The sequence below is a fragment of the Aggregatibacter segnis genome (genome assembly GCF_003130075.1).
In the GTDB taxonomy this organism is placed as follows: Bacteria; Pseudomonadota; Gammaproteobacteria; order Enterobacterales; family Pasteurellaceae; genus Aggregatibacter; species Aggregatibacter segnis_A.
Genome location: NZ_NRCW01000002.1, coordinates 1 through 57,671, shown reverse-complemented (window position 1 = coordinate 57,671; position 57,671 = coordinate 1). Strand labels below are relative to the sequence as shown.

55 protein-coding genes, 4 tRNA genes and 1 pseudogene (1 of these 60 running past the window's edge) are annotated in these 57,671 nt (G+C 41.2%); 21 read left to right on the top strand and 39 right to left on the bottom strand.

The features are described 5' to 3' along the window. On the bottom strand, window positions 1-1,919 hold the 5' portion of the coding sequence (aceE, locus tag DK415_RS02255) for a pyruvate dehydrogenase (acetyl-transferring), homodimeric type (RefSeq protein WP_109432271.1). Its footprint begins 739 nt before the window's first position; 1,919 of the gene's 2,658 nt are visible here — the first part of the coding sequence; the start codon lies at window positions 1,917-1,919; its stop codon lies off the left edge, out of view. Window positions 1,920-2,354: 435 nt separating this feature from the next. On the opposite strand from aceE, the gene tehB reads away from it, so the two are divergent. Further along, window positions 2,355-3,215: an SAM-dependent methyltransferase TehB gene (tehB, locus tag DK415_RS02250; RefSeq protein WP_109432270.1), complete on the top strand. Its 861-nt coding sequence runs from the start codon at window positions 2,355-2,357 to the stop codon at window positions 3,213-3,215. Window positions 3,216-3,287: 72 nt separating this feature from the next. Here the strand turns inward: tehB and dapD are convergent, their stop codons facing one another. From dapD to sppA, 6 genes are all read right to left on the bottom strand, one after another. Then, a complete protein-coding gene (dapD, locus tag DK415_RS02245; RefSeq protein ID WP_048750968.1) occupies window positions 3,288-4,115 on the bottom strand; it encodes a 2,3,4,5-tetrahydropyridine-2,6-dicarboxylate N-succinyltransferase in 828 nt (275 codons plus the stop codon). 43 nt (window positions 4,116-4,158) lie between these two features. Beyond that, the gene (cysB, locus tag DK415_RS02240; protein ID WP_109432269.1) at window positions 4,159-5,130 is read right to left on the bottom strand and encodes an HTH-type transcriptional regulator CysB; all 972 of its coding nucleotides are present in this window, start codon (window positions 5,128-5,130) and stop codon (window positions 4,159-4,161) included. Between the two features lie 34 nt (window positions 5,131-5,164). Then, window positions 5,165-6,151: a 23S rRNA pseudouridine(2605) synthase RluB gene (gene rluB / locus DK415_RS02235; RefSeq protein WP_109432268.1), complete on the bottom strand. Its 987-nt coding sequence runs from the start codon at window positions 6,149-6,151 to the stop codon at window positions 5,165-5,167. A 45-nt stretch (window positions 6,152-6,196) separates the two neighbouring features. Continuing rightward, complete coding sequence (locus DK415_RS02230) at window positions 6,197-6,820, bottom strand: L-threonylcarbamoyladenylate synthase (RefSeq protein WP_006717883.1); 624 nt, start codon at window positions 6,818-6,820, stop codon at window positions 6,197-6,199. 79 nt (window positions 6,821-6,899) lie between these two features. Next, window positions 6,900-8,024, bottom strand: a complete 1,125-nt coding sequence (tyrA, locus tag DK415_RS02225; RefSeq protein WP_109432267.1) for a bifunctional chorismate mutase/prephenate dehydrogenase — start codon at window positions 8,022-8,024, stop codon at window positions 6,900-6,902. Between the two features lie 40 nt (window positions 8,025-8,064). Further along, window positions 8,065-9,951, bottom strand: coding sequence for a signal peptide peptidase SppA (sppA, locus tag DK415_RS02220; protein ID WP_109432266.1), 1,887 nt, complete (start codon window positions 9,949-9,951; stop codon window positions 8,065-8,067). 136 nt (window positions 9,952-10,087) lie between these two features. On the opposite strand from sppA, the gene DK415_RS02215 reads away from it, so the two are divergent. From DK415_RS02215 to DK415_RS02200, 4 genes are all read left to right on the top strand, one after another. Beyond that, complete coding sequence (locus tag DK415_RS02215; protein WP_109432265.1) at window positions 10,088-10,642, top strand: NAD(P)H nitroreductase; 555 nt, start codon at window positions 10,088-10,090, stop codon at window positions 10,640-10,642. A gap of 250 nt (window positions 10,643-10,892) precedes the next feature. Continuing rightward, a complete protein-coding gene (locus DK415_RS02210; protein ID WP_109432264.1) occupies window positions 10,893-11,084 on the top strand; it encodes a YgaP family membrane protein in 192 nt (63 codons plus the stop codon). Between the two features lie 73 nt (window positions 11,085-11,157). Further along, on the top strand, window positions 11,158-11,688 hold the full coding sequence (locus DK415_RS02205; protein WP_109432263.1) for a rhodanese family protein: 531 nt from the start codon (window positions 11,158-11,160) through the stop codon (window positions 11,686-11,688). Between the two features lie 112 nt (window positions 11,689-11,800). Beyond that, entirely contained in the window at window positions 11,801-12,103 is a 303-nt protein-coding gene (locus DK415_RS02200; RefSeq protein WP_109432262.1) for an ArsR/SmtB family transcription factor, read from the top strand. A gap of 73 nt (window positions 12,104-12,176) precedes the next feature. Here the strand turns inward: DK415_RS02200 and rfbB are convergent, their stop codons facing one another. From rfbB to DK415_RS02160, 8 genes are all read right to left on the bottom strand, one after another. After that, the gene (rfbB, locus tag DK415_RS02195; RefSeq protein WP_109432261.1) at window positions 12,177-13,205 is read right to left on the bottom strand and encodes a dTDP-glucose 4,6-dehydratase; all 1,029 of its coding nucleotides are present in this window, start codon (window positions 13,203-13,205) and stop codon (window positions 12,177-12,179) included. A gap of 6 nt (window positions 13,206-13,211) precedes the next feature. Beyond that, window positions 13,212-14,000, bottom strand: a complete 789-nt coding sequence (locus tag DK415_RS02190) for a TIGR01619 family protein (RefSeq protein WP_109432260.1) — start codon at window positions 13,998-14,000, stop codon at window positions 13,212-13,214. After that, window positions 14,000-14,803: an exodeoxyribonuclease III gene (gene xthA / locus DK415_RS02185; RefSeq protein WP_109432259.1), complete on the bottom strand. Its 804-nt coding sequence runs from the start codon at window positions 14,801-14,803 to the stop codon at window positions 14,000-14,002. Before xthA ends, DK415_RS02190 begins: the two co-directional genes overlap by 1 nt. Window positions 14,804-14,826: 23 nt before the next feature. Beyond that, window positions 14,827-15,945: a lytic murein transglycosylase gene (locus DK415_RS02180; protein WP_109432258.1), complete on the bottom strand. Its 1,119-nt coding sequence runs from the start codon at window positions 15,943-15,945 to the stop codon at window positions 14,827-14,829. Between the two features lie 3 nt (window positions 15,946-15,948). After that, window positions 15,949-16,752 (bottom strand): glycosyltransferase family 2 protein, encoded by an 804-nt coding sequence (locus tag DK415_RS02175; protein ID WP_162540451.1) that lies wholly within the window; start codon window positions 16,750-16,752, stop codon window positions 15,949-15,951. A 96-nt stretch (window positions 16,753-16,848) separates the two neighbouring features. Further along, complete coding sequence (locus DK415_RS02170; RefSeq protein ID WP_109432257.1) at window positions 16,849-17,730, bottom strand: glycosyltransferase family 2 protein; 882 nt, start codon at window positions 17,728-17,730, stop codon at window positions 16,849-16,851. Beyond that, entirely contained in the window at window positions 17,730-18,923 is a 1,194-nt protein-coding gene (locus tag DK415_RS02165; RefSeq protein WP_109432256.1) for a hypothetical protein, read from the bottom strand. Before DK415_RS02165 ends, DK415_RS02170 begins: the two co-directional genes overlap by 1 nt. An 8-nt stretch (window positions 18,924-18,931) precedes the next feature. Beyond that, the gene (locus DK415_RS02160; RefSeq protein ID WP_109432255.1) at window positions 18,932-19,702 is read right to left on the bottom strand and encodes a glycosyltransferase family 25 protein; all 771 of its coding nucleotides are present in this window, start codon (window positions 19,700-19,702) and stop codon (window positions 18,932-18,934) included. 148 nt (window positions 19,703-19,850) lie between these two features. Between DK415_RS02160 and DK415_RS02155 the strand changes: the two genes are divergently transcribed. The 4 genes from DK415_RS02155 to DK415_RS02140 all read left to right on the top strand — a co-directional run bounded on the left by DK415_RS02155 (window position 19,851) and on the right by DK415_RS02140 (window position 24,118). After that, complete coding sequence (locus DK415_RS02155) at window positions 19,851-21,374, top strand: oligosaccharide flippase family protein (RefSeq protein ID WP_109432254.1); 1,524 nt, start codon at window positions 19,851-19,853, stop codon at window positions 21,372-21,374. Beyond that, complete coding sequence (locus DK415_RS02150; protein ID WP_109432253.1) at window positions 21,371-22,336, top strand: polysaccharide pyruvyl transferase family protein; 966 nt, start codon at window positions 21,371-21,373, stop codon at window positions 22,334-22,336. Before DK415_RS02155 ends, DK415_RS02150 begins: the two co-directional genes overlap by 4 nt. Before the next feature lie 31 nt (window positions 22,337-22,367). Then, window positions 22,368-23,111 carry a YdcF family protein gene (locus DK415_RS02145; protein ID WP_109432252.1) on the top strand — a complete coding sequence of 248 codons (744 nt, stop codon included), beginning with the start codon at window positions 22,368-22,370 and terminating at the stop codon, window positions 23,109-23,111. A gap of 176 nt (window positions 23,112-23,287) precedes the next feature. Beyond that, window positions 23,288-24,118 carry a DNA ligase gene (locus DK415_RS02140; RefSeq protein WP_109432251.1) on the top strand — a complete coding sequence of 277 codons (831 nt, stop codon included), beginning with the start codon at window positions 23,288-23,290 and terminating at the stop codon, window positions 24,116-24,118. A gap of 35 nt (window positions 24,119-24,153) precedes the next feature. Here DK415_RS02140 and truB read toward each other — a convergent pair whose 3' ends face one another. The 7 genes from truB to DK415_RS02105 all read right to left on the bottom strand — a co-directional run bounded on the left by truB (window position 24,154) and on the right by DK415_RS02105 (window position 30,689). Then, window positions 24,154-25,074, bottom strand: coding sequence for a tRNA pseudouridine(55) synthase TruB (gene truB, locus DK415_RS02135; RefSeq protein WP_109432250.1), 921 nt, complete (start codon window positions 25,072-25,074; stop codon window positions 24,154-24,156). Continuing rightward, complete coding sequence (gene rbfA / locus DK415_RS02130) at window positions 25,074-25,460, bottom strand: 30S ribosome-binding factor RbfA (protein ID WP_005700694.1); 387 nt, start codon at window positions 25,458-25,460, stop codon at window positions 25,074-25,076. The genes truB and rbfA overlap by 1 nt, the downstream gene beginning before the upstream one ends. Window positions 25,461-25,625: 165 nt before the next feature. Next, on the bottom strand, window positions 25,626-28,115 hold the full coding sequence (gene infB, locus DK415_RS02125) for a translation initiation factor IF-2 (protein WP_109432249.1): 2,490 nt from the start codon (window positions 28,113-28,115) through the stop codon (window positions 25,626-25,628). A gap of 15 nt (window positions 28,116-28,130) precedes the next feature. Beyond that, window positions 28,131-29,627: a transcription termination factor NusA gene (gene nusA / locus DK415_RS02120; protein WP_109432248.1), complete on the bottom strand. Its 1,497-nt coding sequence runs from the start codon at window positions 29,625-29,627 to the stop codon at window positions 28,131-28,133. Window positions 29,628-29,650: 23 nt separating this feature from the next. Continuing rightward, window positions 29,651-30,106 carry a ribosome maturation factor RimP gene (gene rimP / locus DK415_RS02115; RefSeq protein WP_109432247.1) on the bottom strand — a complete coding sequence of 152 codons (456 nt, stop codon included), beginning with the start codon at window positions 30,104-30,106 and terminating at the stop codon, window positions 29,651-29,653. A gap of 155 nt (window positions 30,107-30,261) precedes the next feature. Next, a tRNA-Met gene (locus tag DK415_RS02110) sits at window positions 30,262-30,338 on the bottom strand. Window positions 30,339-30,437: 99 nt separating this feature from the next. After that, window positions 30,438-30,689 carry a YcgL domain-containing protein gene (locus DK415_RS02105; protein ID WP_109432246.1) on the bottom strand — a complete coding sequence of 84 codons (252 nt, stop codon included), beginning with the start codon at window positions 30,687-30,689 and terminating at the stop codon, window positions 30,438-30,440. Window positions 30,690-30,773: 84 nt separating this feature from the next. On the opposite strand from DK415_RS02105, the gene minC reads away from it, so the two are divergent. Further along, a complete protein-coding gene (gene minC, locus DK415_RS02100; protein ID WP_109432245.1) occupies window positions 30,774-31,436 on the top strand; it encodes a septum site-determining protein MinC in 663 nt (220 codons plus the stop codon). A gap of 18 nt (window positions 31,437-31,454) precedes the next feature. Here minC and DK415_RS02095 read toward each other — a convergent pair whose 3' ends face one another. The 7 genes from DK415_RS02095 to sstT all read right to left on the bottom strand — a co-directional run bounded on the left by DK415_RS02095 (window position 31,455) and on the right by sstT (window position 37,816). After that, a complete protein-coding gene (locus DK415_RS02095) occupies window positions 31,455-31,859 on the bottom strand; it encodes a hypothetical protein (protein WP_109432244.1) in 405 nt (134 codons plus the stop codon). A gap of 95 nt (window positions 31,860-31,954) precedes the next feature. After that, on the bottom strand, window positions 31,955-32,425 hold the full coding sequence (sixA, locus tag DK415_RS02090; RefSeq protein WP_109432243.1) for a phosphohistidine phosphatase SixA: 471 nt from the start codon (window positions 32,423-32,425) through the stop codon (window positions 31,955-31,957). A gap of 18 nt (window positions 32,426-32,443) precedes the next feature. Continuing rightward, window positions 32,444-33,778, bottom strand: coding sequence for a phosphoglucosamine mutase (gene glmM / locus DK415_RS02085; protein ID WP_109432242.1), 1,335 nt, complete (start codon window positions 33,776-33,778; stop codon window positions 32,444-32,446). A 66-nt stretch (window positions 33,779-33,844) separates the two neighbouring features. After that, a complete protein-coding gene (gene folP / locus DK415_RS02080; protein ID WP_109432241.1) occupies window positions 33,845-34,672 on the bottom strand; it encodes a dihydropteroate synthase in 828 nt (275 codons plus the stop codon). A gap of 90 nt (window positions 34,673-34,762) precedes the next feature. Continuing rightward, complete coding sequence (gene dinB, locus DK415_RS02075; protein ID WP_109432240.1) at window positions 34,763-35,869, bottom strand: DNA polymerase IV; 1,107 nt, start codon at window positions 35,867-35,869, stop codon at window positions 34,763-34,765. 74 nt (window positions 35,870-35,943) lie between these two features. After that, window positions 35,944-36,453 carry a hypothetical protein gene (locus DK415_RS02070; RefSeq protein WP_109432239.1) on the bottom strand — a complete coding sequence of 170 codons (510 nt, stop codon included), beginning with the start codon at window positions 36,451-36,453 and terminating at the stop codon, window positions 35,944-35,946. A 124-nt stretch (window positions 36,454-36,577) separates the two neighbouring features. After that, entirely contained in the window at window positions 36,578-37,816 is a 1,239-nt protein-coding gene (sstT, locus tag DK415_RS02065) for a serine/threonine transporter SstT (protein ID WP_109432238.1), read from the bottom strand. A 317-nt stretch (window positions 37,817-38,133) separates the two neighbouring features. On the opposite strand from sstT, the gene DK415_RS02060 reads away from it, so the two are divergent. Next, on the top strand, window positions 38,134-38,583 hold the full coding sequence (locus tag DK415_RS02060; RefSeq protein ID WP_048748903.1) for a LexA family protein: 450 nt from the start codon (window positions 38,134-38,136) through the stop codon (window positions 38,581-38,583). Between the two features lie 86 nt (window positions 38,584-38,669). Here the strand turns inward: DK415_RS02060 and DK415_RS02055 are convergent, their stop codons facing one another. From DK415_RS02055 to DK415_RS02030, 6 genes are all read right to left on the bottom strand, one after another. Further along, a complete protein-coding gene (locus DK415_RS02055) occupies window positions 38,670-39,182 on the bottom strand; it encodes an NlpC/P60 family protein (RefSeq protein WP_109432534.1) in 513 nt (170 codons plus the stop codon). Window positions 39,183-39,358: 176 nt separating this feature from the next. Further along, the gene (gene kdsA / locus DK415_RS02050) at window positions 39,359-40,213 is read right to left on the bottom strand and encodes a 3-deoxy-8-phosphooctulonate synthase (RefSeq protein WP_109432237.1); all 855 of its coding nucleotides are present in this window, start codon (window positions 40,211-40,213) and stop codon (window positions 39,359-39,361) included. Window positions 40,214-40,222: 9 nt separating this feature from the next. Continuing rightward, the gene (gene prmC / locus DK415_RS02045; protein WP_109432236.1) at window positions 40,223-41,122 is read right to left on the bottom strand and encodes a peptide chain release factor N(5)-glutamine methyltransferase; all 900 of its coding nucleotides are present in this window, start codon (window positions 41,120-41,122) and stop codon (window positions 40,223-40,225) included. Between the two features lie 44 nt (window positions 41,123-41,166). Next, window positions 41,167-42,249, bottom strand: a complete 1,083-nt coding sequence (gene prfA / locus DK415_RS02040) for a peptide chain release factor 1 (protein ID WP_109432235.1) — start codon at window positions 42,247-42,249, stop codon at window positions 41,167-41,169. A gap of 137 nt (window positions 42,250-42,386) precedes the next feature. Further along, window positions 42,387-42,842: an outer membrane lipoprotein gene (locus DK415_RS02035; protein ID WP_109432234.1), complete on the bottom strand. Its 456-nt coding sequence runs from the start codon at window positions 42,840-42,842 to the stop codon at window positions 42,387-42,389. 96 nt (window positions 42,843-42,938) lie between these two features. Further along, the gene (locus DK415_RS02030; RefSeq protein WP_109432233.1) at window positions 42,939-43,526 is read right to left on the bottom strand and encodes a VOC family protein; all 588 of its coding nucleotides are present in this window, start codon (window positions 43,524-43,526) and stop codon (window positions 42,939-42,941) included. Window positions 43,527-43,625: 99 nt separating this feature from the next. Here DK415_RS02030 and argS point away from each other — a divergent pair, with 99 nt between their 5' ends. Further along, entirely contained in the window at window positions 43,626-45,359 is a 1,734-nt protein-coding gene (gene argS, locus DK415_RS02025) for an arginine--tRNA ligase (protein ID WP_109432232.1), read from the top strand. Window positions 45,360-45,715: 356 nt separating this feature from the next. Here the strand turns inward: argS and DK415_RS02020 are convergent, their stop codons facing one another. Beyond that, complete coding sequence (locus tag DK415_RS02020) at window positions 45,716-47,152, bottom strand: YdgA family protein (protein WP_109432231.1); 1,437 nt, start codon at window positions 47,150-47,152, stop codon at window positions 45,716-45,718. Window positions 47,153-47,488: 336 nt separating this feature from the next. Here DK415_RS02020 and dnaK point away from each other — a divergent pair, with 336 nt between their 5' ends. From dnaK to DK415_RS02005, 3 genes are all read left to right on the top strand, one after another. After that, complete coding sequence (gene dnaK / locus DK415_RS02015) at window positions 47,489-49,390, top strand: molecular chaperone DnaK (RefSeq protein WP_109432230.1); 1,902 nt, start codon at window positions 47,489-47,491, stop codon at window positions 49,388-49,390. 120 nt (window positions 49,391-49,510) lie between these two features. Beyond that, the gene (locus tag DK415_RS02010) at window positions 49,511-49,909 is read left to right on the top strand and encodes a GyrI-like domain-containing protein (protein ID WP_109432229.1); all 399 of its coding nucleotides are present in this window, start codon (window positions 49,511-49,513) and stop codon (window positions 49,907-49,909) included. Window positions 49,910-49,984: 75 nt separating this feature from the next. Then, a complete protein-coding gene (locus DK415_RS02005) occupies window positions 49,985-51,253 on the top strand; it encodes an O-acetylhomoserine aminocarboxypropyltransferase/cysteine synthase family protein (protein ID WP_109432228.1) in 1,269 nt (422 codons plus the stop codon). Here the strand turns inward: DK415_RS02005 and DK415_RS09450 are convergent. Then, the gene (locus DK415_RS09450; RefSeq protein ID WP_160309760.1) at window positions 51,237-51,401 is read right to left on the bottom strand and encodes a hypothetical protein; all 165 of its coding nucleotides are present in this window, start codon (window positions 51,399-51,401) and stop codon (window positions 51,237-51,239) included. The two genes, DK415_RS02005 and DK415_RS09450, sit on opposite strands and share 17 nt — an antisense overlap. Window positions 51,402-51,523: 122 nt before the next feature. On the opposite strand from DK415_RS09450, the gene dnaJ reads away from it, so the two are divergent. Then, window positions 51,524-52,651, top strand: a complete 1,128-nt coding sequence (gene dnaJ / locus DK415_RS02000) for a molecular chaperone DnaJ (protein WP_109432227.1) — start codon at window positions 51,524-51,526, stop codon at window positions 52,649-52,651. A gap of 130 nt (window positions 52,652-52,781) precedes the next feature. Here the strand turns inward: dnaJ and DK415_RS01995 are convergent, their stop codons facing one another. Together DK415_RS01995 and metC are read right to left on the bottom strand one after the other, a co-directional pair. Then, a complete protein-coding gene (locus DK415_RS01995) occupies window positions 52,782-53,846 on the bottom strand; it encodes a porin (RefSeq protein WP_109432226.1) in 1,065 nt (354 codons plus the stop codon). A 200-nt stretch (window positions 53,847-54,046) separates the two neighbouring features. Further along, the gene (gene metC, locus DK415_RS01990; protein ID WP_109432225.1) at window positions 54,047-55,240 is read right to left on the bottom strand and encodes a cystathionine beta-lyase; all 1,194 of its coding nucleotides are present in this window, start codon (window positions 55,238-55,240) and stop codon (window positions 54,047-54,049) included. 183 nt (window positions 55,241-55,423) lie between these two features. Here metC and pgsA point away from each other — a divergent pair, with 183 nt between their 5' ends. From pgsA to DK415_RS01965, 5 genes and pseudogenes are all read left to right on the top strand, one after another. Continuing rightward, the gene (gene pgsA, locus DK415_RS01985) at window positions 55,424-55,981 is read left to right on the top strand and encodes a CDP-diacylglycerol--glycerol-3-phosphate 3-phosphatidyltransferase (RefSeq protein WP_048748936.1); all 558 of its coding nucleotides are present in this window, start codon (window positions 55,424-55,426) and stop codon (window positions 55,979-55,981) included. Window positions 55,982-56,135: 154 nt separating this feature from the next. Further along, window positions 56,136-56,211, top strand: a tRNA-Gly gene (locus DK415_RS01980). A 1-nt stretch (window position 56,212) separates the two neighbouring features. Continuing rightward, window positions 56,213-56,299: transfer RNA gene (locus DK415_RS01975), tRNA-Leu, on the top strand. 49 nt (window positions 56,300-56,348) lie between these two features. Continuing rightward, window positions 56,349-56,424, top strand: a tRNA-Lys gene (locus tag DK415_RS01970). 919 nt (window positions 56,425-57,343) lie between these two features. Then, window positions 57,344-57,613 (top strand): annotated as a pseudogene (locus tag DK415_RS01965) (heme-binding domain-containing protein); the annotation flags it as partial. Window positions 57,614-57,671: the final 58 nt, after the last annotated feature.

The window sequence follows — 57,671 nt, the reverse complement described above, 5'->3', positions numbered from 1 at the left end:
TCTTCGTGTTGTAAACCTTCACCGTTTAATGTTGTACGACCGGAAGTTCCCCCAATCATAAAGCCGCGTGCCAATTGGTCACCTGCTGCCCACATCAAGTCACCAACACGTTGGAAACCAAACATAGAGTAATAGATGAAGAATGGAATCATCGGTACATTACTGATGGAGTAAGAGGTTGCCGCTGCTAACCAAGAAGACGTTGCACCTAATTCGTTGATACCTTCTTGTAATACTTGGCCATCTTTCGCCTCACGGTAGTAAGCCACTAAATCGCGGTCGGATGGGATATAATTTTGACCGTGCGGGTTGTAAATACCGATTTGGCGGAATAATCCTTCCATACCGAAAGTACGCGCTTCGTCTGCCACGATTGGCACAATGTGTTGACCCACATTTTTGTCTTTTAATAACGTATTCAAGAAACGAACGAATGCCATTGTAGTTGAAATCGGACGTGGTTGCGCTTCTAACAACGCAGAGAATTCTGAAAGCTCAGGTGCTTTGAAGTCCACGGTAAATTTCGGTTGACGTGCAGGCACATAACCTTGCAATGCTTTACGATGTTCATGCAAGTATTTGTACTCTTCGGAACCTTCTGGGAAGGTGACGTACGGCAAGCTTTCCAAATCTTCATCTTTCACTGGAATATGGAAGTAGTCGCGGTAAGCTTTGATACTGTCAGCAGACATTTTTTTGGATTGATGTGCGGTGTTTTTACTTTCTGCTTCCGCAATTTTATAGCCTTTCACAGATTGCACTAAGATAACAACCGGTTTACCGGCATTTTGTGCTTTCTTGAATGCAGCAAACACTTTAAGCGGATCATGACCGCCACGTTGTAACGCCCAAATTTCATCATCAGTCATATCAGCAACTAATGCAGCGGTTTCTGGGTAACGACCGAAGAAGTGTTCACGTACGTAAGCACCGTCTTTAGATTTGAATGTTAAGTAGTCACCATCAACCACTTCCATCATTAATTGGGTGAGTTTACCTGTGGTGTCTTTGGCAAATAATTTATCCCAACGACTACCCCACATGACTTTGATCACTTCCCAACCGGCGCCCACGAATAAACCTTCTAATTCTTGAACGATTTTACCGTTACCGTTTACCGGACCGTCTAAGCGTTGTAAGTTACAGGAAATGACGAAAATTAAGTTATCTAAATGTTCGCGAGCGGCGAAAGTTAATGCACCTTTAGATTCAATTTCATCCATCTCGCCATCGCCTAAGAACGCATACACTTTTTGATCAGCAGTGTCTTTCAAACCACGATTGTGTAAGTATTTTAAGAAACGGGCTTGATAAATGGCGTTCACCGGGCCTAAACCCATAGAAACGGTTGAGAATTGCCAGAAATCAGGCATTAATTTCGGGTGAGGGTAAGAAGATAAACCTTTGCCATCCACTTCTTGACGGAAGTTGTTTAATTGCTCTTCTGTTAAACGTCCTTCTAGGAAAGCACGAGCATACATCCCCGGCGCCGCGTGGCCTTGGAAGAAGACTAAGTCACCGCCGTTTTTCTCTGTTGCCGCTTTGAAGAAATGGTTAAAACCGACTTCATACATGGTTGCCGCAGATTGGAAAGTGGATAAGTGTCCACCTAAATCAAGGTCTTTTTTCTGTCCGCGTAATACCATCATCACGGCATTCCAACGAACATAAGAACGAATGCGACGTTCAATCTCTAAATTGCCCGGATAAGCCGGTTGCTCGGAAACTGGAATGGTATTCACATAATCGGTTGTGATCCCACTAGGTAAAGAAACGCCACCGGCGCGAGCTTGTTGCATAACTTGATCGATAATGAACTGAGCGCGCTCAATGCCTTCCTCACGAATTAACGAATCAATTGCTGCCAACCAATCGTTAGTCTCGATCGGATCTACGTCATTTTTTAACAATTCTGACATAGTTTTTTCCTTATTTTGTTAAGTTAGAAGTACGTTTAACGCTACTTTTGGTAGCAATTAAACAACGAATTGATAACTAAAAATGGTTTAATTTGTCAAAACCCCTATGTAAGCTGTACAAAAAACATACATTACAAATTTTTAACAAATAATGTAAATCTTATTAGATTTTTTGAAAGAATGATAGTGATTTTTATCTCTGCAGCGGAAAATATCTGATTGCCGAGCTCTTTTAAATAACCATTTATACATAAATTTACTCGACAATCTTCAACACCCAAAAAAACACCTAAAAAAACCACCGCACTTTCTAAAATAGGTGATCGTCATCACGTATTAGCCATTGAAAAAAAGAATTAAATATTGCGTATTTTGCCCAATTAACCTACCATTAGACTCAACTATTTATATCACATAAAAATTTGGAGATAAAAAATGCAAAACGAACTTATTTGTTACAAAAAAATGCCGGTTTGGACCAAAGACAGCTTGCCAAAAATGTTTCAAGAAAAGCACAACACCAAAGTCGGCACTTGGGGAAAACTCACCGTCTTAAAGGGCAAACTCAAATTTTATGTATTAACGGAAAATGGCAATATTGTGAGCGAACACATTTTCACCCCACAAGATGAAACACCTTTCGTTGAGCCTCAACTTTGGCATCGTGTCGAAGCCCTTTCCGATGATTTGGAATGTTTCCTTGAATTTTATTGCACCAAGGAAGACTACTTCAGCAAAAAATACAATATGACCGCCACGCACGGCGATGTGGTCAATGCGGCTAAAATTATCAAACCATGTAAGGTGTTAGATTTAGGTTGTGGACAAGGGCGTAACTCCCTCTATTTGAGTTTACTCGGCTATGATGTAACTTCTTGGGATCACAATGAAAACAGTCTCCAATTTTTAAACGAGACTAAAGAGAAAGAAAATCTGAAAATTCAGACCGCACTTTACAATATCAACGATGCAAACATTCAAGAAAACTATGATTTTATTTTGTCGACTGTGGTCTTTATGTTCCTCGATCGTACCCGAGTACCGGCAATTCTTGAAAACATACAAAACCACACCAATCCGGGTGGTTACAATTTAATCGTGGCCGCCATGTCCACACCGGAAGTGCCTTGCCCGGTACCCTTCTCTTTCACCTTTGGTGAAAATGAATTGAAAGAATACTACAAAGATTGGGAATTCTTGGAATACAACGAAAACATGGGTGAACTGCACAAAACCGATGAAAACGGCAATCGCTATAAAATGAAGTTTGTGACCATGTTGGCAAGAAAGAAATAGTTTGCCGATTTAGAAAAGAAAAAGACCACACTTTGCGATATAAAGTGCGGTCTTTTTTTATTGCGTTTTTAATTATTCTTCAATGGAACGTAATAATTCGTTGATACCGACTTTTCCTAGCGTTTTGGCATCCACTTTTTTCACGATAACGGCACAGTAAAGGCTGTATTTACCGCATTTTGACGGAAGGCTACCGGAAACAACAACAGAACCAGCCGGTACACGACCATAGTGAATTTCGCCGGTTTCACGATCGTAAATTTTAGTGGATTGACCAATAAAGACCCCCATGGAAATCACGCAACCATCTTCAACGATAACGCCTTCAACAACTTCGGAACGTGCACCGATAAAGCAGTTATCACCAATAATAGTTGGGTTAGCTTGTAATGGCTCTAACACTCCACCGATCCCTACCCCACCGGATAAGTGCACGTTTTTACCGATTTGTGCGCAAGAACCGACTGTTGCCCAAGTATCCACCATTGTTCCTTCGCCCACATACGCACCAATATTCACATAAGATGGCATTAACACTGTGTTTTTAGCAATATATGCCCCTTTACGAACGGTAGCAGAAGGCACTACACGGAAACCTTCTTGTTGGAAACGTTCTTCCGTGTAATCGGCAAATTTTAAGGCAACTTTGTCGTAGTATTTAGTTTCTGCACCGTCAATGATCTGATTTTCATTGATACGGAAAGAAAGCAATACCGCTTTCTTTAACCATTGGTGAGTCACCCATTCGCCATCAATTTTTTCTGCTACGCGATATTTACCGCAGTCTAAGCCTTCAATCACTTCTTCAATGGCTGCGCGAGTTTGTGCATCAACAGTTTTCGGTGTGATTTCCGCACGTTTTTCAAAGGCGTTTTCAATAATTTGTTGTAAATTGGACATCTTGCTTCCTATATCAGTGTTAATAAAAATAAATGCGTTAAGATTACAATACTTCTAACGTGACATTACTAAATAACTTTTTCACGTCGCTGTTATCATGCAACATCTCGGCTTTTTCGACATTGGTTCGAGTCAAGTGCGGTGAAAAATAATTAATAAAGTCATACATATAATTTCGTAAGAATGCACCATTCTTAAATGCAATTTGTGTCATGCTTGGACGGAATAAATGATCTGCTTTGATAGCCACTAAATCCTTATCTGCCGATGTATGTGCCATAGAAGCCATAATCCCGACGCCTAAGCCCATGCGTACATAGGTTTTGATAATATCCGCATCCGTTGCAGTAAACACAATGTTTGGCAAAATCCCCGCACTATTAAAAGCATAATCCAAATCAGATGCGCCAGTAAAACCGAAGGTATAGGTAATTAAAGGATATTTCCCCAACTCTTCAATTGTAAGATGTTCGCATTGAGCTAAAGGATGATCGGGTTTCACAATCACGGAGCGATTCCATAAATAACACGGCAGCAATACCACATCATCAAAGAGATATTGTGCTTCGGTAGTAATGGCTAAATCCACTTCGTCAGACATCAACGCATCATAAATTTGTGTAGGCGAACCTTGATGAATATGCAAACTTACATTGGGATAACGCTGAGAGAATTTTTCTACTACTGCCGGTAAGATATAACGTGCTTGTGTGTTTGTCGTTGCAATACGCAATACTCCCTGTTCAGGCTTGGTATATTCATCGGCAACGGAACGAATGCCTTGCATTTTCAGCATAATCTCACGGGAAATCGCCACAATTTTTTTCCCTGGTGGCGTTAATCCTTTGATGTGTTTACCATTACGCTCAAAGATTTCCACACCAAGTTCATTTTCCAACAAGCGCACCTGTTTACTGATGCCCGGTTGCGATGTAAATAGAACATTAGCCGCTTCTGTGATATTCATATTTTGATTAGCGACTTCAACAATATAGCGAAGCTGTTGAAATTTCATAAATTCTCCTTTTAATGACAACCGTAAAGTGCGGTTATTTTTTATAACGTTTACTTAATTCTGAATAACGTTTAACTGCCTTACGGATTTTCCCTGTCTTTGGCTTACGTCGTTGCTTATTCATGTCTAATTTGGTTTCGGTTTCCGGTGGTAAACCGACCAATTCACGTAAATAATTCACATCTGCCAGTTCCATCTCCTGCCAGCCACCACGTGGCAAATTCTTCATCAATTTAATATTGCCATAACGAATACGAATCAAGCGACTCACTTGGATGCCTTGCGATTCCCATAAACGACGCACTTCACGATTACGTCCTTCCATTAAGGTCACATCAAACCATTGATTCATCCCCACCCCGCCAACAAATTTAATCTCTTTAAAATTTGCCGGGCCGTCTTCTAATTGAACGCCTTTCTTTAAGCGATTCAACATAGCGTCATCTACTGCACCAAACACGCGAACAGAATACTCTCGCTCCACTTCGCGGCTTGGATGCATTAAACGATTCGCCAATTCACCGTCCGTTGTGAATAACAATAAACCCGATGTATTAATATCTAAGCGTCCAACTGCAATCCAACGAGCACCGGTTAAGCGCGGCAAACGATCAAACACGGTAGCGCGCCCTTCCGGATCATGTCGGGTACAAAGCTCACCTTCCGGTTTGTAATACATCAATACACGACACACTTCTTTCTGCGCCTGTGTCAGATTAATCAAATTACCATCAATACGCACTTTCACACTGGAATTCACGTTAATTCGATCACCTAGCGTTGCGATTTTACCATCCACACTGACTCGATTTTCCGCAATAATGCTTTCGATTTCACGACGGGAACCTTGCCCAGCTCGAGCTAATACTTTTTGTAACTTCTCGCCTTCGGCTGGAGTTGCTTTCGTCTCATTTTTTCCGTTTGGCTTTACTGAGGTTGGACGATTTTTTGCTACGGCAGGTTTGTTATTTTGTGTAAAGTGCGGTCGATTTTGACCGCGTTTTTGTGTTGTGGGTTTCATAAATCCTCGTTGTCGCTTTCCCAAGCGTCTTTTTCAAAAATAGGTTTAAATAAACGGAGCGACCGAACCACTGCCTTCCCGCAAAATCACCGGTGTTTCCGTTGTTAAATCAACGACGGTGGTCGGTTCTTGCCCTAAATAACCGCCGTGAATAATTAAATCCACTTGATGTTCTAAGCGGTCTCGAATTTCTTCCGGATCTGATTGGGTAATATGTTCTTCGTTTGGCAACATTAAAGAACAAGATAAAATCGGCTCACCCAATGCCTTCAATAAATCCAAGGCAATTTGATTATCCGGCACACGAATCCCGATGGTTTTTCGTTTGGACGTCATTAAACGGCGCGGTAATTCTTTGGTTGCCGTTAAAATAAAAGTGTAACGTCCCGGCGTGTTGTTTTTGATCAAGCGATAAGCAGAATTCGTCACCAAAGAATAATTGGATAACTCCGATAAATCACTGCACACCAAAGTAAAATTATGCCCTTCCGGTAATTGGCGAATTTGCACGATACGATCCATCGCATGCTTATCCCCAATCATGCAACCCAACGCATAGCCGGAATCGGTAGGATACACGATCACGCCGCCATTACGTAAAATTTCAACCGCTTGATTGATTAAACGCACCTGCGGATTTTCCGAATGGATATAAAAAAATTGGCTCATCTGTTTTCAGTCTCCGAGTAAAATTGCGGCGTATTATAGCAGTTTAAGCGCCTGCAGGATAACGCTTTGTACCGTACTATTAAACATTTCTTGCGTCACTGGCTTGCTGTAATAATTGACGGCTTTCCTGTAAAAATTGTTCTGAATAATCACCGAACCAGTCGCGAATTTGATTGAATTGATCAATAAAGCCTTGACGATCATGGTTTTTGAAAAAATCAAAGCCGACTTCATAACTATTTTTCAGATGTTCAATCACCGCTAAGTTTTCCGGTTTATCCGCAATAATGTCAGCATATAATGCTGCATCCTGTGCAAACAGACGTCCGACCATTGCCAGCTCCAAACGGTAAATCGGCGAAGACAAAGCTAATAATTTTTCCAATTCCACCGGCTGTTGCGATAAATACAAACCATATACAAACGTCGAAAAGTGGCGCAACGCCTGAATATAGGTCATGTGGTGATCATGTTCCGCGGCATCTACTGGGTAGATTTTGGCACCCCAAATTTGAATTTGTTGTAACAACCACTGATAACGTTCACTAAAACGCCCGTCACAACATGCCACCACTTGTTTTGCCATGCTGGCGATATCCGGCCCAAACATCGGGTGTAACCCCACCACAGCACCTTGATGCACTTCCAGCATTTTTTGTAACGGCACTCGTTTCACAGAGGTTAAATCCGCCAACAACATATTTTCGGTGAGATAGGGCTTAAGACGTTCAATCACTTCCGGCGTATTGGCGATAGGCACGGAAACAATCACGACATCCGCCTCTTGCAAAATGTTCTCTGCCTGAGGCCAATCCTCTTGTTCCAACGCCACAACAGGATAACCGGAACCTTGCAAGTAACGACCAAACAAACGCCCAAGTTTGCCTCGTCCCCCCACAATAACAATTTTGCGAATTGTGGGATTTACGGTTTTAAAGCCGAAACGATTTTCACTGACATAAGACTCACGCATAATACGGCGCAAAATGTCTTCGATTAAATCCGGCGACAGTCCAAGTTGCTCAGCCGCTTCACGTTTTCGTTGCAGCATTTCGATTTCCCGCTGCGGCACATAAATAGGCAGGCCATGTCGTTGTTTAACTTCACCGACTTTATGTACCACATCCAAGCGCTTTGCCAAAAGCTGTAGCAATTCTTGATCTAATTGATCAATTTGCGCTCTTAACTCTGCTAACTGTTCCATCTTATCTCCGCTAAAAACACCCGAAAAACCGACCGCACTTTTATTTCACAGAACCGCAGGTTAAGCAATATAAATATTGCCCTTTCGGATCGTTAAACGTATTTAACAAACCAAGTTGTTTTTTAAACTGTGTCATTTCTTTTGGTAATCCGATAGTTTCTGCCATCACCCGCTGTAACCAAAGACGACCTTCACCTTTGAAATCGCGCATGATTTTCTTAATCAACGTGCGCTCATCATCCACCATCCATTCCACAGAGAAACGACTTTCATCAATTTTCTCTTGCTCCGCGCGTCTTTCATTCACCAATTCCATGGCTTTTCCTATAGCGGTATCAAGATTACCTAACTCATCCACCAATTTATGCGCTAACGCTTCGGACCCAAGCCAAACTTGACCTTGTGCCACCTTATCCACTTGTGCTTTAGTTAAATGGCGCCCCTCGCTCACTTTAGTTAAGAATTGATCGTAACCATGTTCAATTTCCAGCTGTAATACATCATTTAATTCAGCGGACAACGGACTTAAAAGAGAACCTAACGCCAAATCGGACGTTTTCACGCCATCGGCAGAAACACCAATTTTTTTAATGGTGTTCTCAAAAGTTGGCAACACGGCAAAAATACCGATAGAGCCGGTAATCGTGTTTTTATCTGCCACAATATAATCCGCCGTGGAAGAAATCCAATAACCGCCAGACGCCGCCATGCCTCCCATGGAAACCACCACCGGCTTACCGGCTTTCTGTAAATGCGTTACTTCCTGACGAATGATTTCAGAAGCAAAAGCACTACCGCCCGGGCTATTGACACGCAATACCACACCTTTTACGTCTTTATCATCGTGCGCCTGACGTAATAACGTCGCAATGGTATCGCCACCGGCGTTTTCTTCATCACTTTCGCCGTCCACAATCGCACCCTCGACGTTCACTACAGCAATTTTATTGTCTGTTTCGCCGATTAAACGATCCGGTAAAGAGGCTAAATAAGTTTCAAAATCCACGGTTTTTGGCTGATGGTCTTTGTCCTCACCAAAAAGTGCGGTCAATTTTTTATTTAAATCAAAACGATCCAACACATCAGTAATTAATTTACGTTTTACCGCATATGCCGTACTGTCGCCTTTCAAGGCCTTCAACTCAGTTAAATAGGTATTTGCCGTCGGCGCTACAAGCGCTTTCGGAATGTCCCGATTGATGGCCACTTGTGCCGTGTAATTCTCCCACATGGTGTTTAACCAACGTTGTAAATTAGCCCGTGCTTCAGGCGACATATCATTACGCAAAAACGGCTCAACGGCTGATTTATAGGTGCCCACACGGAACACATGCGGGTTCACGTCTAATTTATCCAGCATCTCTTTGTAATACAGCGTTTCCTGTTCCAAGCCCTCAATAGACACGCTGCCGATAGGATTCATGTAAATTTCATCGGCATAACTGGCAAGAAAATATTGAGATTGGTTGTAGCTGTCCGAATAGGCGATCACTTGTTTACCGCTATCTTTGAAATTCTCAATCGCTTCACCGACATATTCAAGAGATGGCAAATCGCCTCCTTGAAAATAATTGAGATCCAACACCAAGCCTTTCACTTTGTCATCCTGTGCCGCGGCATCAATGGCATAAATGACATCAAAAGTCGAATATTGTTGTGTAATACGTTGGTTATCTAATTCTTTTAGCATGCTTTTGAAACTACTTTGATCATCGCGATTATCTGCCAAATAGCCATCCAGTTGTAATAACAAAGCCCCTTGATCGCCTTTTAACACGACTTTTTCCTGTTTATCCGCCCCAACAATTAGGGTAAAAACGGAAAGTGCCAATAAAACAAAAATCAAGAAAACGATATTCATGACTAAATCACGAATAAAATTAAGGATGCGCCAGGCAAACTTCACCAAAGAGACGATAAATTTCATATAACCTCGAAAAATCAACAAAATGGCGTTTAAAATACCATAAACCTACGTCTGAATAAACCTAGAGAAAAGCCTGTTTTAAAAACTGTGCTATAATCCACCGCACTTTATTCCCCCCCATAAAAAGGAAGCGAAAATGGATGCATTACAACTCCTCACTGAACGCAGTTCACAAAAAAAACTCAATGAACCGGCACCAAATGAACAGCAATTAAACCAAATCTTTCAAGCTGCCTTGCGGGCACCGGATCACGGTAAATTACAACCTTACCGTTTTGTTGTTATCGAAAAAGAAAAAATGGCCACCTTCGGCGATTTGTTAAAAAGTGCGGTGCATGAACTCAATTTGGGTGAAGAACGTTTGAAAAAAGCTGAAAACCTTGCCGGTCGCGCACCAATGGTTATCGGTGTCATCGCGAAATTAGATCCGACCATCAAGAAAGTGCCGGAATGGGAACAACTTCTCTGCGCCGGTTGCGCCACTTATGCGATGCAACTTGCCGCCAACGCGTTAGGCTTTAAAAACGTTTGGATCAGCGGCCCTTGGCTAGAGGGTTCGGCACTACGCAACGCTTTCCGATGTGAAGCGCAAGATAAAATTATCGGTTTTATTATGTTAGGTTCCGGTGAAGAAAAATTAGAAAGAGAGAAAAAAGCACTCAGTTTAGACGATGTAGTTTCTTCCCTGTAAATCCCCTAAAAAAAAACAGCAAAGAAACAGACCGCACTTTAGATAGAATGAGTAAAGTGTGGTCTGTTTTTTCATTATTTTCAGCACAGCAAACGAACATTTTCTCTGTTTTAATCTCTTTCCTTTATTTGTCGTGATAAAAAATGATGCCAAATAAATAGAAAAGTTTTGACAAAGCATTACATCATATAATACTATTTTTATATGTTAACTCTTTGTTAACTATTAATTCAAACTTAAGGAGACAAATATGAACCCAAATGTTGGTGGTATGGATAAAGTTATTCGAATCGTTCTAGGCATCGTTCTCATTGCCTTGACCTTAACGAACATTATCGGTTGGTGGGGCTGGATTGGTGTTGTTCCGTTATTAACCGGACTATTCTCACGCTGCGGTCTTTATTCACTACTTGGCATCAACACCTGTCCATTAAAAAAATAATTCATTAACACATCATTTTCACTCGGTAGAAATGCCGAGTGTTTACCTATTTTGAGGAAAGCACAAAAATACTATGACCATTTCCATTATTTCTGCTCTAGAAGCAAAAGATAAGTTAGCCTCCGGGGCATTATTAATCGACATTCGTCAACCTGAAGAGTATCGCCGTGAACACATTGAAGGTTCAGTTTTACAGCCTCTTTCTGAATTACAACGTCAAGGATTGAACGAAACTCTAAAACAAGGAAGTTGCCTTATTTTCCACTGTAAATCCGGCGCAAGAACCTGTAGCCAGTCTGAGTTTTTCAAGCAACTGGTACAGGAGAGTCATTGTGAAGTGTACTTGCTTGAAGACGGAATAAACGGCTGGAAAAATGCCGGATTGGCCACGAAATTTAATCCCTCACAACCCATTGATATTATGCGTCAAGTTCAAATTGCCGCAGGAAGCTTGATTTTACTAGGCTCAGTATTAGGGTGGTCAGTTTCACCTTATTTTTATTGGCTACCAGCGTTTGTCGGTGCAGGGCTCACGTTTGCCGGAATCAGCGGTTTTTGTGGCATGGCGAAACTCCTCGCGCGTATGCCATGGAATCGAAAATAGTCGATTAGATCATAAAATAGCGGAAAAAAACGGTTCGGTTATTGGTTTCACAAGGCAAGGTGTGTAGAATACGCGCCCCTATCCATAATGAGTGAAGACGAAATAAAATCTGATGAAAGATATATTGGAAAAAAGTAACGAAGCCAGCAACTTCTTAAAATTGTTAGCCAATCCGAATCGCTTAGCCATTTTGTGCTGTTTACGTGAGCAACGGTATAACGTCACCGAATTAACCGTCAAAATGAACATGCCACAAGCGGCTATGTCCAACCAACTCGCTCTTTTGCGTAAAGCTGGCTTAGTGGCAAGCGATGTCAAACATCGGGAACGTGTGTATTACATTAACGATCCCAAAGTCGTTGAAATGATCAAATTATTACACGGCTTTTTCTGTGACTCATCCGCTGAAAAATAAACATAAAAAAACGCAGAACCAACTTCTGCGTTTTTTCATTTTATAAAATCCATCCTTGCATTTTTATCGAATTTTACGACCGCACTTTTGCACACCAATCAAGATGTGCTAGATACCATTGAACGGTGCTACGCATCGCCCCCATAAAATCCGCTTGTGGCTGCCAATGCAATTCTTGACGAATTTTTGTGGCATCAAGTGCATAACGCACATCATGTCCGGGACGGTCAGCCGTATGCACAATAAGATCTTGATAACGTTTTATTCCCTGAGGCTTATTGGGAACCAATTCCTCCAAAATATCGCAAAGTACCTGTACAATTTCTCGATTCGTTTTTTCACAATGCGCGCTGATATTGTAGCTTTCCCCAATACGCCCTTGCTGAAGAACAAGATACAGCGCCTGAACATGATCCTCAACGTATAGCCAATCTCGAATTTGCTGCCCATTGCCATAAATCAGCAACGGCTCTCCACTTAATGCATTTAAAATCATCACCGGAATCAATTTTTCCGGATATTGGTAAGGTCCATAATTATTCGCGCAATGCGTGATGATTATCGGCAGTCCATAAGTGCGGTGCCAAGCACGAACCAAATGATCCGATGAAGCTTTTGAGGCTGAATAAGGGCTACTTGGCGCATAAGCTGAAGTTTCTGAAGACAAATCTGACGTCCCTGCCACATCACCATAAACTTCGTCTGTCGAAATATGTAAAAAACGGAATATCTTTTTCTTCTCGCTTGGCAGCTGTTGGTAATAATCACGTACAGCTTCCAACAGCATATAGGTACCAACAATATTGGTTTGAATAAACGCCGCCGCACCATAAATAGAACGATCCACATGGCTTTCTGCTGCAAAATGCACCACACAATCAGGCTGATGTTCTTTTAAAATGCGTTGAACCGCTTGCATATCACAAATATCGGCCAGTTCAAAAGCATAACGCGGATTAGTCGCTACCTCATGCAACGACTCAAGATTGCCGGCATAGGTCAATTTATCCAAATTCACAATCTGATCTCGCGTATGATAAATACTATGACGAATAAACGCTGAACCAATAAATCCGGCACCGCCGGTGACAAGAATTTTCATAGAGGATTAATTCGCTTTCACCTGATTAATCGTATCGCTTTCCCAGCCTACATACTCACCGGAAAATTTTTCTGCCAAGCGTTCAAACTGCTCTACATAACGGAAAATATCATCGTTATCCAATGTCATTTCCTGCTCTATTTTGACGATATAAAACCCGTCTTTATCGTCTTCATCTTCGAAAATCAGCGGCGCACTGCTATAACTCATAGAATGAAAGGAAAGATCGCCAAGATTGACAGCTTCCATAAATTGGAACATCTGCTGTTCTTCTGCAAACTGGAACGTATGTTCAACAAGATAGTTATCCGCTAAATCTCTGCCATTTTGTAGCAACATATCTAAAATTTCTTCCGTGACATTAAGTTTCATTTCCAATGGTGATGGCAATAAAAAATCAAAATAAGTATCCCAATTCGGATCATCTTGCACCGTAATCTCTTCAATGTCTTCCTTAAACTGGTCGAGTACATCGAAAAGTGCGGTGGTTTCATCGCAATAAAAATAAAGCTTTAAATGCCCTTCAGTAAAAATATGTCCGGCATAAAGTAGCTCTGGCAATGCGGAAGCCTGCACCAAAATTTTGAATAATTCCTTCACCACCCGATGATGTTCATCTAACGTTGGCATCGTATTTTCATCCGCTTCATAAGGCAATGAAACCTGCACGATTTTATTGAATTTATCAGGGGTAAATTGTTCAAAAATATCTAAATTAACGGTACACGAAGCCATGTTGCCGTTAATTAAGGTACGGTAATTTTGCCAATTTTGTTCAGGATTTTTTAACGGCATTATTTAAACTCCGCCCAAATCGGTGCGTGATCCGATGGTTTGTCCATGGCACGAATATCAAGCGCAATCCCGGTATCCACGCAATGCGCTGCCAATGCTTTATTTGCCAAAATATGGTCAATGCGTAAACCGCGATTATCATCAAATCCTTTGGAACGGTAGTCAAACCATGAGAATTTATCGTTTACCGTCGGGTTCAAATAACGGAAGGTGTCTTCTAAACCATATGCATATAAACGCTGATACCATTCGCGCTCTTCCGGCAAGAAGGAACATTTACCGGTGCGCAACCAGCGTTTACGATTTTCTTCGCCGATACCAATGTCCAAATCAGACGGGCTGATGTTCATATCGCCCATAATAATCACCGGGTTTTGTGCATTATGATCTTGTTCCAAATAGCGCTGTAAATCCGCATAGAATTTTTGTTTTGCCGGGAATTTGGTTGGATGTTCACGGCTTTCACCTTGTGGGAAATAGCCGTTAATCACCGTTAATTGCCCAAATGGCGTGTCTAAGTCAATCATGATAATGCGTTTTTGGGCTTCTTCATCATCAGTTGGGAAACCTTTTCTCACCAATAACGGCGCCTGTTTACTCAATAAGGCAACGCCATAATGTCCTTTTTGGCCAAAATGGTTGACGTGATAGCCAAGATGATCCACCAACTCATAAGGGAAGACTTCATCTGCCACTTTAATTTCTTGCAAGCCGAGTACATCCGGTTGATATTTATCGATGATTTCTTCTAATTGATGTGGTCTTGCTCTTAATCCATTGATGTTAAATGACATGACTTTCATGTTAATTCCTTAATTTCTCTTATTCAGTTGCCCATGCGCTGCTGAATTCTATCAGCAAACATACCGATACTCACGGCGAAATAATTCGACTTGTTCCAATGCAATAGCGTGCGATAGTTGTTTGACACTAAAAACGCCCGACCCAATTCACGATCCGGTCTCACCAACCACAGATCCGTTTGAGAAAGTGCGGTCAATTTTTGCTGCGTTTCTGATGTGTGAAATTTGGCCATTACGCCCTGTTTCTGCCAGTCGGCTAAACTGCGTTGTTTGCCTTCTTCAATGCCGGATAAGCTCATATCGATCGGCTGGTTCACCGTGACTTCAATGCCCCAAGGCAAATTCGGGTTCCAGCCCTCGGTGTGCAAATAATTGGCAATAGAGGCAAACACATCATAGTGTTCCGTCCAAATGTTTTTCTCACCGTCTCCGTTTCCATCCGCGGCATAACGTAAATAGGAACTTGGCATAAATTGGGTTTGCCCCATAGCACCTGCCCATGATCCCCGCATTTTGTGGCGCTGAATATGATCCCGTTGCAGCATTTTCATGGCCGCAATAAATTCTTTACTGAATAACGCTTCACGACGTCCATCAAAAGCCAACGTGGCCAATACGGACAACACATCATAACTGCCTTGATAATAGCCAAAACTGCTTTCCATGCCCCACAATGCCATTAAATAATTTTTCGGGACCCCAAATGTCTGGCTCGCCTTTTCCAGTTGTGGCAGTTGCTCCCAATAACGTGCAGAAGCCGTCTCTACTTTATTTTCGGTTAATACGCGATTTAAGTAATTGGTCGTGCCATTCGGGTTTATCACCCGCGGCGTATTAGGATCGCGTTTACGAATTCGTCCCGCTTGTTGATCGTCCAAATCCACGGATTTTTGGATGTAGTTAATGTTATTTTGTGCATTCAATACCTCCACAGAAACCCCTTCTGCAGCGGCTTTGCCTTTCAAGAAATTCACATAATCATTAAAGTTCTCTAATGTGCGAGGCTTGCTATAAACCTCGCTTGCTGCAACAGCGTGAATACCATGAGTTCCTCCACTTGAAGAGGGGCTATGAGAAGAACAACCTGCCACAAAAAGTGCGGTGAAAATAACGGATGTTTTTAAAAATGAGGTAAACGTCATGGGCTATTTTCTCAAGAACGCATGATAAAGGCTTTTCAATAAGGATGTTGGCAACAATCGTGCCCCGGAACGCAAAGCAAACGTAAACAAGCCGGAAAATAATCCTTGGATACCTAAACGATATTTCAATTTAAACAAACGCCACTCTGCTTTGGCTTGATTTAAACCACGACGACGTCCTACCATGCCGTTACCAACCCGGGCGTACACCAAAATATCCGGCAAATTCGCCACTTTTTGACCTTGTGCCACAAGCTTAATCCACAAATAATAATCTTCTTGCAGATCTTCATATCCGCCACAATTTATGACCGCACTTTTTTGATACGCCACGGTCATGTGATTGAATGGACAACGCTTTTGCGTAAATTTCACAATGTCTTGTGCCGTTATAGGCACGTTGCGATATGCCACAATGTCGTTAACATTGTCACCAAACTCAGCAATTTGTCCGCCGAAAATAATCGTTTCCGGATGTTGTTCAATAAATGCCACTTGCTTTTCAAAGCGTTCCGGCACGCAAATATCATCGGTATCCATACGGAAAACCCAATCATGCGAACAATGTTTTAAACCTTCATTGAGCGCTTTGCCTAAACCTAAGTTTTTCGGCAACTTCACTAAGTTTAAGGGTAATTTTGTTTCGAATTCAGTGACAACCGCCTCTAGTTCCGGTGTCACCGCACCATCAAACACTAAGACGATTTCATCGGCAGGATGGGTTTGTGCCACAAGGCTTTCAAAACATTCTCTTAAATATTGTGGATTTTCCTTAACGTATAAGGACATTAAAACTGAAAATTTCATCTCTCTTCTCTTTGTCTTTGTAGTGACAGACTTTATGTCTGTCCTTATATATTCAACTTTGGCATCGGACAGGCATAAAGCCTGTCCCTACAAACATCACATAAACCGTTTCAAATTAATTGCCAATTTGGGGGAAATTAAAACGACCAAGGCAATCACTAGCTGCTTAATACTTTTCGTTAATTTAAAAATCTCAAAATAGTAAAAAGCGGCTTTACGGGATAAATTCATGATATGTGGATACGCCAAAATGTAGCTCGCATTAATATTGAAATTGCGCGCCTGTGCCTCCGTTTTCACATAATGCTGACGGATATATTCAATGGCTTTTTGCGTATTAGTGGTATCCGTAGAAACGCTCGAACGCTTAGTATGGAAAGTACAATGGGTTAAAGGTGCGTTGATTTTATACGGCTTAAAACTTGGCTCTTGCAACAATTTCAGCAAGAAATCGTAGTCTTCCAAAGATCGAAGTGCGGTGGATAATCCACCTATTTTTAAAAACAGATCTTTTTTCACCCCAATCATCGGCATACCACCGATTTTATTCGCCAGTAAAATTCGCTCTACGCTAATCTCTTGTGGCTCAATCGGGTTGGTCACATAGCTAAAACCTTCATTCACCATTTCGCATTTTGCCGGATGGTAGATAAAATTAATGTCTTCGTGCGCAGCAATAACTTCCGCCAACATCTCACATTTATTAGGCGCAAAGCGATCATCATCATCTAAAAATAACAACCATGCCTGCTGCGCATAGCGCGCTCCGATATTGCGGCTTTCCGCAGCGCCTTGATTGGTTTCGTTACGAATGACTTTAACTGCAAATGGATATGCTTGTGTCACTTCAACGGGTTCTTTTGAGCAATCATCCACAATCACCACATCAAAATTATATGAAGTCTGCTTGGTTAAACTTTCCAATAATACTGGAATTTCATCTTTTCGATTATAAGAAGGAACAATGATACTGAACATTAGTTCGCCTCCTTTTGTTTGAACAACACAAGCTGTTTCCCTTGGCTACCGAACAACGATAAAAACATCAACATCACAAACATAATGCCCGGGAAAGCAAAGGTATCGGCTTTCACATTGCAAAGGGACAAAATCGCCAACGTAGAAAGGGTAAATTTCCAACTATCATCAAACCAATTTAACGCCACCTTGCGCACAAAATAGAAGGTCACGACAAAACACACCAAAGCATAAGACACGCCACCATATAGAATTTGGCGCAAAAAGCCGGAATCGGTATGACCGTAATAACGCCCAACGACTAACTCACCAGTCATATACATGCCGTCACCTTGAATAAATTGTTTTAAGGTTGGCATAAACAAATGGTTTTTCATCAGCGTATCCGTTGAAGAACTCACAAAGCCTTCTCCGTGCAATAAATTAATCACCGGTTCAAGTGCATGGGCCACATACGGATTTTCCGGTAAAAAATACGCCAGTAACAATACGAGCAACGCAAAAGAAATTAACGCCGGAAGATATCGCACTTTGAAATACACCAAAATGCTGATCACAGAAATGGTGAGGAAGGTTCTGCCGGAAATCAGCCCGATACATAACATGAAAAAAATCAGCACGCTCGGTAAGGTATTCTGTTTCGCGTTATACGCCAGCAAGAAATGAAACAACATCAAATAGAACAAACTTAATTGGAAAAAAGCCGCCGACGTGACGTTATATAAGCGATACTCTTGTTCAGAGCCATAAAAACGATCGGGTAATAAGGCATTTGTGGAAAGTAAGAAATCCACGATCCAAGACACGCCAAGTAACGCCAACAAGCCCAATACAAATTGCAGAATCACGCCAATCTGTAAATCCTTCACAACAGTGAGTTGACTGTTTGGACGGGCATAAAATGCATTATAAACGCCCACGCCAAACACAAATAAAATCAGCAATTTCACATACATGGCGATCACGGAGAAATCCCGTGTGCCGTTGATAAGCAATGGAATCAGGCTAAATACGATTAAGCCGAACAACACCGCCAAACTGTCTAACGGCAACACAATGCCCTGCGCCTGTTGCTTTTTAACATAGCGATATGCCAAAAAGAGGAAGGCGACCAGCCCGACTACCCATGACATACGTAACACATGGAATAACCAAGGATCGTAGAGATAAAAAAGATTAAAAAGTGCGGTCATTTTTTTCGTTATTTTCCTAAATTCTTTTTAATTGCAAACAGTTTCTTTAACGGGTATTTCAATAATTTTTTTGCCAAATTATTGGATTTAGAGCCGCGAATCGCCTCTAAATTGCTCATGAGGGTTGGATTTTCAATAGCCATTAACGGGCGTACCACCTTGTTATTTAGGTGAAATTGCGTTTCAAACAATAGGAAATCATCTGCCAACCAAAAGGCTTTTTCTTGTGTCAACACGTCAAGAAAACGGCGAGCTGCAGATTTTTTAATGAGATACGCCACTGTGCCGGCAAAATAACTTTTATACGGATATGCCAGCGTCACATCCGCGACTTTTTGACGTAAAAAAGAAAATGTTGTCGGATAATTGATTTCCAATTCCACGTCATTAAAAGTCGCGATTTTAGATTGCCCGATGAGAACAATATCTGCCGAACACTGTTGGGTTAAAAGTGCGGTCGTTTTTTCCGATAAATCGGCATTAAACAAAGCATCATCTTCACAAACCAAGGCATAATCCGTTTCCGCAATGTGCTCATCGGCAACAATTCGGCGATAAACCTCAAGATGGCTCAAGGTACAGCCTATTTCACCTTTTGTGACATTGCGCCCATAATGTTGCTCAAACTTTGTCGGATTGAACACTTCGACCAATGCATCCCATTCTTTCTGCATGGTGTTAATCGCGGAAAACACCTCAAAATCTGCCGTGTTAGGTTGAGAAAAGAACAATTCGCGACGCTGAACGTCCTTATCTAACGAAATCAAATATTTCTTCATAAAAAATCTCAATAAAATCGATTGTCTGCTGGTTTGTCTGTCAGTAGGCGGGAAACCGAAATAGTTGCATAAAAGATTGCTGATTATACTAAAGAAATCTATAATCCCCCACCTATTTTACGGTAAAAACACAAGTTCGATTTTCCCGATGTCCAACAAAACCATTGCTAAAAACACCCTCTTTCTTTACATCCGCATGTTGTTCAATATGGGCGCGATGCTGTATATCTCGCGCGTGGTGTTGCGCGTATTGGGTGTGGAAGATTTCGGGATCTACAACATTGTCATGGGCGTGGTGATTTTGTTCTCTTTCTTTAATGGCACCATGACCGCCACCACACAACGCTTCATTAACGTAGAAAAAGCCTCAAACGACAGCAAGCGCATCAATAAAGTCTTTAACATCAGTATTCTCAATCACTTATTGATTATGTTGGTTGTGGTGCTATTGGCAGAAACTGTCGGGCTGTGGTTCCTTAATCATAAATTAATTATTCCTGCCGGGCGTATGCAAGCGGCCAATCTTGTTTATCAGGTTGCGTTGATCATTGCCTTGATTGAAATTATCAAAGTGCCTTTTAACGCCATGATTGTCGCCCATGAACGCATGTCTTTTTATGCCTGGCTGGGATTAGCAGAAACCGCCTTTAAACTGACCGCTATCTTTATTTTGATGCATATCGAACACTACGACAAACTGATTTCTTACAGCCTCTTGTTGTTGTGTGTCAGCCTATTGGTGTTTACCCTTTATTTTCGTTTCACACGCAAGGCTTTCTACATGGAAACCCGTTTCCATTTTGAGAAAGATTTACATACCACCAAAGAAATGATGAGCTTTTCCGGCTGGATGCTGGTGGGACAACTCGCTTATGTAGGCTCAACGCAAGGATTGAATATGGTGACCAACCTGTTCTTCGGCGTTGCCGCAAATGCGGCGGTCGGTATTGCGACGCAAGTGGATACCGCCGTATATAGTTTTGTGAACAACTTCCAAGTGGCGTTTAATCCGCAACTGGTGCAATCCTATGCGGCAAAAGACTATGAGCGAAATAAAAAGTTGATCTTAGGCACCTCAAAATATTCTTTCTACTTAATCGCTATTTTATCCGCGCCGGTGCTGTATTTCAGTCATACCTTACTTACATTTTGGTTGGGCGATAATGTGCCGATGTACACCGATAAACTGGTACAAGCCACGCTTGTTTGCTCCCTCATCAGTGCCATGGCGGGATCATTCTGGATGACGGCGTTGGCTATCGGTTCAAAAACCATTAAACAATACAACGTTATCTTGGCGATTATCGATCTTTGCACCGTGCCGCTTGCCTATTATCTGTTTACCTTAGGCTACAATCCGGTCTATGCCTTTATCGGTAAATTCTGCACCGCACTTTTCATGCAGCTTTATCGCCTCTACTTTATTAACAAAAGAATTAAATTTAATCGCAAAGAATTTGTCTCATACTTAACAAATATCAGCCTGGTTTTCGCCTTATTATTAGGCTTAATTTATTTCTCGGACACACAGCGCACCTACTCATTCTTGGAATTTGTAGGAGAAGCGTTCCTTCTTGAAGTCGTACTCATTTCAGTCATCTTAATGGTGGGATTAAACAAAACTGAAAAAGGCTTTTTATTTAGCTATTTAAGAAAAAGAGTGAAAAGATGAATCAACAACTCATTGATTTAAAAAACAAGTTAGCTCCAATTGCAGATTTAATTCAAGATAAAAACGATGTTTTTTATCTTGATTATCCATTGCATTTAAACGTGGGCGATTTATTGATTTATCACGGAACAGAACAGTTTTTTACGGATCACAATATTTGTGTCACCTTAAAACGCAGTGAATTTGATGTGGACATTGAAGAACTGAAACAAAAAATCACCCCAAACACCACAATTTTGCTCCACGGCGGGGGTAATTTCGGTGATCTTTATCCACAACACCAAAAAATTCGCGAAACGGTGGTGGAAACGTTTCCCCACAACCGTGTGATTGTGTTACCACAAACCTTGTTCTATAAAAGCCAAGAAACGTTAGAAAAATCCGTCGCACTTTTTACCCAACATTCAGATTGTCATTTACTGGCGCGAGACGAAAGAACGGCAAAAACTTTTGCACAATTTTCGACCCACGTGTATTTATCACCGGACATGGCGCATGAACTGTACGGAACATTGCCGACGAAAAACACACAAAGCGGAAACGCCCTCTATTTCCTGCGTAAAGACATCGAAGCCAGTGATATCGAAAAAAATATTATCGCACAACTCCCAGCGGAAAGTCATATTAAAGACTGGGAAGATATGTTATCTGAACGAGACGATTTAGTCTTAGCCGTTACTTGGCGTTTAGCTAAATTCGCCAAGCGTCATCAGTTAGCCGGCTTAAAAAATATTGTTCATCGCTTTTGGAAAGCATACACCAAACGCATTATAAAACGCGTTGCCAAAAACTTTTTAAGCTATGACAACATCACCACGACGCGTCTGCACGGTCACATTTTTTCCTGTTTATTGGAAATCCCAAACGTGGTTTGCGATAACTCTTACGGCAAAAACACCGGCTACGCCAATTTATGGACAAAAGAACTGGATTTTGTCGAGTTTTATACTCAACAAAAATAAGATGTTGTGCATTGATTAATGGAATGAAGTCATGTTTGAACTCAAAAAACTCATCACCGCTATGATGCTACCGCCATTTAATATTTTGATTTTATGGCTATTTTCGCTTTTATTTTCATTCTTTAAATGCAAAATATTAAGCCGCCTTTGTGCATTTTTCGGCATTGTGCTGCTCTATCTTGTCAGCATTCCCTACACGGCACAAACCTTAAAAGACAGCTTAGTCACTGAAGATCATTTAACCTTAAACGATTATAAACAGGCTCAAGCCATCGTTTTATTAGGTGGTGGCGTGCGTGATAGCAAAGAACTCTATGCACCGCTTGCGTCTTCTGCCACACAGCTAGAACGTTTGCGTTACGCGGCTTATTTACAAAAAGAAACGCAACTGCCGTTATTGATTAGCGGTGTCAGCCCAACCGGTGCTTCAGAAGGCAAAGTTTCTGCAGAAGAATTACAGACGTTCTTTAATGTGCCGACGAAATGGCTAGAAGAAAAATCTTTAACCACCAAAGAAAATGCCTTATACACCCGTCAATTACTAGAAAAAGAAGGCATCCATAAAATCATTCTGGTGACTAATGAATGGCATATGCAACGGGCAAAACTCTTGTTTCAACAGCAAGGCTTTGATGTCTTGCCGGCAAGCGTCGGCGAAGGCATTACACCGGACAGTTACGGATTAAACATGATGCACTTTGTGCCTCAAGCCGGTGCCATGGCAAAAAATATGCAATTACTGAAAGAGTGGATCGGCTACCTCAAAGAGAAATAATGTCTCTGTTTTTCCACCGCACTTTTAATCAATTCCTTGTAAAAATGCGCCCTTCTTCAGGCGCATTTTTTATATCTATTTATCTTTTATTTGCGATCAAGTTCACAAAAGTCACGGACATTTTTCGCCAGACTCAACGCCTTGTTTTAGGATAATTTTTATTTCAAGGTCTCCTTATGCGCTATTTTAAACTTTTCTTTAGCCTGCTCTTTTTTAGCGTTTATTGTTACGCTGAAAAACCTGATTTAATGTTGTTAGAAAACTATAAAGATCAAAACGTAACCGGATGGGTGATGAGTGAAAAATTGGATGGTGTGCGTGGCTATTGGGACGGCAAACAGCTTTTTACTCGAGGAGGCGTTCCCCTGACGCCACCCGCTTATTTTCTGGAAAATTTTCCGCCGTTTGCCATTGATGGCGAATTATTTAGCCAACGCGATCAATTTGCAGAAATCTCTTCTATCGTGCGCGCTTATCAAGATAAGGGTTGGCATACATTAAAACTACATGTCTTTGATGTGCCTGATGCTAAAGGGGATTTATTTGCCCGTTTGGCAACATTAAAGGCCTATTTAGCAGGACATCCCACTCAACACATTGAAATCATCGAACAAATTCCTATTGAAAGTCCACAACATGTCCGTCAATTTTTACAACAAGTGGAACAGCAAAAAGGCGAAGGCATCGTGATTCGTAACCCCAATGCACCTTATGAAAGAAAACGCAGTTCACAAATTCTTAAATTAAAGACCGCACTTGATGAAGAATGCACGGTGATTGCCCACCATGCCGGCAAAGGGCAATTTGAAAATGTTATGGGCTCAATTACCTGCGAGAACCACAGAGGTCAATTCAAAATCGGTTCCGGATTTAAATTGGCTGATCGCATCAATCCCCCACCTATCGGCTCAAGCATCACCTATAAATACCGCGGGTTAACCAACAAAGGGAAACCAAGATTTGCCACTTACTGGCGCAAAAAAATCGAAGAACCGAGCGCACCATAAAACATAAAAAATGCGGTGAAATTTCACCGCACTTTCTATTCATAGACCACTAATCGCTGTGGACGAATCACGTTATTTTCATCAATCACCGCCACGCCAAGAAAGCAATTTTCATGGGAAAATAACCGCACTTGTCCTTGCAACCTGTTAGAGTTATCGAATTTTATACGTTGACCAAATCCGATACCTTGTGTTTGGCTTTCATTTAAGGTTAACACCGGCAATTTTGCCACGGCAGTATCCATCGGCAATAATAAGGCATCTAACAAACTCAAATCTTGCTGTTCTGCCAAGCTTTGTAAAGCGTGCCAATCTAGCATTTTTTCTGTCGGGTAATCCGCCACTGCTGTGCGACGCAACATAGTTACATGGGCGCCACAGCCCAATGCCTCTCCTAAATCATCCACCAAAGTACGAATGTAGGTTCCTTTGGAACAATGTACCTCAAGGGTTAAATAAGGCGCATTGTATTCGATGAAGTTCAGTTCAAAGATCGTAATAGGACGTGCTTCCCGCTCTACCGTAATACCTTGACGGGCGTATTCATAAAGAGGTTTGCCATTGTGTTTCAAGGCGGAAAACATGGTCGGCACTTGTAAAATATCCCCACGGAATTGTTCAAGTGCGGTCAAAATTTCAGGTGTTTTGACCTTCACTTCATGGGTTTTGACAATCTGTCCTTCTGCATCGGATGTGTCCGTGCGTTCTCCCAGTTTTGCCGTGACTAAATAACGTTTGTCAGCATCTAGCAAAAACTGCGAAAACTTGGTGGCTTCGCCCAAACAGATAGGCAACATTCCGGTGGCAAGCGGATCTAACGCACCGGTATGCCCTGCTTTGTTCGCCTGAAAAATACGTTTCACTTTTTGCATGATGTCATTGGAAGACATACCTTGCGGTTTATCCAACAAAAACACGCCGTGAATATCACGCCCACGTTTACGCGGTTTGGACATTAGTCTTTGTCCTCAACGTGTTTTTTCTCATCTTCGCGAACAACATTGGTCACCAAGTTAGACATACGCATACCTTCCACCAAAGATTGATCATAGATAAAACGAATCTCCGGCACGATACGCAGACGCATGGCTTTGCCTAACAGCGTGCGAATATAAGGTGCAGCTTTTTCCAAGCCTTTCATACCCTGCGCAATCGCTTGTTCATCGTGATCAAATAAGAAGGTGACGAAAACTTTTGCATAAGCCAAATCACTAGACACTTCCACGTCAGACACCGTCACCATGCCAATACGTGGATCTTTCACTTCGCGTTGTAAAATCACCGCGATTTCTTTTTGGATTTCTTGTGCGACACGGTCGCTACGTTTGAATTCTCGAGCCATTTTGTTTCTCTTTTTATTATCCGCAGGTCAGTATCCCCGCGGTTAGGCATAATTCTTCCCCTTGGGAACGTTTATGCAGCCATAAAGGGCAAGTTATATCACATAGAGTAAAGCATTCGCCTAGGCAAAAAGTGCGGTCAAATTTGACCGCACTTTCTTTTAAGATTAAATCGAGCGTTTAATCTCAACGACTTCGAACACCTCAATCTGGTCGCCGACTTTTACGTCATTGTAGTTCTTCACGCCGATACCACATTCCATACCGTTACGGACTTCAGATACGTCGTCTTTGAAGCGACGGAGAGATTCCAACTCACCTTCAAAGATCACCACATTGTCGCGTAATACGCGGATTGGGTTGTTACGTTTCACAATACCCTCGGTCACCATACAACCAGCGATGGCGCCGAATTTCGGATGTTTAAACACATCACGCACTTCAGCCAAGCCGATGATTTCTTGTTTGAATTCTGGTTGTAACATACCGCTCATCGCTGCTTTCACATCATTTAAGAGTTCATAAATGATGGAGTAATAACGCAGGTCGATATTTTCGGCTTCGATAATACGACGAGCAGAAGCATCCGCACGAACGTTAAAGCCAACGATAATCGCGTTGGAGGCTGCGGCTAACGTTGCGTCAGTTTCAGAAATACCGCCCACCCCGGAACCGACAACTTTGACTTTGACTTCATCAGTAGAAAGCTCTTGTAACGATTGAATAATCGCTTCTACAGAACCTTGTACGTCTGCTTTCACAATGATGTTAAGTTCTGCGACATCACCTTCCGTCATATTGCTAAACATATTTTCAAGTTTCGCTTTTTGCTGACGAGCGAGTTTCACTTCACGGAATTTACCTTGACGGTGTAATGCCACTTCACGTGCTTTTTTCTCATCACGAACCACAGTTGCTTCATCACCCGCTGCCGGAACGCCAGAAAGACCTAACACCTCAACAGGGATAGATGGACCGGCTTCCTCGATTTCTTGACCATTTTCATCACGCATCGCACGAACACGACCATATTCAAAACCACAAAGTACGATATCACCTTTATGTAATGTACCGGATTGAACAAGAATGGTTGCCACCGGACCGCGACCTTTATCAAGGTAAGATTCGATCACAACACCACTTGCCATGCCATCTTTCACCGCGGTTAATTCAAGTACTTCTGATTGAAGTAGGATGGCATCTAATAAATCATCGATACCCATACCTTTCTTCGCAGAAACCGGTACGAATTGCACATCACCACCGAATTTTTCAGAAATAACTTCATGTTGAAGCAATTCTTGTTCTACGCGATCCGGGTTGGCTTCCGGTTTATCGATTTTGTTCACTGCAACTACTAAAGGCGCACCGGCTGCTTTGGCGTGCTGGATCGCTTCAATGGTTTGAGGCATCACACCATCATCTGCGGCAACCACAAGAACGACGATATCCGTTGCTTTCGCACCACGTGCGCGCATTGAGGTAAATGCCGCGTGTCCCGGCGTATCTAGGAAGGTAATCATCTTACCGTCATCCATTTCTACGTGGTATGCACCGATGTGCTGAGTAATACCACCCGCCTCGCCGGCTGCCACTTTCGCTTTACGAATGTAGTCAAGTAAGGAAGTTTTACCATGGTCAACGTGACCCATAATGGTTACTACCGGCGCACGCGTTACTTTTTCAGCATTAATATCGCGATCACCTAATACTTCTTCTTCAAGCTCATTTTCATTGCGAAGAATCACTTTGTGCCCTAACTCTTCTGCCACTAATTGTGCAGTTTCTTGGTCAAGCACTTGGTTAATGGTCACCATTTCGCCCATTTTCATCATCGCCTTGATGATTTCAGTGGCTTTGGTCGCCATCTTATTTGCTAATTCTGCAACGGTAATGGTTTCACCAATGACAACATCTGTTTTCACCGCCTGAACAGGTTTTGTAAAGGCTTGTTGTAATGCAGCACCTTTCTTACCATTTTTACCTTTGCCGAATTTACCGTCTTTTAGGTTACGGCGGTTAGACTCGCGCTCGTTTTTATTGCTTTCATCATCACGTCCGCCTTTTTTCGCTTTAGCGACTTTATTTTTACCGCGACCGCGACCTTCATTACGACGTTCTTCTTCATCTTCTGCTTCTAAAGCATAACGAGAGCTTAAATTGTAATCGGTATAATCTTCTGAGGCGCTTTCATTACTTGACGTATCAGCTTCAGCATAACGTTTCGCTTCCTCAGCCGCTTTACGCGCCTGTTCTTCCGCTTTTTGACGGGCTAACTCTTCCGCTTTACGGCGTAATTCCGCCTCTTCGGCTTTACGTTTTTCTTTTTCCGGATCAACCGATTTAGGTTTATTTTCAACCGCACTTTGTGCTTGTTTCGCTTTTTCCGCGGCTTCTTTGTCTTTCGCCGCTTTCTCTTTGGCGGCTTTTTCTCTTAGCGCTTTTTCTTCCGCTGCTTTTTGCTCAGCTTCCTGTTTCGCTTTTAATTTTGCGGCTTCTTCAGCTCTTTGTGCAGCTTCTGTTGGAATTACGCGTTTTTTACGTACTTCAACCTGCACTTCTTTACTCTTACCCGAAGCGCTCGTTCCGCTCACGGTCGTTTTTGTTCTACGCTGTAAGCTCAGTTTCTTTGGGGCATTTTTTAATTCTTCTGTCATCTTTTCACTCCTTCATTACTCAGTGAACCAACAAATGTTTCGCGCTGCCATAATTAAATCTGCAGCTTGTTCGGCACTGAGTCCTTCAATGTCGGCTAAATCATCAACGCCTTGCTCAGCAAGATCTTCCAAGGTCGTGATTTGTTTTTCTGCCAATTTAAAGGCGATGTGACGATTCATGCCTTCAAGATTCAACAAACGATCTTCAATTTTTGCTTTCTTCAACGCTTCTTCTTCTACCAATGCTTTCGCTGTAATGGCATTTTTCGCGCGGGTTTGCAATTCCTCTACTAAATCTTCATCTTCCAAACCATCAATGGCGGTTAATTCGCTCACGGAAACATAAGCCAATTCTTCTAACGTAGAGAACCCTTCATCAATTAATAATTGTGCAAATTCCTCGTCGATCTCCAAGGCATCAATGAACAAGTTCAATACTTTGTCGTCTTCCGCTTGGTGTTTTGCATTTAAGTCTTGGGTAGTCATGACGTTTAACACCCAACCGGTTAATTGAGTTGCCAAACGTACGTTTTGACCATTACGGCCAATGGCTTGCGCCAAATTCGCTTCTTCTACAGCAATATCCATCGCGTGTTTATCTTCATCGACGACGATAGAACTCACATCTGCCGGCGCCATGGCGTTGATCACGAATTGTGCCGGGTTGTCATCCCAAAGCACGATATCAACACGTTCACCGCCTAACTCATTGGTAATCGCTTGAACACGAGCTCCACGCATCCCTACGCAAGCGCCTACAGGATCAATACGTTTATCATTGCTCTTCACCGCAATTTTAGCGCGAGAACCCGGATCGCGTGCTGCACTTCTAATTTCGATCAATTCTTCACCAATTTCCGGCACTTCCAAACGGAACAATTCAATTAACATTTCCGGTTTAGCACGTGTTACGAATAATTGTGCGCCTTTGCTTTCCGGGCTCACTTTATATAACACACCGCGTACACGGTCACCCGGGCGGAAGTTTTCACGCGGTAACATATCTTCACGTAACATCACCGCTTCTGCTTTATTACCGTCTTCACCATTAACATCTAAAATGACGCTATCGCGGTTACTTTTCTTCACGGTCGCCGTAATAATTTGTCCTTCTTTCGAACGGAATTGATCAACAATTTTGCTGCGCTCCGCCTCACGAATTTTAGTGCTAATCACTTGACGCGCAGTTTGCATCGCGATACGGTCAAAGGCGATAGATTCGATTTGATCTTCCACATAATCACCAATTTGTGCATTAGGGTCTTCAAAACGAGCTGCTTCTAAGGTGATTTCTTTTGTCGGGTTATTCACTTCTTCCACCACTAACCAACGACGGAATGTGTCAAACTCACCGGTCTTAGTATTAATCGCAACACGAACATCAACGTCATATTCGTATTTCTTTTTGGTGGAAAGGGCAATAGCGCTTTCCAACGCTTCAAAAATTTTTTCACGTGGAAGCAATTTCTCATTGGATACGGCTTCTGCCGCTAATAAAATTTCTTTACTCATGCTTTTTCTATCCTTCTTTAAATTTAAAATTTCGGAACAACGTTCGCTTTTTGAATGTTGCCAAACGCCAAAATCTGTTCTTGTTTATCAACAATCAACGTAATCATGTCATTTTCAATTTTAGCCAATTCACCTTGCCATTTTCGACGATCCGCTACAGGAATACGCAAATGCACCACAATTTCCTGTCCCACATAACGGGTATATTGCGCCAAAGTAAATAATGGGCGATCTAACCCCGGTGAAGACACTTCAAGGTTATATTTATCAGCAATCGGATCTTCCACATCTAACACTGCGCTCACTTGACGGCTTACATCGGCACAATCTTCTACTGTGACACCACCTTCTTTATCAATAAATAAACGCACGGTTAAATAACGACCGACACGTTGGCATTCAATGCCCCAAAGCTCGCAGCCGAGATCTTCTACCGAACCTTGTAATAAATCCTGTAATTTTTGTTCCAAAGTTGCCAAAACAACCTCCCTAAACGATAGACGTAAAAAAAGGGCTTACAGCCCAGTTTTTCAATAATTATCAACGTATTAAAAACAACGCGTTGATATTTAAACAACAAATTTATCGTATAAAAAAACCCCAAAATTGGGGTTCTTTTTACTGAACTTGTGATTGGTTGCGGGGGCCGGATTTGAACCGACGACCTTCGGGTTATGAGCCCGACGAGCTACCAAGCTGCTCCACCCCGCGTCTGAAATATGTGGCGTATTATAGTGTTCTAGAACACAAATAGCAAGATTTAATTCAGCAAAAGGCTGAGAAAAAACGGTCTGAAAATTCACCGCACTTTTAAAGACTAAACAACCAATCGTCTTTTTTCGGCGTTTGTAAGTAAAATCCTTTTTCTTTAATTTGCTGCAACACTTCCGTTTTATCGGCATTTACCAACGGTTTTGTACCAGCAAGATTAAACAACATGATAAAAACCGGTTTACCAAAAACCGTTAATAACGCTTCAGGTAACGCATCAAATTGATCGCGTTTTTCAATATAAAGATACATGCCCGCTTCTTTTGGGCTTTTATAAATAGCACATAGCATAATTTTGCTCCAATACAAGGTTCAAGTTGCCGATTTTGCAATAATTCATTATCATTAAGCAACTTTTTTCCTTGGAATTTCTTTATGGCTCAAGATATTATCGAACTACGAACAGGTCAATTTTCCGGTGTATTTATCAGTATCAATAGTTCAAGCTTGACCGCAATTAAGCGCGCATTGACAAAGAAAAGCAAAACTTCCCCTTCATTATTTAAAAATATTGAAGTGATTTTGCAATTCAATCCGATGCTGGAAAAAGTGAATTTAACCGAACTAAAAGCACTGCTTGCCGAATATCACATTCACGTCATTGGAGTTGCCGACTGGCAAAATCATCTACAAAGAGAATTAATTTTAACCGCCGATTTACCGATTCTAGGCAACATTGATAATCTTTCAGAAATACTTCCCGAACCTCGTAGTCTGCCGACAAAAGTCATAACCCACAATGTTATTGATAAACAGGTCATTTATGCGAAAAACAGTGATTTGATTATTCATGGCGACGTAGAACAAGGCGCTGAAGTCGCAGCAGACGGCAATATTCATATTTATGGCGAATTATTAGGGCGTGCCATGGCGGGGGTCAACAGTAATTCCGGTGCGATCTATACACAATATTTAGATGCCGAATTTGTGGCAGTAAATAGTCGTTTCTTACACAAAGAAAAAATCCCGACTGAATTCTTATATCGTTCAGTCAGGATTTTCGCCGAAAAGGATAAATTAGTTTTTATCCCATTCTAAAAGCAAGAAATCTGCCTTTTATTTATTTTCAGTGCGTTCTTTTACGGCTTCCTTCACTTCAGCCGCTTTTTCAGATACCGCATCCGCAGCTTGACTCACTTTCTCAGCTGCTGGATCTTTCATTTCACCTGCTTTAGTTGCCATTGCATCCATTTTTTCAGCTGCAGCTTCTTTTGCTTCAGTGACTTTCTCAGCAGCGGCTTCTTTCATTTCGCCAGCTTTTTCTGCCACAGCGTCTTTTGTTTCTTTGACAACTTCAACGGTTGCCGTTTTTACATCTTGTGCTGCACTGACTACCGTTTCTTTCGCTTCTGAAACACTGGCTTTAGCCTGCTCAACTTGTTGTGAAACTTTATTGTCATCACACGCAGTAACACTTAACACTGCACCTAAGACTAAGGCGGTTAATACTGATTTTTTCATAGTAGCTCCTAACAAATAAAAAAATAAACGCCTCACAAACCTATTTTGTAAGACGTTTACAGTGTGTAACAAAATGACGTAAAAAGGAATGTTTTTCAGTTCGTTTTACTGAAATATTTTATTTCTTTAACTTCAGCTCGCTGATTATTCAAATGAACCTCAACAATCGTAGCGGGATAAAAACTCGCCGGATTTCGACCGCACAATTCTTTCACAATATCACCGACCAAAGGCAAATGAGAGATCAGCAGGAGATTGCAATGTCCTTCTTTTTCCAACAAAGCCACATAAGAACTGACCAAACCGGAATCACCATAAGGCGTAATGCCTTCCCACACTTCCAATTTATCGGAAAGTTGTTGCTCAAAAACCTGATTAATCTCATCAAAGGTTTCTAAAGCTCGGGTATAAGGGCTCACCAAGACTTTATCGAACTCAAGTGCGGTGGATTTTAGCCACATTCCTTGAAGTCGGGATTGTTCCCTGCCGTTAGCATTAAGATGACGGGCTTTATCCGAGTTCGCCATTAATTCCGCTTCGCCATGACGCATAATAAATAAATGCATTTATAACGACCTTAAAGATTAATTGGCCTTCACCGCTTCCGCGATTTCTTCTGCACATTGCTGAGCCAATGCACCGTCTTCACATTCCACCATCACGCGAATCAACGGCTCAGTGCCTGATTTACGCAGTAAAATACGTCCTTTGCCGGCCAAGCGTTTTTCAACCTCTACAGCCACCGCTTTCACGGCATCGCTTTCTAATGGATTCTTACCACCGGCAAAACGCACATTAATTAATACTTGTGGGAATAATTTGACTGCATCGGCTAATTCGTTCAGCGACAAATGATGTTTTACCATTGCTGTCAACACGGCTAAAGAAGCGATAATGCCATCACCGGTCGTATTACGATCCGCAATAATAATATGCCCCGAGTTTTCACCGCCTAAACCCCAACCGCGTTCTTGCATTTGTTCCAACACATAACGGTCGCCCACATTGGCGCGCACAAACGGAATGGCTAATTGTTTTAAGGCAAGTTCAAGACTCATATTGCTCATTAAGGTGCCTACGACACCGCCTTGCAAACGCCCTTCGCGCAAGGCTTCACGCGCAATAATAAATAATATTTGGTCACCATCGACTTTATTACCGAGATGATCCACCATAATTAAACGGTCACCATCACCATCGTATGCCAAACCCACATCCGCTTTTACTTCTAACACTTTTTGTTGCAACGCTTTAATATCCGTTGCACCGCATTTTTCATTAATATTCATGCCATTCGGATGGGTGCCAATTTCAATGACTTCCGCGCCTAATTCACGCATGACATTCGGCGCAATGTGGTAGGTTGCGCCATTGGCACAATCCACTACTATTTTATATCCCTCTAAACTCAAGTGAGCCGGAAACGTACTTTTACAGAATTCAATATAACGGCCTGCCGCATCTTTAATTCGGCTGGCGCGACCTAGTTCGGCAGATTCAACACAGTCCATCGGTTGTTCCAACATCGCTTCGATAGCCTCCTCCACATCATCGGGTAATTTCGTCCCTTGTGTAGAAAAGAATTTAATCCCATTGTCATAATACGGATTATGGGAAGCGGAAATCACGATACCGGCTTCCGCACGGAAAGTGCGGGTTAAATAAGCAATCGCCGGGGTTGGCATTGGGCCGGTAAATGCAGCGGATAAACCGGCTGCCGCTAAACCGGCTTCAAGGGCAGACTCAAGCATATAGCCCGAAATTCGGGTATCTTTACCAATCAGCACGACGCGAGACCCTTGTGTGGCTAACACTTTACCTGCAGCCCAACCGAGTTTTAAAACAAAATCAGGGGTAATCGGATGGCTACCTACTTTTCCACGCACCCCATCAGTCCCAAAATATTTACGTTCAGCCATGTTTCAATTCCTTCTTAATAAAAATGTCATTTATTATTTTATACCGTCGTTCGTCTGACAGCACAATTACGCATTCTGTGTTGCAAACCAAATTTTAAGGGCATCGGCCGTTTCACCGACATCATGCACACGCAAAATGCTGGCGCCTTTCATCGCAGCAATTAATGCGGCAGCCACACTGCCCACGGTCCGTTGTTCTACAGGCTTATCCAACACGGCACCAATCATGGATTTACGGGAAATTCCCGCCAACACCGGATACCCTTGTTCACAGAAAACAGAAAATTGTTGTAACAAACAATAATTATGTTGCACGCTTTTGCCAAAACCAAAGCCGGGATCCCAGATCAGATTCTCTTTTTTGATTCCGGAAGCCAAACATTGTTCCGTTCTCTGTTGCATAAATTTTAAAACATCCGCCACCACATCATCGTAATGGGGATTGAGCTGCATTGTTCGCGGCTGCCCTTGCATATGCATAATGCACACCGGCAATGCCAAACGAACGGCAGTTTGTAATGCATCAGGTTCTTGTAAAGCGCGAATATCATTAATCAAATCCATGCCCACCTTAGCGGCCTCTTGCATCACCCGTGCTTTGGAACTATCTACCGAAATCCAACAATCGAACCGTTTTCTCACTGCCTCAACTAAAGGAACAACCCGCTCAAGTTCCTCTTCTAACGTCACCTCTTCTGCCATCGGGCGGGTTGATTCTCCCCCAATATCAATAATCGATGCGCCTTGATTCAACATCGTTTCTACTTGGAACAACGCCTTGTCTAATTGGAAAAATTTACCGCTATCAGAAAAAGAATCCGGGGTGAAATTGAGGATCCCCATAATTTTAGGGGTAGAAAGATCGAGTGTTTTATTATTTGCTGTTAATTTCATAGATTATTCGGTTACCGTTTAGGTAAAAAGTGCGGTGTATTATAAGAGAATTTCTATAGCCTGCCAAAAAGAAAGCATAAAGAAAGGAAGTTATTTATCACCCCCTTCAGAAAATCCCCACAAGCTCATTTGCCCTGAATGATGTTCTTCCGGCAACATGACATGCAAGCCAATTAAACGAATACTTCGCCCTTGTCTCCGCTGCCAAATTTGACTTAGCAGCTGTTGAAAATTTTCTCTCGAAAAAACTACCGCACTTTTTTCTAGAGTTGTCACCTGAAAATCTTCAAACTTGAGTTTCACGCCGATTTTTCTCAACTGTGAAAAAGGAATACTAACAGCAGAACGTTGCACGCGTTTTACTAATTGAGCATATAACTCATCCAACACGGCAATGCCCTGTTCCAAGGCAGTAATATTCGTCAATAATGTCGTTTCAACACCAATGGATTTACGCTCTCGATGAGGCTGAATCATTCGCTCATCAATACCATGGCTGTATGACCAAATTTGTTGCCCCATCTTACCCAATGCGTTTAACAAGATATGCTGATCAATTTTTTGTACATCTGCACAACATGCTAAGCCCATTTGCAGTAATTTTTCCGAGGTTACTTTGCCCACACCTGGAATTTTTTTAAGTGGCAAATGAGCAACAAACTCATCGACATCTTTGGGTTCAATCACAAATTGCCCGTTCGGTTTATTTTGATCAGATGCGATTTTGGCTAAAAATTTTAATGGTGCAACACCGGCAGAAGCGGTTAACCGAAGTTCATCCCAAATGGCTTGGCGAATATCTTGTGCGATCCAAGTTGCCGAACCGGAACATTTATCACAATCGGTTACATCTAAATAAGCCTCATCTAAAGAAAGCGGTTCAATGATTGTCGTATAACGCTGGAAAATTTGATGAATTTGACGGGAAACCTCGCAATATAGAGGCATGTTAACCGGCAGTAAAACCAAATGAGGACACAATTTTAGCGCCTGTGCGGTTGGCATTGCACTGTGTAGCCCAAACTTGCGGGCAATGTAATTACATGTTGTCAATACGCCTCGTTGCTCTGCTCTTCCACCAACAGCAACTGGCTTATCCGCCAATGTAGGATTTTCACGCATTTCAATGGAAGCATAAAAACAGTCCATATCAATGTGAATAATTTTTCTAGGCTTACAGGAAAGAGAATCAGACATAAAAAAGTGCGGTTAAAAAACATGTTACTTTCTAACCGCACTTTAACACAAATTACTGTATAAATAAACAGCATTTAATACGCAACATTAATTTGTTGCCCATCAGCAAAAACAACTTTCTCCGGAACAGCATAAATCATTAAATTTTCTTGCAAATTGCTAAACAAAGAACGATATTCTCCTGCCACTTTATTAAATGGAATGCGCAAATTAATATTAATCTTATCTCCTGCTGCCATTGATTGTTCAAAATTTAACGGCACGCTTTGTAAATGAATAATTTGCTTTTCATATGTATACACGCTTAACCATTGGAAAAATTTTATTGGTTTATCACTTTTGTTTTCAACAATAAATTTAACCAAGACATAAGCCTGATTATTGTCATCTACGGCAATATCTCGTCCTTCAAAACTCACCACCACATAATCTTGAAAAGCCCCAAAAGAAATATCTTGTACGTTTTGACTTTTCTTATCAACTTGCTCAGTTTGACTTAGTTTTCCTTTAGAATTTTTTTCTACTGCAAAAGCCATATTGGTTGCAAATATGAAAGATAAAAAAAGGGAGATTAATAATTTCATTCAAATACCTATATCCATAGTTGGAGAATTAACAAGCTGAGAGAACATATCGCACGAAATAAAAAGTAAAAAGGATAGATAAAATTCTATCCTTTTTATTATTTCAATCGTGCAATTTTATCTTCTACTTTTTGTCTTCATCTGCAATGCAAGCTGCTGCAGTGAAAAGTACATCGGTAGATGAGTTAAGTGCGGTTTCTGCAGAATCTTGTAAGATACCGATAATGAAACCAACCCCGATCATTTGTGCCGCCACATCATCAGAAATTCCAAATAGGCTACATGCTAATGGAATTAACAATAATGAACCACCGGCAACCCCGGAAGCACCACAAGCACACAAGCTAGCCACGAGACTTAACAGAATTGCACTACCGAAAGAAACCTCAATGCCTAAGGTATGTACTGCCGCAAGGGTTAAAATGGTGATCGTAATCGCAGCACCGGCCATATTAATGGTTGCGCCCAATGGGATAGAAACAGAATAAGTTTCTTCATCTAAATTTAGGCGTTTCGCTAAGTTGATGTTCACCGGAATATTGGCTGCAGAGCTACGGGTAAAGAATGCGGTTACACCACTTTCACGCAAACAAGTCCAAACGAGTGGATATGGATTGCGACGGATTTTCCAGAAAACTAAAACCGGATTCACAACAAAAGCAACAAACAACATGGAGCCGACTAACACGCTTAATAATTGAATATAGCCGCCTAATGCTACCAATCCTTTATCCGCTAATGTTTCAGAAACTAAACCGAATACACCGATTGGCGCAAATAAAATAACGACATAAACAATTTTGGAGACCGCTTCAGAAATATCAGAAATCACGGTTTTAGTTGCATCAGAAGCATGACGCAAGGCCAAACCTAAGCCGATAGACCAAGTCAATACACCAATGAAATTCGCTTTAAATAATGCATTTAGCGGGTTGTCCACCATATTGAAAATTAAATCCAACAATACGGTTCCAACGCCTTTTGGTGCAGCGGAAATATCTTCTTTTACTGATAATGCGACTTCTGTTGGGAACAAGAATCCTGCAATAACAGCAACTAATGCTGCTAAGAAAGTACCGACCAAATACAACACAATGATGGATTTCATGCTGGTTTTGGAGCCCACTTTCTTATTAGCAATTGCGGCCATAACTAAAACAAAGATCAATAATGGTGCAACAGCACGTAGTGAACGAACAAAAATTTGACCTAACACACCGACTTTTTCAGCCAAGTTAAAACCTAATGTCGGTTGTAACATAGGTGTAATGAGTGCGACCAAAATACCTAACACTAAACCAACAGCAATACGTTTGACCAAACTGCCTTGGAAGAAGAGTGAAATTAAACGAGACATATTCATAATAAGTTAACGAGAGTTATGCAATCACTTGCGGTTAATCTTAGAACCAAAACTGATTCCCCTAGGTCGATAAAGATAGCGGAATTTTTTGATAAAATAAATACGAACATTTAACTTTCATTAAGTTTGTAGAAATTTTGATAAATTTCTTTAGATTAAATTTAATAAACCTAATACTTTTTTAGAAAACAATAATTCCGACATTATCCTATCGAAAAAATAATTCAAAAATTTATTTTTTACCTGTTGACTTACTGGATATAAAAACAGTATATTTAACTGTATAAAAAAACAGTTTATTTTACTGAGGAGCAGATATGAACTACCACCACAACGTTGTTGCACAAAACGATCACATGTTTTCTTATCAACCCATTCCTTTTTTTGAAGATATGAAACAAGAAAATCGTAGTTTCAATAAAAAACTTGATCTCAACTTGTACTGCATTAAACGTCCTCAACAAACATGTTTTATTCGAATGACAAATCCCAATATGCTCGCCTGGGGAATTGAAGAAGGTGATATGTTGGTCGTAGAAAATAATGAGGAATTATTTTTAGACGAATTGATCGTTCTTGAAGTAAACAATGAATTTCACGTATATGAGTTTATTGCACACAACAACGGGGAATTTATTTTCTTATCTTTAGACTCTAAAATGGAAAATATTAAAACGACCAATTGGCGAGAACTACCGATTGTCGGCACCGTAACCAATGTCATTCATCAACTACAACGTAAAAATACACTCCGGTTTGCCGCCTAATAAAATAACTACCTGCATCTCAAATAAAAGAGCGGTCAAAAATGCTAACACTTTTGACCGCTCTTTTATGTTTCAGAAAAATAAACTTAAAGCACTCGACGAGATTGCGTATAAGTTCTTGCCCAGTAATCATCGTTTAATGACTCAATAATGACACCACGACTGGTACTGGAATGCATAAATTTATCGCCGCCAATATACACGCCAACATGCTTGTTTTTACGGAAAAAAACTAAATCACCAACTTTTAATTCACTTTTTTCAATTTTTGTGCCGACATGACGTTGTTCAGATGTAGAGCGAGGCAATGCTAAACCATAAGCTTTCAAGAAAGTCGTTTGCATAAAACCGGAACAATCAATGCCCCCTTTCGTCAGACCGCCTAAACGATAACGTGTACCTGCCCATTCTTGATATATGTTCGCAAGTTGTTTATCCATTACCTCAGAATATTGATGCGGTTTATTCGTTTTTAGTTGCGCATGAATTAATTGGTTTAACTGTTCTTGATCTTGTACTGAAGCAGCAACATTCTTTGTAGAATTTGAACATGCCGCCAAAACAAATAAAGGAACAATCATCAAAAATTTTTTAAACATAAACATTAAATTTTTTTATTTAAATAGAGATTCATTGACAAAATTTTTCTGGATCCTAGCGTAAAATGAAGAAAAAATCCAGAAAAAGCTCAATTTAATTTCATAAAATTCATGTTTTATCGCATATATAGTGCATAAAAAGAATTTTATGCACTATATATTGAATATTGAAGAGACTAGTTAGAGGTGTCTAATTCAGGGAAGGATTTCACCAAATCATCCACGGCTTTCATTTGTGCAACAAAGGCTTCCAATTTATCTAACGGTAACGCTGACGGGCCATCACATTTGGCTTTGTTCGGCTCCGGGTGAGCCTCTAGGAATAGACCGGCCAAGCCAACAGCTAAACCAGCACGGGCAAGTTCGGTGACTTGCGCACGACGACCACCCGATGCTGCACCAAACGGGTCGCGACATTGCAATGAATGGGTCACATCAAAAATCACCGGACAACCTTTAGAGACATTTTTCATCACGCTGAACCCCAACATATCAACAATTAAATTGTCATAGCCGAAGTTCGTGCCACGATCACACAAAATCACTTTATCGTTACCACATTCCGCAATTTTTTCCACGATATTGCCCATTTGTCCCGGACTTAAAAATTGCGGTTTTTTCACATTAATGATCGCACCGGTACGCGCCATCGCTTCAACTAAATCTGTTTGGCGAGCAAGAAATGCCGGTAACTGAATAATATCCGACACCTCGGCAACCGGTTGGCATTGATAAATTTCATGTACATCCGTAATGATTTTTACGCCGAATGTTTGCTTTAACTCAGCAAAAATCTTCAATCCCTGCTCCATGCCCGGGCCACGATAAGAATGAATGGAAGAACGGTTTGCCTTATCAAAAGAGGCTTTGAACACATAAGGTACGCCCAATTTTTGCGTCACTTCCACATATTTTTCACACACTTGCATTGCCATATCGCGGCTTTCGAGCACATTCATGCCGCCAAATAAGACAAAGGGTTTATCGTTGGCAATTTGAATATCACCTAATTGAATGCATTTATTTTGCATATGTCTTCCTTATTTATTTTCAGTTTGAGCCCAACAACCTAAGGTTACGCGCTCATTATTTCCGTAATCCCGTAAAGTTTCAATCGATGTCCAAAAATTCTCTTGGAAAATCGACCGCACTTTTTCCCCTTGTTGCCAACCGTGCTCCACCAACAGATAACCGCCTATCCGCATAAATTTCGGCGCATTGGCGATAATATGACGTAAGTCCGCATAGCCTTCCTCTTCCGCCACTAACGCCGACAAGGGCTCAAAGCGTACATCTCCTTGGGTTAAGTGTTCATCCTTTGCATCAATATAAGGCGGATTACTCACAATCAAATCAAATGTGCCTGTCACCTTGTCAAACCAATAGCTTTGTAAAAAACTGACGTCTAACCGATTTTTTCCCGCATTGGATGTCGCTAACGTCACCACATTCGGCATAACATCCACACCGATAACGTCCAACTGAATTTGCTGTTTTTGCGCAATCGGTTTTAATTCATATGCTAACGCTAAGGCAATCGCTCCCGTGCCGGTACCCAAATCTAAAATACGAAAACATTGAGAATCTTGACCGCACTTTTGTAACGCCTCTGTGGCAATCGCCACGGCTTTTTCCACCAAAATTTCGGTATCCGGACGCGGAATCAGCGTGCCTGCTGAGACATTTAATGGCAACGACCAAAATTCTTTTTCACCGAGAAGATAAGCGATGGGTTCACCTTGCAAACGGAGGGATAAAAGTGCGGTCAGTTTTTCTTGTGTTTTTTCATCCAGTCGTGTCTCACCAAAAGCCAAAATAAATGCACGTGATTTTTGTGTCACAAATTGCAATAACACCTGTGCATCAGTTCTGCCATTTTCTGTAGGATTCGCCTGATTTAACGCTTGCGCGGCTTGTTGCAGCCATTGTTGGTAGTTCATGTTTGTTTAATAAAAATGAACGAGCCGTTAAGCTCGTTCTCTCGTTAATTCTGTTCGGACAATGCCGCCAACTGATCCGCCTGATATTCGGTGATAATCGGCTGAATCAAATCATCAATTTTACCGTTCATCACTTCATCTAAGCGATAAATCGTCAAGTTAATGCGGTGATCAGTCACACGCCCTTGTGGGTAGTTGTAGGTACGAATCTTGTCAGAACGGTCACCGGAACCCAAAAGGTTACGACGGGTATCCGCTTGCTCTTGCGCCAATTTTTCCTGTTCTTGTTGTACTAAACGGGAAGCTAGCACGGATAAGGCTTTGGCTTTATTTTTATGTTGTGAACGCTCATCCTGACATTCCACTACCATGCCGGTTGGAATATGGGTAATACGCACGGCGGAATCGGTTTTATTGATGTGCTGGCCACCCGCACCGGAGGCGCGATAGGTGTCAATACGCAAATCTGATGGGTTAATTTCCGGCATTTCTGACTCCGGCAATTCCGGCATCACCGCAACAGTACACGCAGAGGTATGAATACGCCCTTGTGACTCGGTTTTCGGTACACGTTGTACACGGTGGCCGCCAGATTCAAATTTTAATTGACCATAGGCACCATCGCCGCTGACAAGGGCAATAATTTCTTTAAATCCGCCCTGCTCGCTTTCATTTTCACTCAGCACTTCAATGCGCCAGCGTTTAGTTTCTGCGTAACGGCTGTACATACGGAAAAGATCACCGGCGAAAATCCCTGCTTCATCACCACCGGTACCGGCGCGGATTTCAAGGTAGCAGTTATATTCGTCGTTCGGATCTTTCGGTAGTAAGAGAATTTGTAAATGTTGCTCAACTTCTTCCAGTTCGGCTTTGGATTCTTCAATCTCCATTTGTGCCATTTCTTTCATTTCCGGATCGTCAAGCAGGAGCTGTGCTTCTTCTAAATTGGCATTAAGCTGATTCCAACGACTAAAACTTTTCACCACGTCTTCAAGTTGCGAATATTCTTTGGAATAGGCTCTGAATTTATCTTGATCACTAATGACAGAAGCATCGCCTAGCAACGCTTCAAGCTCTTCATAACGTTCTTTTAAGCTATCTAATTTATTGATAATAGAGGGTTTCATTCTTTAACCTTCGAAGGAAAATGGAAAGGGAAATAAAAAAATCGGGGCATTCTAGCACAGAATAGAAATGTTATTGAAGTTTAGGTAATAAAAAAGGCTTTCGAGCTATCTCAAAAGCCTTTTTCATCTTATTTAAATTAAAGTGCGGAAACATTCAAACGTGAACCACCAACAATACGCACACGCGCACCTGGCACGAGGTTCGCTTCGGCTTTTTGCACCACAACAATTTCTTTGCCGTCATCTTTGCGAATAACCATTTCAATGGCGCTAACTTGGCTGACTTTTTCTTCAACCTTACTGCCGACAACGGCACCGGCAACCGCACCAACCGCAGTGGCTAATGCTCTGCCTGTACCGCCACCGATCGCTGAACCGGCAATACCGCCAATCGCACCCCCACCGATCGTGCCGACCACGCCTTGATTGTCTGATTGAATTTTCACCGGGCGGGTGGAAACAATGGTGCCGTAACTAATCGAACGGGCTTCTTTCGCTTGAGCACCCGAATAGACGTTACCGCCATAAATATCTTCATTGGCGCAACCAATAAGAGTTAAGCTTATTAAAATAGCTAATGCGATCTTTTTCATAAAAGCTCCTTAAACACGAAATTAACCTTTTATTTTGCTTATTTATTCTTTGATAAATAAACGATGAATCTGATTTTATTGAACCGCTTTATATCATCAAACTGCGCTTACAATTTGCTTGATGCTGTATGGGTGGAACTTGATACAAGTAGGATTCTGCATTTTATCTACAAAACTTACTGCAACAGATAAATTGAGCAGTTTTTCACCACACCCTTTCGGTTCGCTCGTTTTGACTTTAAAACGTTCGGGTTGGTTCCACAAGAATGTATTTTTTATTCTTGTTAACCATTCTTCTGCGGTTTCATTGGGTAAAAATGGAACAACCACCTCAATATGCTCCCAAGTTTCCTGCGGATAATGTTTATCTTTTGGGAAAGGTAATTCCACCACATCAACCTCTTGTTGCACCAAACGCAAAGGCTCATGTAACTGAATCAAATAAATCACTCTGCCGTTAATCAGGTTATCGCTCAACACCGAGCCATGCTCTAACAATAGCGTCAGCCAAGCCTTCGCCGTTTGCTCGGTATTCACCCGCAAAGAAAGGTGATCAATTTCATATTGGTTTAAATCTAAATTGATCTGTTGTGCCAATGCTTGAATTTTTTGCTCAAAATCCTGAAAGTCGGCAAAAAGTGCGGTCTGTTTTTCAAACATTTTATGGGGAAAGCGAAACGACATAATTTTCCTTTTTGGCTTTTCTGAAAGGTGAAAGAAGGGTATTATATCGAGCTATTTTTTATCAGCCCAAACTTATTTCAAAAAATTTAAGGTTCAGCCGTGAATATTCAATCTATTTTATCCGAAAAAATCAAACAGGCGATGATTGCAGCCGGTGCCGATGCACAATGTGAAGCCCTCGTTCGCCAATCGGGCAAAGTGCAGTTTGGTGATTATCAAGCCAACGGCATCATGCCGGCCGCCAAGAAATTGGGATTAAACCCACGTGAATTTGCTCAAAGCGTATTAGACAAAGCCGAATTACAAGACATTGCAGAAAAAACGGAAATTGCTGGTCCAGGATTTATTAACATTTTTCTAAAAGACACTTGGCTTGCAGACAACATCAGCCGCGCTGTACAAGATCCGAAATTAGGTGTACACAATCCGGAAAAACAAACTGTCGTAGTGGACTATTCCTCCCCAAACGTAGCCAAAGAAATGCACGTGGGACATTTGCGTTCAACCATTATCGGTGATGCTGTCGTACGCACACTTAAATTTTTAGGCAATAACGTCATCCGTGCCAACCATGTAGGTGACTGGGGCACCCAATTCGGTATGCTGATTGCCTATTTGGAAAAAATGGAAAACGAACATGCCAGCGAAATGGAATTGAGCGATTTAGAAGCTTTTTATCGCGCGGCAAAAAAACATTATGATGAAGATCCGGTATTTGCCGAAAAAGCCCGTAATTACGTGGTGAAATTACAAAGTGGTGATGAATATTGCCGTACCATGTGGCAAAAACTGGTGAAAATCACCATGCAACAAAACCAACACAACTACGATCGTCTCAACGTGACCTTAACAAACAAAGATGTGATGGGTGAAAGTTTGTATAACCCAATGTTGCCGGACATTGTTGAAGATCTGAAAAAACAAGGTTTGGCTGTAGAAGATGACGGCGCATTAGTGGTTTACTTGGATGAATTCAAAAATAAAGACGGCGATCCAATGGGCGTTATTGTGCAGAAAAAAGATGGTGGCTTCCTTTACACCACCACTGACATCGCGGCTGCCAAATATCGTTACGAAACCTTAAAAGCCAACCGTGTATTAGTCTTCTCCGATACGCGCCAAAGCCAACATATGCAACAAGCTTGGCTGATTACTCGTAAAGCGGGCTATGTGCCGGACAGTTTCCAGCTAGAACACAAAAATTTCGGCATGATGTTAGGCAAAGACGGCAAACCGTTCAAAACCCGTAGTGGTGACACCGTGAAACTGGCGGATTTATTAGACGAAGCCATTGAACGCGCGGGTGTATTAATTTCGCAAAAATCCACCGCACTTTCTGAGCAAGAAAAAGCTGATGTGATTGAAGCTGTTGGTATCGGTTCGGTGAAATATGCGGACTTATCGAAAAACCGCACCACGGATTATGTGTTCGATTGGGACAATATGTTGAGCTTTGAAGGCAACACGGCGCCTTATATGCAATATGCCTACACCCGCATTCGTTCGATTTTCAATCGTAGCCAAATTGCCCTAAGCGAAGTAGAACAAGCCCAATTAAGCATTACTAATGAAAAAGAACGTGCTTTGGCAATCAAATTATTGCAATTTGAAGAGGCCGTTCAAGTGGTTGGAAAAGAAGGTACACCGCATGTACTTTGCGCTTATTTATACGAATTGGCCGGCGTATTCTCTTCCTTCTACGAGCATTGCCCGATTCTGAATAATGACGATCATCAAGTGAAACTCAGTCGCTTAAAACTGGCGTTGTTAACAGAAAGAACGCTAAAACAAGGATTGGATTTACTCGGCATTAAAACCGTTGAGAAAATGTAATCTCATTAATAAATCACATCCCGCTTTTTATGGCGGGATTTTTTTATGCTTAAAATCATGCCATCAAGAATGAAAAAAATCGGGTAAAAAAAAGTGCCTCACAGGAGGCACTACTCGGAAAGCAAAATATGTTTGGCTATTTGTATAGCACTTATTTTTGTTGGGGCTAAGGATAGCAACATGACATTATAAAGCAAACGGTTATTTGTAATTTTGTGAACTCACTCACGGTTTTACATCAATTTATTCTCTGATAAGAAAGGCGCTATAAACAGAAAGTGCGGTCGAAATTCAAAACGTTTTGTAAATCGACCGCACTTTATATGCACAATATTATCGAGGGATATTAATATAAACTACTGTCCCATTGACATCACCATTAAGAACAACATTGAAGCCACCTGTTCTTCCGGAATCACGTTTCCGTTTAATTTAAGCTCACCTTTTTCCAGCACAAGATCGAGTTTAACGGATTTTCCGTCCTCAACCAGAATACCTTGTTGCACACCATTTTTAACGCCTAAATTAACTTGTTCTGTTGCCACTTTAGTTGCCTGTTCTTTATCATCAAGTCGGTCTAACTGCAATACCGTCGCAGCTTCCTCAATTAACGCTTCTTTATTGGCATCCATTTTGAAAATAAAGTGGTTAAACAAACGGAAAATCTTTCCTTGGCCGATAGCATTTTCAAAATCAGCGCTTGCCATGGAAATATCCAAATTGGAGGCTAATTTACCGGCTTTATTGTTAAGTGTCGGATTAAAGATAAACTGCGGTTGAGTATCAATCAATTTTTTCGTGATCTGTACTTCCTCATCGGTAAGCACATCATGCTGTTGTTTCGCGGATTCGTTATAAACCTGAATTAACTGGTTAAAGGTTTCACCGTCAACGTGGTTTAACGCCATATCAATGGTTAAATCTCCTAAATCAGCATCACGGACCGAAATTCCGTTAAACACGATTTTTGCAGCAGAATCTAAGATGTTATCTTTTCTCACCGTATCAAAATCGACTTTCCAATTTTTAAATTCAACGTGATTGCTTTTCCCTTCAGAATCTATAGCGTTGAACTTCACCGCACCACCTGATAAAGATTGTTTACCAGTGGAAAGATACGCCCATTCCGGAATACGTTGATATTCAGCATCAATTTTTAAATCGTTGAATTCAACAGAAGCATTTTTATCCGGCTCACTATATTGAAGTTTATTCAGCGCAAAATCTAATTTATTCACACCATCGCGCTTGAAGCCCAGTTTCATATCCAAGCCATTCACAGCGAATGTTCCTTCTTCCATCACAGCTTCAAAAGGCACAAGATCCACATGAGAAGATCCGCTTTGGTTATAATCAACAAAGGTGGTTACAGTAATCGGTGTTTTACCTTTTGTTGCTTCAAACCAAGGAGCTGTTGTTTCATTTTTAGTCATCAAATCCACACTGGAAAACAGACTTGGCATGAAATTAAAATGGCTTAACTGATTTAACGGCAACGGGCCATGGTATAACGTCCCTTCAAATGGCAACGTCCAGGTTTTGCTCGGATTTTCAAGCTCAGCCACTAAAATGTCATATTTAGTTTTAGAACTGAATAAACCACGTTCAAAAGAAACATGATCAAAACGAATGTCCAAACCAAGAGAATCCGCTGATTGGCTAAGATCTTTATTCACGAGATTGACTTGACGAACAAATTCTTCTTCTGCCACTTTTCCCGTGTACCATGCACCACCAACCCAGGCGACACCTAATGCCGCAATAACACCTAACGTTAACGTTGATTTTTTCATACCTCTGTCCTTAATAAATAAAAAGTGAAATAACTTGGCTAATCTAGCATAAATTTAATTTTTTAGAAAAAAAGACCACTAAATTTTTCTCTTCCTCTTGAATCTCTTACTTTTATCCTCATTTTACAAAACGAATCAGGATTGAACCGCAAATGTGCTGTTCTAGCAACAAGCCTTTGAGTAAAGCTAGCACTGAAAATCCATCTGATTTTTGAACCGCACTTTTCATGCATTGAAAAAATTTTTAAATAAATGCCTTGAAATGCAAAATTCAATCCACATCTTACAATCCGTAAACCATTACACCGAATTTAAAATTTTACGAGGAGAAAACAAATGGGAAAAATTATTGGTATTGACTTAGGTACAACAAACTCTTGTGTTGCTGTGATGGATGGCGATAAACCACGCGTGATTGAAAACGCAGAAGGCGATCGCACCACGCCGTCAATCATTGCTTATACAAATGATAACGAAATTTTAGTCGGTCAACCGGCAAAACGCCAAGCGGTGACCAACCCGAAAAACACCTTATTTGCCATCAAACGTTTAATCGGCCGTCGTTTTGAAGATGCTGAAGTAAAACGTGATATCGACATCATGCCATTTGAAATTACACGCGCAGACAATGGCGATGCATGGGTCAATGTGAAAGGCGATAAATTAGCACCTCCGCAAATTTCTGCCGAAGTGTTGAAAAAAATGAAAAAAACCGCCGAAGACTTCTTAGGCGAACCGGTTACTGAAGCCGTTATTACTGTGCCGGCATACTTTAACGACGCACAACGTCAAGCAACCAAAGATGCTGGTCGTATCGCTGGTTTAGAAGTTAAACGTATCATCAATGAACCAACTGCAGCCGCACTAGCTTACGGCTTGGATAAAGGTCAAGGTAACAAAACAATCGCTGTTTACGACTTAGGTGGTGGTACATTCGATTTATCCATCATCGAAATTGATGAAGTGGGTGGCGAGAAAACATTTGAAGTGTTGGCAACCAACGGTGATACTCACTTAGGTGGTGAAGACTTCGATAACCGCGTGATCAACTATTTGGTCGATGAATTCCAAAAAGAACAAGGCATTGACTTGCGTAAAGATCCGCTTGCAATGCAACGTTTAAAAGAAGCCGGTGAAAAAGCAAAAATTGAGCTTTCTTCCGCACAACAAACGGATGTGAACTTGCCTTACATCACTGCAGATGCAACTGGTCCTAAACACTTAAACATCAAGTTGACCCGTGCGAAATTAGAATCTTTAGTGGAAGATTTAGTGGCCAAATCCCTTGAGCCGGTAAAAGTTGCATTATCCGATGCAGGATTAAGCGCATCTCAAGTTGATGATGTGATTTTAGTGGGCGGCCAAACTCGTATGCCACTTGTTCAACAAAAAGTGGAAGAATTCTTCGGCAAAGCACCACGTAAAGACGTTAACCCAGACGAAGCCGTTGCGATTGGCGCAGCAGTACAAGGCGGTGTGTTAGCCGGTGATGTAAAAGACGTATTGTTGTTAGACGTTACCCCATTATCATTGGGTATCGAAACTATGGGTGGTGTGATGACCACTTTAATTGAGAAAAACACCACGATTCCAACCAAAAAATCGCAAGTGTTCTCAACCGCTGAAGATAACCAAAGTGCGGTAACTATTCACGTGTTACAAGGTGAACGTAAACAGGCTTCTGCCAACAAATCTTTAGGTCAATTCAACCTTGAAGGCATCAACCCTGCTCCACGCGGTATGCCACAAATTGAAGTGACCTTCGACATCGACGCAGATGGTATCATCCATGTTTCTGCGAAAGACAAAGGCACCGGTAAAGAACAACAAATCACCATTAAAGCGTCTTCCGGTTTAAGTGATGAAGAAATTCAACAAATGGTACGCGATGCCGAAGCGAACGCTGAAGCTGACCGTAAATTTGAAGAATTAGTACAAGTGCGCAACCAAGCAGATCACCTTGTACACAGCACACGTAAACAATTAGAAGAAGCAGGTGATAAAGTTCCAGCCGCAGATCGTGCTGCTATCGAAAGCGCATTAAGCGACTTAGAAGCTGCCGCAAAAGGTGAAGACAAAGCAGTGATTGAAGCTAAACTTCAAGCTCTTGCAAAAGTTGCTCAAAAACTTGCTCAAGCGGCTCAACCACAAGGTGATGCACAAGAAGCGCAAAGCAACGGCAAACCAAACGATGATGTTGTTGATGCTGAGTTTGAAGAAGTGAAGGATAATAAGTAATTTCACTCTCACTAAAATAGAAGGGCGTAGCAATACGCCCTTTTGGTGTATTCATCAACCACAATTTTTCCTGACTTTATTTAAAAAAGTGAAGTCAGGAAAAATAAACCAGGAGGATAAATGACGTTAAAACTCTACCCAATCGTACAACAACGCTTAAATAACGACATAGCAAATGAAATGATCCCAACCCTTTGGCAAAACAATTTCGATAAACTACCACAAGGTCATCATTGCTATGGCATTTATTTTAATTATGCGACGAATCACCAAGCAGACTATGATTTTGCGATTGCAAGTGAAGCAGCATTAGAGACTGATATCCCGGTGATTGAAATTGAAGATTTGAGTTTCTACGAAGTTTTTCGTTGCCAAGTAGATGAAATTTATCAAACATGGCAACTTATCTGGAAAAAAGAACAACAAGGTTTACTTAAGCGGGCTTATTCGGTGGATTTTGAAAAATACCACCCCGATGGTTTAGTAGAAATTTATATCGCCGTTGAACCACATTGTTAAGCTCAAAGTGTGTAAAATTTTATAAAAAATGACCGCACTTTTCCCCTCAAAACAAACACAACCCAAGGAAAAATAATGGAATTTGCAACAAAATGTCTCCATGCCGGCTATAGTCCTAAAAATGGTGAACCGCGCGTTCAACCTATCGTACAAAGCACCACCTTTACCTACGATTCTGCGGAAGAAATCGGTAAATTATTTGATTTGCAAGCGGCTGGCTATTTCTATACCCGTCTGGCAAATCCAACCACGAATGCCGCAGAAGAAAAAATTACCGCACTTGAAGGTGGTGTGGCGACAATGTGTACCGCGTCAGGTCAATCGGCGGTTTTTTATGCCATGCTGAATATTTTAGAAGCCGGCGATCACTTTATTTCCTCCTCTTGTGTCTATGGCGGCACCTACAATTTATTTGCACACACGTTCAAAAAAATGGGGATCGAAGTCAGTTTTGTGGATCAAGATTTGCCACTCGAAGAACTCAAAAAAGCCATTCGTCCAAACACCAAAGCCATTTTCGCTGAAACCATTGCAAACCCGGCGTTACGAGTGCTAGATATTGAAAAATTTGCTGCCTTAGCCCAAGCTGCGCAGGCACCGTTACTAATCGACAACACCTTTGCCACTCCTTATTTTTGCCGCCCAATCGAATTTGGCGCAAACGTGGTTATTCATAGCACATCTAAATATTTAGATGGCCATGCCATTGCACTTGGCGGATCTATTACGGATGGTGGCAACTTTAATTGGAATAACGGCAAATATCCGCAATTAAGCACACCGGACCAAACGTATCACGGGTTGGTTTATACGGAAACATTTGGCCCTGCCGCTTATATTGTTAAAGCGCGCGTACAATTAATGCGTGATTTAGGCGCAACACCGGCACCGCAAAACAGTTTCTTATTGAATATCGGCATGGAAACCCTTGCGTTGCGTATGCAGCGTCATTATGAGAATGCACAGGCTGTCGCTGAGTTTTTGGAAAAACACCCACAAGTAGCAAAAGTAAGCTATCCGGGGTTAATCAGTTCCACGGATTACGCACTCAAACAAAAATACTTACCAAACGGTTTGTGCGGTGTCATTTCTTTTGAAATCAAGGGAGGCAAAGACGCTGCGGCAAAATGGTTAAATGCTTTACAAATGACATCTCGTGAAGTGCATGTGGCGGATATTCGTACTTGCGCGTTACACCCTGCGACCTCAACGCATCGCCAATTAAGTGAAGTCGAATTAGAAAAAGCAGGGATTTCCGCAGGATTAATTCGCCTTTCTTGTGGTATTGAAAGTGTTCAAGATATTTTGGCGGATTTAGAACAAGCCTTCAATGCGGCAAAATGATGGTATTCAAGGCAGACAATCGGCCAGCCTCTTTGAACAACGACAAAATCATATCGTAACAGAAATATAGACGGCTCATTTTGGTTTGTTGGCTTTCGTTTGGCTGTAACAAACGAAAATAAGCCGAGCCATGCCTTAATAAATTCATGTGTTGGCTCTTAATATTTCTGCCTTTCGGTATCATTTTGGTCTTTAGCGATATTGTTCATGTAATACAATAGACAATCATAAAAGTAGCATTTGATATTTTAAACGGAAAATTGAAACATTATGGCAAAACAAGACTACTACGAACTTCTCGGCGTTTCTAAATCCGCCGATGAAAAAGAAATTAAGCGTGCCTATAAAAAGCTCGCCATGCAATATCACCCGGACAGAACTCAAGGTGATAAAGAGAAAGAAGAAAAATTTAAAGAAATCCAAGAGGCTTATGAAGTACTCAGCGATAAGCAAAAACGGGCCAACTATGATCAATACGGTCATGCCGCATTTGAACAAGGTTTCGGTGCCGGCGGTGGTGGTTTTGGCGGTGCGGATTTCGGCGATATTTTTGGCGATATGTTCGGGGATATCTTCGGTGGTGGCGGACGTGGTCGCCAACGTGTTGTGCGTGGTGATGATTTACGTTACGACCTTGAAATCACCCTTGAAGAAGCCGTCAAAGGCGCAACCAAAGACATTAAAATTCATACGCTTGCCCCTTGTGAAACCTGTCATGGCTCAGGGGCTGAAGCCGGTTCAAAAGTGGAAACCTGTCCACATTGTCACGGTTCAGGTCGCTTACGCCGTCAACAAGGTTTCTTTGTAACGGAGCAACCTTGTCATTTCTGTCATGGCACCGGTAAGAAAATTGAGAAACCATGTAAAACTTGTCACGGTGACGGCAGAGTGAATAAACCAAAAAACCTTTCCGTAAAAATCCCGGCAGGCGTGGATACAGGAAATCAATTACGCTTATCAGGCGAAGGCGCAGCAGGTGAAAATGGTGCACCGGCAGGCGATTTATATGTTGTAATCCATGTGAAAGAACATCACATTTTTGAGCGTGATGGCAGCAACCTTTATTGTGAAGTACCGATTAGCTTCACTATGGCTGCTCTTGGTGGCGAAATTGAAGTGCCAACATTGGATGGCCGTGTTAAGTTAAAAATCCCTGAAGAGACCCAAACGGGTAAATTATTCCGTATGCGTGGCAAAGGTGTTACCTCCACGCGCAGTGGGTATGCCGGCGATTTAATCTGTCGAATTGTGGTAGAAACGCCAGTCAAACTTAAGGAAGAACAAAAAGAATTGCTACGTAAGCTTGAAGAAAGCTTAGAAGGGCAAACGAAACAGCGTCCTAAATCTTCTAGCTTTTTAGACGGTGTAAAACGTTTCTTTGATGATCTAACTAAGTAAAGTTAACAAAATCTAAAACCAAAGTGCGGTAGAAATTCTAAGTATTTCTACCGCACTTTTTTACGTGTAAAACTTAGGCATAAAAAAAGACCGACATTATGTCGGTCTTTTTAATGAGTATTAACTCAAATTAGAAGTGTACACGTAAACCTGCACCATAGATATTTTCGTTAGTGCGTTGACCATCGTCAACTTTTGTAGTAGCGCGAGTATATTGTACATAAGGCACTACATATTTGTTGAATTTGTAGTCAACCACTGCAATATAGTGGTTTTCAATAGTTTTACCTGTTTCAACTTTTTTATCATGGTCATAACCATGTTTTGTTCCTAAACGTTCCCATTGCAAACCAACAGTTGATGGAATACCGGTAAGACCATTTAAGTCATATTTAGCTTCTACGAAGATATATTTAGTTCTATTTTTGCTAGGCTTACTTCTTAACTTATCTACACCTTGGCCATAAGCAGCGCCTAATTTCAAGTCTTGCAATTGATAATGAGTTGCTAAGACCCAAGTGTGATCTTTTCGATTAGTTTCAGAGCTTGCTTTTGTATCAAATTGATCTACTGTATAAACTGCAGCGGCATCAAATTTGTGGTTGTCAGCGATTTCATAGTTATAGAATGCACCAACTTGGTAACCACTCTTATAATTGTTTGTAGTATGTTTCTCAGCATTACCAAACAAGTAATCTACGCCAAAGCTAAAGCCACCGAATTCAGCAGAGCTAAACTTAACAGATTTATCCGCACGAGTTATTAATGGATTCAATGCCCCAGAATCATAGTATAAGCTATCGCCTACAACATCATCAGCTGTAGTTGATTGACGACCAAAGCTCAATTTACCTACGTTCTCAAAACCGAAACCAACAAATAATTTACGAGTTGTAGGATCGCCAAAATCATTTTCAGCGTTTTGTTTGTTTTTAAGAGCATCTCTCTCAAAACGCAATTCATAACCTGCGAATGCAGATAATCCATTTTCTAATGCTTGAGATGCTTTGATATTAATACGGGAACCATCGTTAACTAAATTACCACGTTGGTTTTCACCTAACTTACCTAGGAAGATACGCATTGAACCGCCAAGTTCAACTTTTGTACCATCTTGATTATAAACTGTTGCAGCACTTGATGTGCCTGCTGCTGCTAAAGCAGCGATTGCTAATGCGATTACTGTCTTTTTCATAATCTTCATTCCTTTTTCAGAACTTACTTGTTATTAAGGTAAATTTGAACTTTTCAAATTGCGAATAGTCCAAGCTACTTCTTTTGAAGCGACTAAATGTTGCCAAAGAAAAATTCGACCGTCAATAAAAAGTTCCTTTTTTTCTGCCTATTTTCTGATACAGATCACATTTTTCCACTTCAATTTAAGAGAAAACATGTTCAAATTACGTTTAATCGTTTAAATCCGGCATTTAAATCTTCAATTAAATCATCAACATCCTCTAAGCCAACATGAATTCGAATCAGCGTTCCCTCTAATTTACGTGAAATATTCGGACGAATTTTGGCAATTTCTTCCGGTTGGTTACAAAGAATAAGCGATTCAAACCCACCCCAAGAATACGCCATCGTAAATAATTCAAAATGATCCATAAACGTTTCTAACTGTTGTTGGGTGAGTTTTTGCTTTAATTCAAATGAAAACAGGCCACTTGCACCAAGAAAATCTCGTTGGAAAAACACATGCCCAGGGCAGCTTGGCAATGCTGGATGATATACGGCTTTGACTTCAGGTTGTTGTGCCAACCATTGTGCCACTTTGATGCTATTTTCCTCATGTTGTTTTAATCGAATACCCAACGTGCGCAAACCACGCGCTGTCGTATAAGCGCTATCGGCATCCACCATTTGTCCCATTAAATAGGAATGCTCACGTAATTTATCCCAACAACGAGCATTAGACACGGCAGTACCAATCATCACGTCAGAATGCCCTACTAAATATTTTGTTCCCGCTTGGATGGAAATATCAATATCATGTTCTAAAGCGTTAAAAAGAACGCCACCGCCCCACGTGTTGTCAATCATAATCACGATTTCCGGATTTACTTTTCTCACAGCCTTCACAATGGCGGGAATATCAGGCACTTCCATAGTTAACGAACTCGGTGATTCAAGAAATAAAACTTTGCTATTCGGTTGAACTAAGCGGGCTATATCCTCGCCAATCATCGGATCATAATATGTGGTTGCCACCCCCATTTTTTGCAGAATGATATTACAAAAGTCCTGTGTCGGTTCATAAGCCGCACCGGTCATTAAGATATGATCACCGGTTTGTACAAAGGACAGAATGCTGTTTGTCACAGCAGCAGCACCACAAGGATACAAATAGCAACCTGCACCACCTTCTAATTCACACATCGCATCTTGCAAAGCAAAATGTGTTAGTGTGCCGCGTCTGCCATAAAAGAGTTCACCTTTTGCTCTATTCATTGTGGCGTGTTTTTTATCGGCTAAACAATCAAAAACTAAAGAAGAAGCACGCTGTACCACAGGATTAACTGCTCCTTGGGTATAACGTTTTTTTCTGCCCGCATGAACTAACGCGGTTGCAAGAGATTTTCCTGACATGATGACATCCTATAAAATAATAAAAAATCGAGTAAAAGTGCGGTCGTTTTTGCCGTTAAAAATATTAACGCTAAATTCTTATCATCACTAGCTTCTTTTTAAATCAAATTTCTAAATTGGCATTTTAAAAGGGAAGAATCTGATTTAGAATAAGCACACTATTCACCTCTAGCAAAATGAATCATGAAACTTAATATTCCCATTTTTCTTACGATTTTTCGCGTTATTTTGATTCCTTTCTTTGTTATTACCTTTTATTTACCTTTCGATTGGGCGCCTTTCTTAACTACTCTACTTTTCTTCATTGCCGGTGTCACCGATTGGCTTGATGGCTATTTAGCAAGAAAATGGAAACAAACCACCCGATTCGGAGCCTTTTTGGATCCTGTCGCAGACAAAATCATGGTGGTCGCGGGGTTAGTCTTAGTGGTGGAATATAACCATACTTTTTGGATTACGATTCCCGCAATCGTGGTCATTTCAAGAGAAATTATTATTTCTGCTTTACGTGAATGGATGGCTGAATTAGGTAGCCGCAGTAAAGTCGCAGTATCTTGGTTAGGCAAAGTAAAAACCACCTCCCAAATGCTCGCATTAGGCGGATTATTATGGCGTTATAACACCGCAATGGAAATCATTGCCATAGTTCTGCTTTATGTTGCTGCCATTTTAACAATTTGGTCTATGTTGCAATATCTGAATGCGGCTAAAGACAGCCTATTAGAAGACTTACGCGAATAAAAGTGCGGTCGTTTTTGGCCGTATTTTTATTTTGAATTTTTTCCAAAGTTGAATTTTTTTTAAGCAGTTAAATAAATTTTTTTAAATTTCTATTTGACTCACAATTATAAATGAGTAAAATGCACCCCGTTGTTTAGCGCTGCTAAATGATGACGCGGGAATAGCTCAGTTGGTAGAGCACGACCTTGCCAAGGTCGGGGTCGCGAGTTCGAGCCTCGTTTCCCGCTCCAAGCCCGAGTGGTGGAATCGGTAGACACAAGGGATTTAAAATCCCTCGCCTTTCGAGGCGTGCCAGTTCAAGTCTGGCCTCGGGCACCATTTAATACACTTCTTAGTTTATTAAATTCCCCTTTTAAATCATATCATTGGGTCGTTAGCTCAGTCGGTAGAGCAGCGGACTTTTAATCCGTTGGTCGAAGGTTCGAATCCTTCACGACCCACCAAATATAAATTCCCAATTATTCGATATATTCTTTCTCTTAATCTTTATTTTCTCTTTAATGAATAAAATAAGGTGTTACCCTTATTTATTAAACGCGTGCCCCTCTCCTTATGACAATTATCGAAAATAGCATTAACAGTTTTAGCTCCACTTGAAAAACAACGTTTGATTGTACGTGAGAATAAGCAATTCTATTATGAATAATTCGTAAGGGTTCGATATAGAAAGAGAATTAGACACAAGGACAATTTGATGATTCCTTGGGTGTCTTCAACAAGGCTATCGGCCAAGAGTCAAAGACCTATTCCTATTATAACTGTAATACTTCAACATGAATGTTGCCGCTTCTTTCTTTAGTCGTTATAAAGTAGCAACAGCGGTGAAAGGGACGGAGTCAAGGCGAATATCTTAGGATTTACGAAACGAACGTTTCAGCTACCGGAGAGCGGTAGCAACTACATGCATCACTAGATACGTTCCCATTTGTGGTGTTCTGCTTCTCTCAAAAAGCAAGAATGAAAGGAAGGCTTAAAACAAGTCAAGCTGAACATCAAATTGATTTTGTTAGATTGGCATCACTCCTAATGCATTGGAAAACCATGAACTCACCTTCGGGTGAAACCGAACCGCGTCGAATTCGGTGCGGTTCTCTTTTATAGAAAAATAATTTCCTAGCATCGTTTGCCCACCAAAATTTAGTTTTGCCTATTGATAATTCTCTTTCAATTCGATTTATTTATGGTATTTTCAAGCCTTCTTTGTGCATTCTTTTTACTCAATTACCTATTTTTGATTAATAAAAGCGATTAAATCCATTGCTTTTTCAAATCAAATTTATTGATTTAAATCATATGGTTAGATTATGTTTTTAGCCATAATCGCCCTGCTGTTTTTACTTTTTTTAACATTGGAGCATGATTATGAAAAAATTTGTACTTAAAGCCGCGGTCATCGCGATTGCTGGTTATTTAGGCGTTGTTGGGTATATCCATCAATATGATAAGGGGCAGTCAGAAAAATTACTTGCTGAAGGAAATTACTCTGCTGAGCAACAAAAGGTTGCCAAAATCTTGTTAGATAACGGTTGTCAATATTGCCACTCCCCTAATGCTGATTTACCTTTCTATGCTAATCTTCCGTTAGCGGATTCTATCTTAAGTCGCGATATTGATGTTAAAAATACAAATTTCTGTCAAACGATACAAATAATTGTCGCCTTATAATCCAAATCATTTATAATCTACTTAC

Coding starts and splice junctions, on each gene's coding strand:
- DK415_RS02200 (WP_109432262.1), top strand. CDS start 11,801: ATGAAAGATATATTGGAAAAAAGTAACGAAGCCAGCAACTTCTTAAAA.
- DK415_RS02190 (WP_109432260.1), bottom strand. CDS start 14,000: ATGCCGTTAAAAAATCCTGAACAAAATTGGCAAAATTACCGTACCTTA.
- dinB (WP_109432240.1), bottom strand. CDS start 35,869: ATGTCTGATTCTCTTTCCTGTAAGCCTAGAAAAATTATTCACATTGAT.
- tyrA (WP_109432267.1), bottom strand. CDS start 8,024: ATGGAACAGTTAGCAGAGTTAAGAGCGCAAATTGATCAATTAGATCAA.
- sstT (WP_109432238.1), bottom strand. CDS start 37,816: ATGAATATGTCTCGTTTAATTTCACTCTTCTTCCAAGGCAGTTTGGTC.
- prmC (WP_109432236.1), bottom strand. CDS start 41,122: ATGAACTACCAACAATGGCTGCAACAAGCCGCGCAAGCGTTAAATCAG.
- DK415_RS02210 (WP_109432264.1), top strand. CDS start 10,893: ATGAACCCAAATGTTGGTGGTATGGATAAAGTTATTCGAATCGTTCTA.
- DK415_RS02060 (WP_048748903.1), top strand. CDS start 38,134: ATGAACTACCACCACAACGTTGTTGCACAAAACGATCACATGTTTTCT.
- sppA (WP_109432266.1), bottom strand. CDS start 9,951: ATGAAATTTATCGTCTCTTTGGTGAAGTTTGCCTGGCGCATCCTTAAT.
- DK415_RS02010 (WP_109432229.1), top strand. CDS start 49,511: ATGACGTTAAAACTCTACCCAATCGTACAACAACGCTTAAATAACGAC.
- DK415_RS02150 (WP_109432253.1), top strand. CDS start 21,371: ATGAATCAACAACTCATTGATTTAAAAAACAAGTTAGCTCCAATTGCA.
- kdsA (WP_109432237.1), bottom strand. CDS start 40,213: ATGCAAAATAAATGCATTCAATTAGGTGATATTCAAATTGCCAACGAT.
- dapD (WP_048750968.1), bottom strand. CDS start 4,115: ATGTCCAATTTACAACAAATTATTGAAAACGCCTTTGAAAAACGTGCG.
- DK415_RS02160 (WP_109432255.1), bottom strand. CDS start 19,702: ATGAAGAAATATTTGATTTCGTTAGATAAGGACGTTCAGCGTCGCGAA.
- DK415_RS02170 (WP_109432257.1), bottom strand. CDS start 17,730: ATGTTCAGTATCATTGTTCCTTCTTATAATCGAAAAGATGAAATTCCA.
- DK415_RS02155 (WP_109432254.1), top strand. CDS start 19,851: ATGTCCAACAAAACCATTGCTAAAAACACCCTCTTTCTTTACATCCGC.
- DK415_RS02095 (WP_109432244.1), bottom strand. CDS start 31,859: ATGAAAAAATCAGTATTAACCGCCTTAGTCTTAGGTGCAGTGTTAAGT.
- DK415_RS02145 (WP_109432252.1), top strand. CDS start 22,368: ATGTTTGAACTCAAAAAACTCATCACCGCTATGATGCTACCGCCATTT.
- DK415_RS01995 (WP_109432226.1), bottom strand. CDS start 53,846: ATGAAAAAGACAGTAATCGCATTAGCAATCGCTGCTTTAGCAGCAGCA.
- tehB (WP_109432270.1), top strand. CDS start 2,355: ATGCAAAACGAACTTATTTGTTACAAAAAAATGCCGGTTTGGACCAAA.
- DK415_RS02005 (WP_109432228.1), top strand. CDS start 49,985: ATGGAATTTGCAACAAAATGTCTCCATGCCGGCTATAGTCCTAAAAAT.
- DK415_RS02175 (WP_162540451.1), bottom strand. CDS start 16,752: ATGAAATTTTCAGTTTTAATGTCCTTATACGTTAAGGAAAATCCACAA.
- DK415_RS02055 (WP_109432534.1), bottom strand. CDS start 39,182: ATGTTTAAAAAATTTTTGATGATTGTTCCTTTATTTGTTTTGGCGGCA.
- rluB (WP_109432268.1), bottom strand. CDS start 6,151: ATGAAACCCACAACACAAAAACGCGGTCAAAATCGACCGCACTTTACA.
- DK415_RS02230 (WP_006717883.1), bottom strand. CDS start 6,820: ATGAGCCAATTTTTTTATATCCATTCGGAAAATCCGCAGGTGCGTTTA.
- sixA (WP_109432243.1), bottom strand. CDS start 32,425: ATGCATTTATTTATTATGCGTCATGGCGAAGCGGAATTAATGGCGAAC.
- rfbB (WP_109432261.1), bottom strand. CDS start 13,205: ATGAAAATTCTTGTCACCGGCGGTGCCGGATTTATTGGTTCAGCGTTT.
- prfA (WP_109432235.1), bottom strand. CDS start 42,249: ATGAAACCCTCTATTATCAATAAATTAGATAGCTTAAAAGAACGTTAT.
- truB (WP_109432250.1), bottom strand. CDS start 25,074: ATGTCCAAACCGCGTAAACGTGGGCGTGATATTCACGGCGTGTTTTTG.
- glmM (WP_109432242.1), bottom strand. CDS start 33,778: ATGGCTGAACGTAAATATTTTGGGACTGATGGGGTGCGTGGAAAAGTA.
- DK415_RS02035 (WP_109432234.1), bottom strand. CDS start 42,842: ATGAAAAAGATCGCATTAGCTATTTTAATAAGCTTAACTCTTATTGGT.
- rbfA (WP_005700694.1), bottom strand. CDS start 25,460: ATGGCTCGAGAATTCAAACGTAGCGACCGTGTCGCACAAGAAATCCAA.
- xthA (WP_109432259.1), bottom strand. CDS start 14,803: ATGAAAGTCATGTCATTTAACATCAATGGATTAAGAGCAAGACCACAT.
- DK415_RS02105 (WP_109432246.1), bottom strand. CDS start 30,689: ATGCTATGTGCTATTTATAAAAGCCCAAAAGAAGCGGGCATGTATCTT.
- DK415_RS02165 (WP_109432256.1), bottom strand. CDS start 18,923: ATGACCGCACTTTTTAATCTTTTTTATCTCTACGATCCTTGGTTATTC.
- DK415_RS02030 (WP_109432233.1), bottom strand. CDS start 43,526: ATGTCGTTTCGCTTTCCCCATAAAATGTTTGAAAAACAGACCGCACTT.
- DK415_RS02070 (WP_109432239.1), bottom strand. CDS start 36,453: ATGAAATTATTAATCTCCCTTTTTTTATCTTTCATATTTGCAACCAAT.
- DK415_RS02140 (WP_109432251.1), top strand. CDS start 23,288: ATGCGCTATTTTAAACTTTTCTTTAGCCTGCTCTTTTTTAGCGTTTAT.
- dnaJ (WP_109432227.1), top strand. CDS start 51,524: ATGGCAAAACAAGACTACTACGAACTTCTCGGCGTTTCTAAATCCGCC.
- pgsA (WP_048748936.1), top strand. CDS start 55,424: ATGAAACTTAATATTCCCATTTTTCTTACGATTTTTCGCGTTATTTTG.
- nusA (WP_109432248.1), bottom strand. CDS start 29,627: ATGAGTAAAGAAATTTTATTAGCGGCAGAAGCCGTATCCAATGAGAAA.
- DK415_RS02020 (WP_109432231.1), bottom strand. CDS start 47,152: ATGAAAAAATCAACGTTAACGTTAGGTGTTATTGCGGCATTAGGTGTC.
- DK415_RS02215 (WP_109432265.1), top strand. CDS start 10,088: ATGGATGCATTACAACTCCTCACTGAACGCAGTTCACAAAAAAAACTC.
- DK415_RS02205 (WP_109432263.1), top strand. CDS start 11,158: ATGACCATTTCCATTATTTCTGCTCTAGAAGCAAAAGATAAGTTAGCC.
- dnaK (WP_109432230.1), top strand. CDS start 47,489: ATGGGAAAAATTATTGGTATTGACTTAGGTACAACAAACTCTTGTGTT.
- minC (WP_109432245.1), top strand. CDS start 30,774: ATGGCTCAAGATATTATCGAACTACGAACAGGTCAATTTTCCGGTGTA.
- cysB (WP_109432269.1), bottom strand. CDS start 5,130: ATGAAATTTCAACAGCTTCGCTATATTGTTGAAGTCGCTAATCAAAAT.
- DK415_RS02180 (WP_109432258.1), bottom strand. CDS start 15,945: ATGACGTTTACCTCATTTTTAAAAACATCCGTTATTTTCACCGCACTT.
- folP (WP_109432241.1), bottom strand. CDS start 34,672: ATGAAATTAACAGCAAATAATAAAACACTCGATCTTTCTACCCCTAAA.
- infB (WP_109432249.1), bottom strand. CDS start 28,115: ATGACAGAAGAATTAAAAAATGCCCCAAAGAAACTGAGCTTACAGCGT.
- DK415_RS09450 (WP_160309760.1), bottom strand. CDS start 51,401: ATGAATTTATTAAGGCATGGCTCGGCTTATTTTCGTTTGTTACAGCCA.
- metC (WP_109432225.1), bottom strand. CDS start 55,240: ATGTCAGGAAAATCTCTTGCAACCGCGTTAGTTCATGCGGGCAGAAAA.